We start from the raw sequence: 56856 nt of genomic DNA on the forward strand, positions 1-56856 counted from the left end.
CGGAAGCGCGCAAGGACATCGCCGTCCACGTTTCTCTTTCTTCTTTTCAACCTGTCAAACAGCACGAGGAACCAAAGCCCCTCACCCTACAGCATCACACTATAGGAACAGACACCCCTCCGCCCGGCGCCTGAGCCGGCCGATCACAACATCAAGTCGTGAGAGACATCTAAAGACGACGAACCAGCCGCTGAACTCGCGGCCGCAGCCCGTCGTTGATGGGCGGGTTATAGGGGCAGACCCTTTGCCGTGTCAACACCGGCCCAAAATGGAGCGTTTATGACACCGCGCCGGCTGTGGACGAAACGCTGCATCGCACCATGGAAATCGTTGCGACGCAACGTCTAGCCGACCCCCGATTTGTCCACAGGGGGTGGTTGAATGCCACCGCCCGCCACCTTTGATCCCAGCTGCCGAACAGCTTTTTCCTCGTCGGCTTCGTCCATGGATGGACCCACCGCGGGTGGTGGCTACCCCTCCGGCCGCGCCGCCCCCCCGTGCGCTCGTCGTCCGAACGCCCCTCGCGCGGAACCTCTGCCCCTGAGAATTGCTGTCCTGCCGGTTTCGGCCGATGTGTCAGGCGCTTGGTTTTGGTGGACAGGCTTGCGCAAAGCCCGCGTCACTTTCCCCACCGCCATCGTTTTGCCTTCTCTTGCCCTTCACATCCGCACGCCCGATGCTGGAGCGTCGCGGCACAGGCGTGTCATAGTCCGGCACGGGGCCGGGAATTCACGCCGAACCGGGGTGAGGGTGCGCCGCCTGCGCGGGGCGAGACATAAGGGTTGCCATTTGCAGCACAGACGTTCTGCCGGCTCCTGGCGTGACGCGACAAGCGCGGCCGGGCTCGGCGATGAGCCGCCGCTGGGCGTCGGCGGAGGCGAGCAGCAGATCGACCGGCGACGGGTCTCCGTCCGCTGGCTGACGGCGACACTGCTCACCGGCCTGTGCGGCAGCTTCCTCATGGGCGGGGCGGTCTATGCCGCCCTTGATGGCGATCACCGCTTTGCCCTGATGCCGGAAACCGTGCGCAATGCCCTGCGCAACACCTTGGCTGCCGGTGAGCGCACCTCCAATGCGGCGCGCAAGGGCGATCGCATGTCGCTCCTCTCGGAAGCCTCCAGTGCCCGCCAGACCTTCCGGTTGTCCACGACCACCAAGGTGGGGGACAAGGAGATCATCAAGGTGCGGCCGTTCACCCGCGTGAACGCGAACCTCGCCATGACGGTAACCAGCGTCTCGAACAATATTCCCCGCTTCAACCCCGCCCAGATCGTCGCCCAGTCGGTGGACAAGGAAGAGGCCGCCCCCCAGGCCGAGCCCACCGGCGAAGTCACGGTGGTCACGCGCGATCTCTCCGGCCTGCCGGGCAGCACCCATTTCGGCACCGGCGTCACCATGGATCAGGTGGTCGTCAAGGTGCGCGAGGTGGCGGAACTCGCCCGCCTCCAGCCCCCCATCGGCCTGCCCGCCGCCATCACCGCGGGCACCCAGAGGCCGCCCCTGCCGGGCGCGGCGCTGGCCTATGCGACCCCCGGTCCCTTTCCCCCCCATGCGCTGCCGCCCACGGCGGCGGCCGCCCCGCCGCCGGAACTGCCGGACAATGTCAGCTTCCTCGGCAAGACCAGTCCCGAGACCACCGGCGGCAATGACTGGACCGACCAGACCTTCGTGGTGAAGAAGGGCGACACCATCGTCTCCATCCTCACCGACAACGGGGTCAGCAAGGACGAGGCCCGGGCGGTTGCCGCCGCCTTCCAGCGCGGGCGCGACGGCACCGTCAAGGACGGGCTGCGCATGCGTCTTCTCCTGCAGTCCGAGGACAAGGTCATCCACCCCCTTCGGGTCTCGCTGTTCTCCGACGCCGGCCATGAGGGCACGGTCGCCATGTCTGACACCGGCCGCTTCGTGTCGGTGGCCGAACCCACCGAGACCGATGTGGTGGGTGTCTCCGAGGAGGCGGATGGGGATGACGACGGCCCCGGCATCCGCCTCTATGAGAGCCTCTACGAGACGGCGCTGCGCAACGAAGTGCCCCGCTCGGTGATTTCGGACCTGGTGCGGGTCTATTCCTTCGATGTGGACTTCCAGCGCCGCGTGCGGCCGGGCGATGCCTTCGAGGTGCTCTACACCGAGGAGAATGGCGAGCCGGAAGTGCTTTATGCGACGCTCACCACCGCCGGCGAGACCAAGCGCTATTATCGGTTCCAGACCTCGGACGACGGCCTCATCGACTATTACGACGAGGACGGAAAGAGCGCGAAGAAGTTCCTGGTGCGCAAGCCCATGGCGGGCGGCATCATGCGCTCGCCCTTCGGCTATCGCCGCCACCCGATCCTCGGCTATTCCAAGCTGCACACTGGTGTCGACTGGTCGGACGCTGTGGGCACGCCCATCTTCGCCGCCGGCAATGGCACCGTCATTTATGCGGACTGGAAGTCCGGCTATGGCCGGCATACGGAAATCCAGCACGCCAACGGCTATGTGACCACCTATTCGCACCAGTCCGGCTTCGCCAAGGGCCTGCGGGTGGGCCAGCAAGTCCGCCAGGGCCAGGTCATCGGCTATCTCGGGTCTTCGGGCCTCTCCACCGGGCCGCACCTGCATTATGAGGTGAAGATCAACGGCTCGTTCGTGGACCCCATGCGCATCAAGCTGCCGCGCGGCCGGGCGCTGGACGGGCGCTTCCTGGCGGAGTTCCGCAAGGAGAAGGACCGCATCGAGGCCCTGTTGAGCCACGCTCCGGTGGCGCCCAAGGTGGCGTCGGCCACCTCTAGCTCCTCTTCCAGCCGCTGAACGGGCGGGCCGGCGGGCGCGCCGGTCCCTCCGTTCCCGCTGTCATGGCGCGAGACTGCCGTGGCGCACGGGGGATGGACCGCGCGCTTTCGGCCTCACGAGCCGCGGGTGGTGCCGCGGCTGGCATAGCGCTCCGCCCAATGGGCAAGGCGCACGAAGGGCAGGCCCAGCAGCAGGTAGACCGCCGCCACGAGGATGCCGGTGCCGAAATAGTCGTAATAGGTGGTGGAGATCATCTCGTAGGTCTTGGTCAGCTCCACCAGAGAGATGACCGACACCAGGGAGGAATCCTTGATGAGGGAGATGAAGTCGTTGGTGGTGGGCGGCAGGACGATGCGGGCCGCCTGCGGGATGACCACATGGCGCAGCGACTGGCGCTCCGTCATGTTGAGGGCGACCGCCGCCTCCATCTGGGTGCGGGGAATGGCCAGAAGGCCGGCGCGATAATTTTCCGCCTCATAGGCCGCATAATTGAAGCCGAGCGCCAGCACGCCGGCCACGAACGGCTCCAGCTGCAGGCCGATCTTGGGCAGGCCGTAATAAATGAACAGCACCTGGATCAGCAGCGGCGTGCCGCGCACCACCTCGATATAGACCTGGGCGAGGCGATCCAGCACGGTGCCGCCATAGACCCGACACAGGGCCAGCGTCGCGCCGAAACCCACCGCGATAATCATGGCCAGGATGGAAATCTCCATGGTCATGACCGCCGCCCGGCCGAGCTGGGGCAGGAAGCGGGCGTAGCGCTTGATCTGCGCCATCCAGCCCTGGGGCTGGGTCTCCTCCACATAGCGGTTATAGGCGACCGGCTGGGCCTGCATGGGCCTGTCATCGCCGGTGATCTGGGCCATCATGGGCGTCCAGATGGCCCAGCGGTCCATGATCTGGCGCATGGAGCCGTCCTTCTGCATCTCGGAGAGCGCCTGGTTGATCTCGCCCAGCAGCTGGGGATCAGCCCCCTTCTTCACCGCGATGCCATATTCGATCCGGCCCACCGGGCCGCCGGTAAACTGCAGTTGGCTGTCGGGCTGGGCGTAATAGACCGCGATGGGGAAATCCATCACGGTGGCGTCGATGCGCTTGAGCTTGAGATCGGAATAAGCGTCGATCTCCTCTTCATAGGAGCGCACGTCGATGCCACCGAACTGGCGCAGCACCCGTTCCATCTGGCCGGCCTTGAGCGTACCCACCTTCTTGCCGCGCAGGGCGGCAAGATCGGCCAATTCCGGGTCGCCCCGGCGGATCACGATCTGGCCGTAGGTGACATAATAGGGGATGGAAAAATCCGCCGCCGCCTGATGCTCAGGCGTGATTTCCAGGCCATTGATGACTGCCTGATAGAGGCCGGCGTCAAGGCCTGGAATGAGGTTCGACCAGTCGTTCTGCACGAACTGGGGCGTGCGGCCCATCTTCGGGGCGAGGACATTCATGATGTCCACCTCGAAGCCCTCGATGAGATTGGGGTCCGCCGGATCGGTGAAAGTATAGGGGGCGCCGGAGGTGGCATCCCCGCCATATTTCAAGGGCGGCTTGGCCAACGTCTTGGCCGGGCCTTGGGCCAGGGCGGGGACGGCAGCGGCGAGGAAAACGAGCAAAGCGAGAAGAAGGCGCATGGCGGTCCCCGGAGCGAGGCGGCGGGCGGGATGCTGAAAGGAGACGTCCGTCCCGGCGCGCGCCGGGCCGGCGCCGTCACACGAAGCGGCGCAGGAACTGGCGCGTGCGCGGGTCCTTGGGATTGTCGAAGATCTCGTCTTCGTCGGAGATCTCGACGATCTCCCCCTTCTCCATGAAGATGATGTAGTCGGACGCATCCCGCGCGAAGCGCATTTCATGGGTGACGACGATCTGCGTCATCCCCTCGGCGTCCAGCTCCTTCATCACATCCAGCACCTCGTCCACGAGGCCGGGATCGAGCGCGGAGGTGGGCTCGTCATACAGCATGATCTTGGGCGCCATGGCGAGGGCGCGGGCGATGGCGCCGCGCTGCTGCTGGCCGCCGGACAAGTTGATGGGGTAGCGGTCCATCTGCTCGAAGAGCCCCACCTTCTTCAGGAGGCGCTCGGCATTGGCGGCCGCTTCGTCCCGGCCGATGCCCTTCACCACCATGGGGGCGAGCATGACGTTCTGATGCAAGGTCTTGTGGGGGAAGAGATTGAAGCTCTGGAACACCATGCCCACATTCTTGCGCAGGCGATGGGCGGCTTCCGCAAAGTTCTCGGGGGTGACGGAGGGCTTCTTCTCCATCCGAACGCCGCAGGCTTCCACGGCGCCGGCATCAATCGTCTCGAGCCCGTTCAGGCAGCGCAGCAAGGTGGACTTGCCGCAGCCGGACGGGCCGATCATGGAGACGAGATCGCCTTCCTCAATGTTGAAGCTCACGCCCTTGAGGATCTGAACGGCCCCGAACGACTTGCGAACGTCCTCCACCTTGAGGATCGGCTGCATCGTGAAGTCCCCCCCGCGGCACACCCTGCCGCCAGTGTCCACCGTGCCTAAAGGTCACGTATGACATTGAGGTGACGGGGTTTTCGGGGAGGACTCACGTTCGGTCAGGCCGGCCGCACCTCGAACACGCAATGGTCGTGCCCTTCGGCGGCACACTGCACTTCCTCGGCGAGCAGAATGCGGGGGATACCGTCCTGCTCGCAGACGAATTCCATGGCCCCCTTCAGCCAGGGCGCGAACATGTAGCACAGGCGCCGGCCGGCGGTGCGCGTCTCATCCGTGACGAAGGAGGAATGGTCGAGACGGATGGTGGCGGTGCCTGCCGCGGGATCGGCGGCGAGGATGGTGAAGCGGCCCCAGCCCCGCTGGGACAGGCGCTTCATGTAATGGGCGAACACGTCGAGGCCGGAGAGGCCATAGACCTCGCTCTGCTTCTTGCACCACACATAGGCCGAGGTGCGACCCGCCGGCGCCAGGGCGGCATCGAGCCCTTCCGCGCCCAGCGCGGCTTCCAGGGCGAAATGGTTGTTGTTGTAGAAGTGCTGGGGCACCAGGATCATGGGCATCTTGTCCACGAACCATTGGCCGGTGGCCGGGTCCACGTCGATCTCGATTTCAGGCTTCGCCATTCTCGCGTCTCGCTTCTGAACAGGAAAACGCCCCATGCCGGCCTGCCGCCCACATCCGGTCAGGGCAGAGGCGGGCCGGTCGGCAGGGGCGGCACAGGGCGCATCCCGGACGCGCCCCAGGGGCGGCCGGGAGGTGAAAGGCCGTCAGGCGCGCCAGACGTCCTTGAGCAGTTGCAGCCAGTTGCCGCCCATCACCTTCTCGATGCGCGCCTCGCTCCAGCCGCGCTTTTCCATGGCAGCGGTGAGGTTCGGGAAGTCGGCGATCTCGCGGAAGCCTTCCGGATTGATGACCGTGCCGAAGTCGGTGAGCTTGCGGCCGAAGCCCTTGTCGTGGGTGAGCCAATCGAAGAAGGGCTTGCCATAGCCCTGGGTGAAGTCGGTGCCCACCCCCACCTTGTCCTCGCCGACGAGATTCATGACGTATTCCATGGCCGCCACATAATCGTCGACGGTGGAGTTCGGCCCCTTCTCCAGGAAGGGCGGGAACATGGTGACGCCGACAAACCCGTCCTTGTCCGCGATGAACCGGAGCTGCTCGTCACTCTTGTTGCGTGGATGGGCCTTCAGGCCCGCCGGCAGGCAGTGGGAATAGGCGACGCGCTGCTTGGAGGCGACGATGGTGTCGTGGGAGGTCTTCGGCCCCACATGGGACAGGTCGCACAAAATGCCCAGCCGGTTCATCTCGGCCACCACGTCATGGCCATAGTCGGACAGGCCGCTGTCGGTGCTCTCATAGCAGCCGGAACCGACGAAATTCTGCGTGTTGTAGGTCATCTGGATGATGCGCACGCCGAGCTCGTGGAACAGTTCGAGATAGCCGATCTGGTCCTCGATGCCCGTGGTGTTCTGCCAGCCCAGGATGATGCCGGACTTATTCTCGGCCTTGGCCTTCAAGATGTCCTGTGTCGTGTAGACCTGGGAGATGAGGTCCGCATGTTCGCGGAACCAGGTCTTCCACTTGACCACATTGCGCATGGTCTCGGTGAAGCCCTCCCACACGCAGCAGGTGCAATTGGCGGCGGTGATGCCGCCCTTGCGCATCTCCTTGAAAATATCTGGGCCGAAATCAGAAATGATGAGGCCGTCAATGACGACAAGCCGATCGTGCAGGCTGCTCACGTTTTGCTTCCTTCTGCGCGGGCCGGTCTGAGGCGGCCCTTTCTTTGGGGTGGGCGCCCGCCTTGGCAGCCGCCCGGTCATGTCAAACCGGAACCAGGACGCCCGCCTCCACATGCCAGCGGGCGGTGACGCGCTGGCCCTTCTCCAGCGCCGGCGGACCGCCGACCGCCGGTGCGGGGCGGCGGGCGATGAGGGTGAGGCCGGTGACGGTCTTCAGGCGATAGTCGATGACGAGGCCGCGATAGGTGGCCGCCTCGATCTCCACATCCAGGCGGTTGGCGCTTTCGCCCCCCTCCCCCGCCTCATCCGCCAATTCGATGCGCTCGGGCCGGAGCGCAAAGGCGAGCGCCGTCCCGGCGGCCTTCGGGGCTGGCACCGCGATCACCTCTCCGCCGCCCAGCCGGAACCGGCCATCGGCCGTGGTCTCGCCCTTGAAGAGATTGGTCACGCCCATGAACTGCGCCACGAAATGGGAGCGCGGCGTCTCGAACACCGTGTCCGGGCTGCCGTCCTGCTCGATGCGTCCGGCTTGCATCACGACCACGCGGTCCGCAACGGAAAGCGCCTCATCCTGGTCGTGGGTGACGAAGATGGTGGTGATGCCCAGCGAGCGCTGGATCTCCCGGATCTCGTCCTTCATCTCCGCCCGCAATTGCGCGTCGAGGTTGGACAAGGGCTCGTCGAGAAGGAGGACATCCGGCTCGATCACCAGCGCGCGGGCCAGCGCCACGCGCTGCTGCTGTCCGCCGGACAATTGCTTGGGCAGGCGGGCTGCGAGGTGACCCAGCCGCACGCGGTCGAGCGCCGCCTTTACCCGCGCCTCGCGCTCGGCCTTGACGACCTTTCGCATCTCGAGGCCGAAGGCCACGTTCTCGGCGACGCTCATATGGGGAAAGAGCGCGTAGTTCTGGAAGCCGAAGCCCATGTTGCGCTTGAAGGGCGGCAAAGCGGTGACATCACGCCCGCCCACCAGGATGCGCCCCTCGGTGACCGGGATGAAGCCACCGATCATGCGCAACGTGGTGGTCTTGCCGCAGCCGGACGGCCCCAGAAGTGCCACCAACTCCCCTTCCTTGATGGCGAGGGAGACATGGTCCACCGCGACCATGGCCTCATAGCGCTTCACCACCGATTGCAGCACCACGTCCGACATGGCTCGCCTCCCTCAGAAGGCCCGGCTGAGCCGGGCATAGCGGTCGCTGACAATCAGGAGCACGCCGATGATGAGGATCTGCACGCTCGCGACCGCCGCGACCGTGGAATCCAGGTTCCATTCCAGATAGTTGACCAGAGCGATCTGAAGCGTGGTGCGGCCTGGCCCCACCAGGAAGATGGACTTTTCCAGATCGATGAAGGAAATCACGAAGGAGAACAGCGCCGCGGCCACCACCGCCGGCTTGATGACCGGCAATGTCACCCGCCGGAACACCGTGAAAGGCGCCGCGCCAAGGCTGGCCGCCGCTTCCTCGATGGAGGCGTTGGCTCCAACCAGGGCAGCGGTCACAAGCCGCACCGTCCAGGGCAAGGCGATGAGGGTGTGGGCGATGAGAAGGCCAGGCAAGGTGCCCGCAATCTGCACGTCCAGCAGGACCTCGGCCTCCAGATAGAAGATGAAGAGCGCGGCGCCGCCGACGATGCCCGGCACGATCATGGGCGCGAGCAGGAGGGTCTGGACCGCCTCCCGCCCGAAGAAGCGGTAGCGCACCAGGGCCAGGCTCGCCGGCACGCCCAGCAGCAGCGAGAAGAATGCCGCGCAGGTGGCGGTCTGAACCGAGGTGAGGAAGCCCTCCCGGAACGCCTCCATGGACCAGGCCCGCGCATACCAAGCGAGCGTATAGCCCTCCGGCGGGAAGGCGAGGATGCGGTTCGAGAAGAAGCTCACCCAGACGATGGCGACGAGCGGCAGCAGGATGAAGGCCATCACCAGGGTGGAAAGGACGCCATAGAGGCGGGCGACCTGAGCGGGATTCATGGGCGCGCCCTCCTCACTCGGACCAGCGGCGATAATGCCGCTGCACCAGCACATTGGCCGTGGTGGTCAGCACCAGCGTCACCGCCATGAGCACGAAAGCCAATGCCGCGCCGAAGGGCCAGTTCATCACCTTGGCCACCTGCTGGTAGACGGTGGGCGCCATCATGTGGAATTGCGGCCCGCCAATGAGCACCGGCGTCGCATAGGCGTTCATGGAGAGGATGAAGCACAGCATGGTGCCGGCCAGAATGCCCGGCAATGCGAGCGGCAGCACCACCCGCCACAGCGTCGTGCCATGGCTCGCGCCCAGGGAAGAGGCCGCATCCTCAAGGTTTCGGTCAATGCCCTCCAGCACGCTTTGCAGCGTCACGATCATGAAGGGCAGCAGCACCGAGACAAGGCCGATCACCACCGCGGTGGGCGTGTACATGATCCGCGCCGGTGGCATGCCCAGGAGGGCAGTGATGGCGTTGAAGAGGCCCTTGTCGCCGAGCACCACCATCCAGGCGGCGGTGCGCACCGCATTGCCCATGAGGAGGGGCAGGATGATGAGGATCAGCAGCACGCCCTTCCAGCGGGCCGAGGCTTGGCGCACCAGCACATAGGCCACCGGAAAGCCCAGCACGAGGCACAGGAGCGTGGAGAGGGCCGACACCCACACCGTGGTGAACAGCACCTCCTGATAGAAGGCGTCGGCGAAGAACTTCTGGTAGTTGGCGAGCGTCAGCGCCTCCACCATCAGCTGGCCCGGCACGAAGCGGTTCAGCGAATAGCGGAACATCAGCACCAGCGGCCCCAGCAGCGCCAGGGCCACGAACAGGCTGGCGGGGCCCGCCAGCCCGAAGACCGGCGAGACCCGCCACCTTTTCCCACCGCCCCCGGACGGGGGACCGGCCACAACCGCCATCTCGCTCATCCCATCTTCCCAGACTTGGCCGCCCTCGCTCGCGGACGCCGGCGCAGGCCTCGTCAGACGGGCATGCGCCGGCAGCATCGTCAGCGCGTGATGCTCTTGTTCCAGAATTCCAGCCACTCGGAGGTGTTCTGGGCCACATGGGCATAGTCGGGGAATTTCAGCGCAGCGGCCTGCTCGGGCGTGAAATCGATCTTGGCCTTGAGCTCGGGGGAAAGCTCCGCCTTGCCGTTGGCGGGGGCGTAGAAGCTGGCTGCGGCAAGTTGGGCCATCGCCTTGGGGTCGAGCATGGCGTTGAAGTAGATGGTGGAGAGGTCCGGGCTCGGCGCGCGCTTGGGCAAGGCGGCGCCGAACATGACGGCGATGGCACCTTCGGCGGGATATTGGATGGCCAGCGGCGAGCCGTCATTGGCCCATTGCAGGCCGCGCGCCTTGTAGTTCACCGCAATGTCCACCTCGCCATTGGCAAGGCCGGCGGCGAGCTGCTGGTGGGCGGCATAGATGCGCGGCTGGGTGAGTTCCTTCAGCGCCACCAGGCGCTTCTTGCCCTCTTCCGTGTTGGTGACCGAGCCGCCCTTGATGAGGCCAGCCATCATCACATAATTGAAGTAGAGCTGGTTGGTGAGACCGAGCTTGCCGGCCCACTTCTTGTCCCACAGCTCTTCGTAGGACTTCGGCGGATTGGGCACCTTGTCCTTGTTGTAGATGATGACCACGCCGCTATAGAGCCAGGGCACGAAATAGGGCTTGGTCTTCAGCGAGGGGACCACATCGGCATAATTGGGCACCTTGGCAAAGTCGATGTCGGCCAGCACATCCTGGCTGAACATCTCATAGGCGTCGCCCTCATTGAGATGGACCACGTCCACCGTGCCACGCCGCAGCCGCTTCTCGGCCAGCAGCTTGGCCTTGCGCTCGGGCTCCATGCCGAGGTCGTTGACCACCTTGATTCCCTTGCTCTCCACCAGGGGGATTTCCACGAACTTGCGGGTGCGCTCGTTCCAGTCGCCGCCCCAGTTGGAGACGACGAGGGTCTTTTCCTGCGCGAGGGCGCCACGCGAACCGGCCATGGCAAGGCCCGCGGCCCCCAGGCCCACGAGCACGGAGCGGCGCGAGGGTGCGCCGAGAAGGCTGTCGATGGTCTTGGTCATGATCGCCTCTGGAGGTGTGTTTTTGTTTGGAAGGTCTGTTTTGTTTTTGTGCAAAGGCCGACACGGATGCCGGCACCTCGAAGCGCCCGCGGGGCTGGCCCGCGGGCGGTGAGTTCAGGTCAGGCGGCGGCGCGGGTGCCGACCTCGTCCAGATATTGGATGCAGCGGGACAGGGGCTCCACGTCGGCGAACTTGGCGTCGATGTCGAACAGGTTCCACGCCACGGCGCCGGGCACGCGGTCGCCGATGCACTCCTTCACCGCGATGGTGCGGAAGCCTTCCGCAAGGCCGTCGCACAAGGTGGTGCGCACGCAGGCCGAAGCCGTGACACCGGTCACCAGGATGGTGTCCACGCCATTGGCCTTCAGGAAGCCGGACAGATAGGTGCCGGCAAAGGCGGAGGCGCGCTTCTTGATGAGCACCTGCTCACCGGCAATGGGCTCGATGCGGCTGTCGATGGCCCACAGGTCCGGCTTGTCGGCGGCCACCACCTCAACGGGGATCTTGCAATGCCACAGGCCCATGTCGGTGGCGGCGACGGTGGGGTCGGTCACCTGGTAGCAAGTGGTCACATGGACCACCGGATGGCCGTTGCGGCGGCAGGCGGCCAGCAGGGCCTGCACGCCGGGGATGATCTGCTCGTCGATATTCTCGCAGGTGAAAGGATTGCCGGGACGAGTCCAGGCATTGGCAAGATCCACATTCACCAGAGCGGGACGCCGGCCGAAGCCGACGCGGCGCTGGAAGCCGCGGGTCTGATAGAGGGCGGTCGCCTTCTCGAACGCCGCATTGAGTGCCGCGTCCAATTCCTTGTCGAACGACATGGGTCCAATCCTTCCTTGGGGGACGCTTCCCTCCGCGGCGGGGAGCATGAGAGGCAGGATGGAGCCGGCAATCGAGAACGGGAAATTCTAATTTGACGTTCTTTCATTCCCACGTTGTTATGAATGCACCATGCGCTACGACCTCCGCCACATCCGCAGCTTCCTCGTCCTGGCGGAGGAACTGCACTTCAGCCGCGCTGCCACTCGCCTCAACATGACCCAGCCGGGCATGAGCCGCCTCATCGGCGAGCTGGAGCGGGAAGTGGGCGTGCCGCTGCTCCGGCGCACCACCCGCTCGGTGGAACTGACGGACGCGGGCAAGGCCTTCCAGATCCATTGCCGCTCGGGCCTCGACCATCTGGAGCGGGCGGTCACCATGGCCCGGCGCACCGCCACGGGCCTCACCGGCACCTTGCGCATCGGCTACATGGACTTCGCCATCAATGGCCGGCTCCCCGAACTGCTGCGCGCCTTCAGCCGCTACCGGCCGGAAATCCGGCTTGAATTGTCCTTCGTGCCCACGCTGAAGCAGCAGGAGGCGCTGCTGGCGGATCGCATCGACGTGGGCTTCATGATCGGCGCGTTCGAGAGCGAGACCATGGTCTCCTATCCCTTCGACAGCGACAGGCACGTGGCGCTCCTCCCCGTCACCCATCCCTTATCCAACGTGCGGACACTGCGCCTCGCCGATCTTGCAGGCGAACCCTTCGTGCTGGGCACCGGCGAGAATTGGGGGGCCTATCGCCGGGACCTGTTCCAATTGTGCCACCGCCATGGCTTCCATCCCGACATCGTGCAGGAGGCCTCCTCATCGGAAGGCATTTTCGGCCTGGTGGCGGCGGGGGTGGGGGTCACCGTCTACGCCAGCTGCGTCCGCAATCTGCAGCGACGCGGCATCGTCATCCGGTCCCTGGACGACGTGCCCGACCCCATTCCCACCCACGCGGTGTGGTCGACCCCTATCCAGTCGCCCAGTGTGCAGGTCTTCACCGAGTTTCTGGAGCGGGTGTGGGGCGGCAAGGCTTGACGTTAAGGAAGGCACGCCGCAAGCCCCGGGCCAGCAAGCGGCCTTAGGGTGAGGCCTTAAAGCCCCGAATGCGAGCCCGGCCATGCAGCTTTCCATCAAGACCACGCTGGTTTCCCTGTTCTGCGTGTTAAGCGCCATCATGGCGGCGCTTTGCTCCGTGGCGCTCTACAAATCCTACCAGACCTATGTCGCCGCCCAGCAGGTGGCAGAGGATGCGCGGATCGATCGGGATCTCTTCCGCGCCCTCTCCATATTCCGCTTCGAGCGGGGCGGTGCCACAACCTCCCTTTTGGCGGCCGGAGACATCGAGGGCCTGCGGTCCCAGATGCTGAAGGATCGGGCCATCGTGGAAACCTCCATGACCGCCGCCCTCTCCGCGCTGGTTCAACAGGCCAATCCGTCGCGTCGCGAGGTCATCGATCGGCTCAAGGCGCGGTACGCCGCGGTTGTCGCGGTGCGCAAGCGCATCGACGAAAACCTGGCGCGCCCGCTCGACAAGCGCGACCCGGCTGTGTACCGCAGCGCCACCGACGACGGGCAGGCCCTCATCGACGCACTCGAGGTCACCGCCAACACGGTGGAGGCCGACATCCGCGACCTCGACCCAGCCATGTCGCAACTGCTGCTCGCCCGCTCCATGGGCTGGGCGACGCGAACTTTTGCTGGACGCTCTGCTCTATCCCTGAACACCGCCTTCGCCGAACAGCGCCCCTTCACTCCGCAGGAAGTCCGCGGCCTGACCATCAATGATGCGCAGGCCGAATTCGCCTGGAAGACGGTGCGCGAGATCGTGGATGCCGACAGCACGCCTGCTGCGCTCAAGGCCGCCGTTGCTACAGCGCAGGCCGAATATTTCGCTGGCTCGTTCCTGGCTACGCGTGAAGCCGAGATCAAGCGGATGAGCAACGGCCAGGCCCCGTCCTTCTCCATTGACACCTGGCGCAATATCGTCACGCCCAAGCTGACCTCCATCGCCGACGTGGCGAGCGTCGCCCTGGACAGCCTGCTGTCTCTGGCCGAGAACGCCCAGTCTGCTGCCAAGGTCTCCTTCTTCACCTATGGCGCGGTCCTGGTCCTCAGCATCGCCATGGCCGTGTTCGGGCTTGCCGTGGTGATCGGCCGCGTGGTGCGCCCCGTCTCCGCCCTCACCCGCACCATGACGGAGCTGGCCGCCGGGAACTATGCCGTGGCCGTGCCCGGCACCGGCCGGCGCGACGAGATCGGCTCCATGGCCAACACGCTCCTGGTGTTCAAGGACCAGCTCCTGCGCAATGCCGAGCTGGAGCGTGAAAACGAGCATGCCCGCCGGTCGGCGGAAGAGGAGCGCCGTCGTGGCATGCTGGCGCTGGCCGATCGCTTCCAGGGCGAAGTGGGCAGCATCATCGGCCATGTGTCTCAGGCCTCCGGCGAACTGCACAAGACCGCCGAGCGCATGACCGGCGTCGCCCAACTGACCTCCAGCCGCTCCATCGCCGTGGCGGCCGCGGCCACCCAGGCCTCCAGCAATGTGGTGGTGGTGGCGAGCGCCGCCGAGGAGATGGGCGCGTCCGTGGACGAGATCGCCCGCCAGGTGCGCAAATCCACCGAATTGTCCGCCAGCGCGGTGGCAGAGGCCGCCAAGACGGGCGAAGTGATCCGCCATCTGTCCAGTGCGGCGGCCCGGATCGGCGACTTCATCGGCCTCATCTCCACCATCGCCTCCCAGACCAATCTGCTCGCGCTGAACGCCACCATCGAGGCGGCGCGCGCCGGCGAGGCAGGCAAGGGCTTTGCGGTGGTGGCCGCGGAGGTGAAGGAACTCGCCTCCCAGACCGCCAAGGCGACGGAAGAGATCGAGACCCAGATCGGGGAAATCCAGGCCGCCACCCAGCAGGCCGTGACCGTGATCGAGGGTGTCAGCACCCAGATCGGCATGATGCGCGACTTCGCCCAGGAGATTTCCACCGCCGTGGAGCAGCAGGGCGTCGCCACCCGCGAGATCGTGCACAATGTGGACCAGGCCGCCACCGGCACCAATTCCGTGAGCGGGCTCATCACCGACGTGGCCAAGAATGCCGACGAGGCAGGTGCGGCGGCGGGCATGGTGCTGGGCGCCGCCGGGGCCCTTTCCGAACAGACCCGCCGCCTGGAACAGCAAATGGCGGCCTTCCTCGCCACCGTCCGCGCCGCCTGACGGGCGGCCCACTCGCGACGCAGTCGCGGCTCAGTCGAAGACGCGCCGGTCCGCATTCTCCCGTGCGGTGCTGGCCGTGGCAGCACCGGCGGCCAACTGTCCTTTGCGGAAGGTCGCCGGTGTCTGGCCATGGCTGGCCTTGAACGCCCGGCCGAAATGGGAGGCATCGGCAAAGCCCAGCTCCGCCGCCACCTGGGCGACGGAGAGGGCGGTATTCTGGAGCATCCAGCGCCCGTGGCGCAGGCGCAGCGCCAGATAGGCCGCCTGGGGGCTCTCGCCCATGGCCTCGCCGAACAGGCGCTCCAATTGCCGCGCACCAAGGCCGAGGCGCCCGGCAATGTCCGCGATGGACAGCGGCTCGGCCAGGTTCTGCTCCATCAGCAGCAAGGCGCGCGAGACCCGGCTGTCATCGCTCGGCGCGCTGCCGAGCGGCACAGGCTGGGCGCTCTCCTCCGAGCGGGGACGGTCGATGAGAAGGATGTTCAACGCCTTCTGCGCCGCCGCCGCGCCCAGATGATCCTGCACCAGCCGCGCGGCCAGATCGGCCACGCCTGTGCCGCCGGGGCAGGTGATGCGGTCGCCATCGCGAACGAACAGCCGGTCCGCCACCGGCACGAGGGCGGGGAACTCCTCCAGGAAATCCCGGTAGTGATACCAGCTGACGCAGCATTTGCGTCCCGCCATGAGGCCGAGGCGGCACAGCACGAAGCTGCCCGTGCACACCCCCACCAGCTTCACCCCCGCCTGCGCGGCGCGGGAGAGATAGGCACCGATCTCCGGCGGCAGAGGCGGCATGCCATGCAGAAGGCCACCCACCACCACCACATAGTCAAAGCCCGCCGGATCGGTCAGCTCGGAGGTGGGCTGGATCTCGATGCCGCAGGACGAGCGGGCGGGCAGCCGGCGCGGGCTCATGACCTGCCAGGCGCATTCGATGGGGCGCGACCGGTCGCCCTCGTCGGCGGCAAGGCGCAGCACGTCCACAAAGGTGGAAAACGCGGTGAGGGTGAAGTTGTGCATCAGCACAAAGCCGACCCTGAGCTTGGCGCGGGGCGGAGGTCGGGAGGATGCCCCTGCCCTTGCCGGCTGAGAATGTCGCATTTGTTCCAGACCATAGTCGCGCCGATGCAAGATGGAAAGGCGCCACAGGCCCATTGTGCCGTCACACTCGATCCGGCCGAGGTGGCTGATGCGTTCCTTTTCCCTGTTCTCGCTCCTGAAGGAGACGGCCAACGCCCATAAGGGCTGGACGCCCCAATGGCGCGATCCCGAGCCCAAGGCGCAATACGACGCCATCATCGTAGGCGGCGGCGGCCATGGCCTTGGCGCGGCCTATTACCTAGCCAAGGAACACGGCCTCACCAATGTGGCGGTGCTGGAAAAGGGGTGGATCGGCGGCGGCAATTCGGGCCGCAACACCACCATCATCCGCTCCAACTATCTCTATGACGAAAGCGCCGCGCTCTACGAGCATGCGTTGAAGCTGTGGGAGGGCCTCTCCGAGGACCTCAACTACAACGTCATGTATTCGGCGCGCGGCGTGCTCATGCTGGCCCATACCCAGCACGACGTGCAGAGCTTCAAGCGCCACGTCTATTCCAACCGCCTCAACGGCATCGACAATGAGTGGCTGACCCGCGAGCAGGTGAAGGAGTTCTGTCCGCAGCTGAACATCTCCCCGGACATCCGCTACCCCATCGTCGGCGGCGCGCTCCAGCGCCGGGGCGGCTCGGCGCGGCATGACGCGGTGGTGTGGGGCTATGCGCGCGGCGCCGATGCGCGCGGCGTGGACATCATCCAGAATTGCGAGGTCACCGGCATCCTGCGCGGCCCCGACGGGGCGGTGACGGGGGTGGAGACGACGCGCGGCACCATTCGCTCCAAGCGCGTCGGCGTCTCGGCGGCGGGCCATACCAGCGTGCTCATGGCCATGGCCGGCGTGCGCATGCCGCTGGAGAGCTTCCCCCTGCAGGCGCTGGTGTCCGAGCCGGTGAAGCCGTGCTTCCCGTGCGTCGTGATGTCGAACGCGGTGCATGCCTATATTTCCCAGTCCGACAAGGGCGAACTGGTGATCGGCGCCGGCACGGACCAATACACCTCTTATTCCCAGCAGGGCGGCCTGCACATCACCACCCACACGCTCGACGCCATTGTGGAGCTGCTGCCGCAATTCACGCGCATGAAGATGCTGCGCTCCTGGGGCGGCATCGTGGATGTGACGCCGGACCGCTCGCCCATCATCGGCCTCGCGCCGGTGCCCGGCCTCTATGTGAATTGCGGCTGGGGCACGGGCGGGTTCAAGGCGACGCCGGGCTCGGCCCATGTGTTCGCGCACACCATCGCCACCGGCGCGCCCCACCCCATCAATGCCCCCTTCACCCTGGACCGGTTCCGCACCGGCCGCCTCATCGACGAGGCGGCGGCGGCGGCTGTGGCCCATTGAGGCTTTGCCATGCTGCTCGTGACCTGCCCCTATTGCGGCCCGCGGCCGGAAATCGAATTCCGCTGCGGCGGCGAGGCCCATATCGCCCGCCCCGCCGACCCGTCCGCGCTCGATGACGCGGCCTGGGCCGAATTCCTCTATGTGCGCTCCAACCCCAAGGGCCGCCATGCGGAGCGCTGGCTCCACGCCCATGGCTGCGGGCGCTGGTTCAACGCCCTGCGCGACACCTATTCGGACGCCTTCATCGCCACCTATCCCATGGGCACGCCGCGCCCGGACCTGACCGAGGGGACGAAGTGATGGCCGAGACCAATCGCCTGCCCGCCGGCGGCCGCATCGACCGCACCCGCACGATCCGCCTCGCCTTCAACGGCACCGCACTGGATGCGCGCCCCGGCGACACGGTGGCGTCCGCGCTCATCGCAAATGGCGTGAAGCTGGTGGGCCGCTCGTTCAAGTATCACCGCCCGCGCGGCATCCTCTCCCACGGTTCCGACGAGCCGAACGCGCTCCTGAACGTGAGCCGAGGACCTGGCCGCTCCGATCCCAACAACCGCGCCACGGTGGTGGAAGCCACCGATGGCCTCGCCCTCTCCACGCAGAACCACTGGCCTTCGCTGGAAACCGACATCGGTGCGGTGAACGATGTGCTGGCGCCCATCTTCGTGGCGGGCTTCTACTACAAGACCTTCATGTGGCCGGCCAAGGCCTGGCACAAGCTCTACGAGCCGGTGATCCGCGCTGCCGCCGGCCTTGGCGTCGCGCCCACCGAGCCCGATCCGGATCGCTATGTCCATCGCAACGCCCATTGCGACGTGCTGGTGGTGGGCGCCGGCCCCGCTGGCCTTGCGGCCGCTTTGGCCGCCTCAGAAGGTGGCAAGCGCGTCATCCTCGCCGACGAGCAGGCGGAGATGGGCGGCACGCTGCTGCACGATCTGACCTCCACCATCGACGGCGCGCCCGCCTCGGCCTTCGTCGCGCAGGCTCTGGCCGCCCTGGCTTCGCGCGAAAACGTGGTGCTGCTGCCGCGCACCACGGCGTTCGGCTATTACAACCACAATCATGTGGTGCTCACCGAGCGCGTCACCGATGCCCTCGCCAAGCCGGCCGCCAACCTGCCGCGTGAGCGGCTCTGGCAGGTACGCGCGAAGGAGGTGGTGATCGCCACCGGTTCCCACGAGCGCCCGCTCGCCTTCGCCGACAATGACCGCCCAGGCATCATGCTGGCGGAAAGCACCCGGGTGTTCGTGAACCGCTATGCCGCATTCCCCGGCCGGCGCATCGTCATCGCCACCACCGGGGCGTCCGCCTATCAGGCGGCGCTGGACTGCAAGGCGGCCGGCTTGGACGTCACCGTCGTCGATCTGCGGGCTGAAGAGGCCTGCGGGCCGGAACTGGCCGCCGCCCGCGCCGCCGGCGTGGAGGTGTTGACCTCCCACACGGTGGTTGGCTCCACCGGGCGCAAGGCCGTGACGGGCCTCATCGTGGCGCCCGTCTCCGGTGGCAATGTGGGCGCGCGCCGCACGCTCGCCTGCGATGCCGTGGGCATGTCCGGCGGCTGGACGCCCGCCGTGCACCTGTTTTCGCAATCGCGCGGCAAGCTCGCCTTCGATCCCGCGCTTGACGCCTTCCTGCCCGGCACGCCGGTCCAGGCCAATCGTTCGGCCGGCGCCTGCCGGGGGCTCTATGACCTTTCCGCCTGCCTCGCCGATGGCTGGGCGGCGGGCGCACAGGCCGCGGGCCTTTCGGGCACGCGCGATTTTGCCGCCCCCGCCTCCCTCACCGGCTTCCAGCCGGTGCGGGTGATGCCCACCGACGCCGAGCCCCGCAAGGTCCGGGCCTTCATCGACTTCCAGAACGACGTCACCGCCAAGGACGTGAAGCTCGCCGTGCAGGAGGGCTTCAAGAGCGTCGAGCATGTGAAACGCTACACCACCACGGGCATGGCCACCGACCAGGGCAAGAGCTCGAACATGAATGCCCTGGGCATCATTTCGCAGACGCTCGGGAAGGACGTGCCGCAGGTGGGCACCACCACCTTCCGCCCGCCTTACACGCCGGTCACCTTCGGCGCCATTGTTGGCCAGTCACGCGGCGCGCTGTTCGATCCCATCCGCACCGCACCGCTCCATGACTGGGCGGTGGCCCACGGCGCGCGGTTCGAGAATGTGGCCCTGTGGCGCCGCGCCTGGTACTTCGCCAAGCCCGGCGAGGACATGCACGCGGCCGTGCGGCGGGAATGCCGGGCGGTGCGCGAGGGGGTCGGCATCTTCGATGCGTCCACGCTGGGCAAGATCGAGGTGGTGGGGCCGGATGCGGCCGAGTTCATGAACCGCATCTATCCCAACGCCTGGCTGAAGCTGGAGCCCGGCAAGTGCCGCTACGGCCTGATGCTGAAGGAAGATGGCTTCGTCTTCGATGACGGCGTGGTCGCCCGCATGGCGCCGGACCGCTTCCATGTGACGACCACCACCGGCGGCGCCCCCCGCGTGCTCTCGCACATGGAGGACTATCTCCAGACCGAGTGGCCAGACCTGAAGGTGTATCTCACCTCCACCACCGAGCAGTGGGCGGTGATCGCCCTCCAGGGGCCCAAGGCTCGTGAGGTGCTGGCGCCGCTGGTTGACGACATCGACCTCTCGCCCGAGGCCTTCCCGCACATGAGCGTGCGCACGGGCCACATCCTGGGCGTGCCGACCCGGCTCTTCCGCGTCTCATTCACGGGCGAGCTGGGCTTTGAGATCAATGTGCCCTCAGACCATGCCCAGGCGGTGTGGGAAGCCCTGTGTGAGAACGGGCAGGCTTATGGCATCACGCCCTACGGCACCGAGACCATGCACGTTCTGCGCGCGGAGCGCGGCTTCATCATTGTCGGCCAGGATACGGACGGCACGGTGACGCCGGACGATCTCGGCCTCGGCGGCATGGTGTCGAAGGTGAAGCCCGATTTCGTCGGCAAGCGCTCCTTGGTGCGCCCCGACATGCTGCGGGCGGATCGCAAGCAATTGGTGGGGCTGCTCACCGATGATCCCAAGATCGTCTTGGACGAAGGCGCGCAGATCGTGACCGACACCAACCAACCCTTTCCCATGACCATGATCGGCCATGTCACCTCGTCCTATTGGAGCGATGCCTGCGGGCGATCCATCGCGCTGGCGCTGGTCTCCGGCGGGCGGGCGCGCCTGGGCACGCGCCTCCATGTCACCACGCCAGAGGGCTTTGCCGCCGTGAAGGTGGTGGAGCCGGTCTTTTTCGATGCCAAGGGCACGCGCGTGAACGGCACGCCGCAGCCCGCAGCCGCCGCGTGAGGAGCTGAACCCATGGCCACCATCACCTCTCCCGCTGCCCGCACACCCGCCCTCGCGCCCGGACGGCTCGCCTTGCTCGCCGCGGCGAGCATCGCCCCCCTGCCCCCGGTGGCGCGCTATGTGCTGCGGCTCGGTCCGGCGCGGGCCGCATCCATCGGCAGCGCCGGCGGTTTCGACCTCTCCGGCCCGCTCAATTCCTGCCGGTCCACCGATGCGGGACTTGCCGCCCGCCTCGGGCCCGACGAATGGCTGTTGATCTCCCGCGATGTGGACGAGGCCGCCGGCCGCGCGGTCGCCGATGCCCTTTCCGGCACCCATCATTCGCTGGTGGAAGTGGGCCATCGCAATGTGGGCATCGCGGTCGCCGGGGCGCAGGCCACCGCCGTCCTCAATGCCGGCTGCGCGCTGGATCTGTCAGACGCCGCCTTCCCGGCGGGCTCGGCCACCCGCACCTTGCTGGGCAAGGCGGAAGTCGTGCTGATCCGTCCGGGCACCGAGCACATCTATCGCGTGGAGTGCTGGCGTTCCTTCGCCAACTATGTGCACGGTTTCCTCACTGAGGCCGCATTGGAATTCCAGGCGACCTGACCGCCTTCTTCTCTCCCCGCCCGGAAACGCCATGATCTCCGTGTTCGACCTGTTCAAGATCGGCATCGGCCCCTCCTCCTCCCACACGGTGGGGCCCATGGTGGCCGGACGGCGCTTCCGCGAGGCGATGCCGGAGGGCACGGCGCGGGTGACGGCGGAGCTGTTCGGCTCGCTGGCCTGGACCGGCAAGGGCCATGCCTCCGACCAGGCCATCTGCCTCGGCCTCTTGGGCTGCGTGCCCGCGACACTCGATCCGGACGCGGTGCCCGCGCTGGTGGCGCGGCTCGACATCGAGAAGTCGTTCGCCCTGCCGGGCGGCCGACGTATCGTGTTCAACCCCGAGAAGGATCTCGTCTTCGACTTCGAGACGCTGATGCCCTTCCACACCAACGCCATGCGCTTTCGCGCCCTCGATGGTGCGGGCGCGGTGCTGGAGGAGCAGGTCTATTATTCCATCGGCGGCGGCTTCGTGGTGCGCGAGGGCGAAACCCTGGCCGCTCAGGAGATGCCCGTCCCCTATCCCTTCGCCAATTCCCGCACGCTTCTGACCCGCTGCGCCCAGGCAGGCCTTTCGCCGGCCGAATTGCAGATGGCCAATGAATGCGCCCTGCGCCCCCGCGCCGAAGTGGAAGAGCGCCTGGACGCCCTCGCCGCCACCATGTTCGCCTGCATCGACCGGGGCCTTGCCCGCGACGGCGTTCTGCCCGGCCGCCTGAAGGTGCGCCGGCGCGCCAAGTCCATCCGCGAGCGGCTGGAGGCCAGCGCCGGCGACAATGCCCGCGCGCCCCACGAGGTGATGGACTGGGTGTCCGTCTTCGCCATCGCGGTGAATGAGGAAAATGCCTCCGGCGGGCGCGTGGTGACCGCGCCCACCAACGGAGCGGCGGGCATCGTGCCGGCGGTGCTGCGCTATGCCCGGGATTTCTGTCCCGGCGTCGGGCCGGGCCAGATCCGTGCCTTCCTGCTCACCGCCGCCGCCATCGGCGCGCTCATCAAGACCAATGCCTCCATTTCCGGCGCCGAAGTGGGTTGCCAGGGCGAGGTGGGCTCCGCCGCTTCCATGGCCGCCGCCGGACTTGCGGCAGCGTTGGGGGCGAGCCCGGCTCAGATCGAGAATGCCGCAGAGATCGCCATGGAGCATCATCTGGGCATGACGTGTGATCCCATTGGCGGGCTGGTGCAGATCCCCTGCATCGAACGCAACGCCTTCGGCGCCAACAAGGCGATCGCCGCCGCCTCCCTCGCCCTGCGGGGCGACGGCACTCATTTCGTGTCGCTGGACCAGGTCATCGAGACCATGCGCCAGACCGGCCTCGACATGCAGTCCAAGTACAAGGAGACGTCCCAGGGCGGCCTCGCCGTGAACGTCCCCGAATGCTGACCGGCTAGCGGCACAGCCGCAGCCTTCTTCCCCATCCTGACCGATCCAGCCGCCGGCCTCCCGGCGGAACGCCCCCGCTCATCCAGAAGAGAGGAACGCACCCCATGCCCGCCCTTGCCACCTCCCTGACACCCGCCCCCGTGTTGGGGCAGCCCGGTGCCGATGCTGCCGTGTTCGGCGCCATCGCCGCCGAGCTTCACCGCCAGCGCGACCAGATCGAACTCATCGCCTCCGAGAACATCGTGTCGGAAGCCGTGCTCGCGGCGCAGGGGAGCGTCTTGACCAACAAGTACGCCGAGGGTTATCCGGGCCGGCGCTATTATGGCGGCTGCGAGCATGCGGACGTGGTGGAACAGATCGCCATCGACCGCGCCAAGGCCCTGTTCGGTTGCGCCTATGCCAATGTGCAGCCCCATTCGGGGGCGCAGGCCAATGGCGCCGTGTTGATGTCCCTGCTCCAGCCGGGCGATTGCATTCTCGGCATGTCGCTGGCGGCCGGCGGCCACCTCACCCATGGCGCCCCGCCCACCCTCTCGGGCAAGTGGTTCAAGGCGGTGGGCTACGGCGTCAGCCGCGAGACCGCGCTCATCGATTATGACGAGGTGGAGCGCCTCGCCCTGGAGCATCAGCCGAAGCTCATCATCGCGGGTGGATCGTCCTATCCGCGAATCATCGATTTCGCCCGCTTCCGCGCCATCGCCGACCAGGTGGGCGCGACGCTGATGGTGGACGCAGCCCATTATGCCGGGCTGATCGTGGCGGGCGCCTATCCCTCACCCTTCCCCCATGCCCACATCGTCACCTCCACCACCCACAAGACCCTGCGGGGGCCGCGCGGGGGCCTCATCCTCACCGATGACGAAGCCCTGGCGAAGAAGATCAATTCGGCCGTGTTCCCCGGCCTCCAGGGCGGGCCGCTCATGCACGTGATCGCGGCGAAGGCGGTGGCATTCGGCGAGGCGCTGGACGAGGGCTTCCGAACCTATGCCTTGCAGGTGGTGTCTAATGCCCGTGCGCTCGCCGCCCGGCTGGTGGAGCGGGGGGCGGCCATCGTCTCCGGCGGCACGGACAGCCATATCGTGCTGGTCGACCTGCGGCCCTTCGGCGTCACCGGCAAGGCGGCCGAGGCCGCGCTGGAGCGGGCGGGCCTGACCTGCAACAAGAACGGCATTCCCTTCGATCCCGAAAAGCCGGCGGTCACCTCCGGCATCCGCCTGGGCACGCCCGCCGGCACCACGCGCGGCTTCGGCATTGCCGAGTTCGAGACCGTGGGCGACCTCATCGCCGACGTGCTCCGGGGGCTTGCCGCCAATGGCGCTGAGGGTAATGGCGCGGTGGAATGCGCGGTGCGCGGAAAGGTGGAGGCGCTCTGCCACCGCTTCCCGCTCTATCAGAGCCTGTAACGAAAAAGGGGAGCGCAACGCCTGCGCTCCCCACAATCGATTCGTTGCGCGCCGCGCTCAGGCGATGCGCTTCAGCCCGTCGAGGCCCGCCACCAGTTCGGCGACGGTGGGCAGTTCCACCCGGGCGCCGGTGGGGCTGATGAGGCCACGGGCGCCGGACAGGGCGCCGGGCTTCAGCTCCAGGGCCAGGAGCCGGTCGCGCTCATAGGCACCCGGCATCCAGAGCTGACCGGTCAGCGCGCTGGAAAAGCCGAAGCGCGCATAATAAGGCGCATCGCCCACCAGCAGGATGGCGCCATGGCCAAGCCGCGCGGCCTCCGCGATGGCGACGCGCATCATCTCGGCGCCAAGCCCCACGGAACGGAACCAGGGATGGACCGCCAGGGGGCCCAGCAGCAGCGCTGGGCAGCCGGGGCCAGCGGTGACGTTCCACAGGCGCACGGTGGCCGCCAGGCGGCCGTCGGGACCATGGGCAACAAAGGACAGGCCTTCGGCCGGCAGCCGGCCCTCGCGGATGCGCTCGGACGACTTCTCGAACCGGGCCGGCATGATGAGGTCCAGCAGGGCCTCGCGCGCGGCGACCTCTTCCAGTTTCTCAGCAACAATCTCAGTCATCGGCACCTCCTGTGCCACAACCGAAGGCCGAAAGACGCCGACCCGGCCGGGCAGAAGCCCGGCTTGCATGGCGCCATCAAGGCGCCGGGATCGGTGCGGAAGGCGTGATCGTCAGATCACGTAGGACTTCAGCGGCGGGAAGCCGTTGAAGGCCACGGCCGAATAGGTCGTGGTGTAGGCGCCGCAAGCCTCGATGAGGATCTTGTCGCCGATGGCGAGCGACACCGGCAGGTGCACCGGGGTCTTCTCATACATCACGTCCGCCGAATCGCAGGTCGGGCCGGCAAGCACGCAGGGCGCGGTATCGTCGCCGTCACGCGGGGTGCGCAGCGGGTAGCGGATGGCCTCGTCCATGGTCTCAGCCAAGCCGCCGAACTTGCCGATGTCCAGATAGACCCAGCGCAGGGCCTCGGCTTCGGACTTCTTCGAGATCAGGACCACTTCGGTCTCGATCAGGCCGGCATTGCCCACCATGCCGCGACCGGGCTCCATGATGGTCTCGGGGATGGAATTGCCGAAGTGACGTCGCAGCGAATCAAAGATCGCCTCGCCATAGGCGGCTGCGGCCGGCACGTCCTGCAGGTAGCGGGTGGGGAAGCCGCCGCCCAGGTTCACCATGGACAGGGTGATGCCGCGCAGGGCGCAGTCCTGGAAGATGCCGGCGGCAGAGGCCAGCGCCTGGTCCCAGGCATGCACATTCTTCTGCTGCGAGCCCACATGGAAGGACACGCCATAGGCCTGGAGGCCCAGGCGGTGGGCATGCTCCAGCACGTCCGCGGCCATTTCGGGCTCGCAGCCGAACTTGCGGGACAGCGGCCATTCGGCGCCGGCACCGTCGCACAGGATGCGGCAGAACACCTTGGCGCCGGGGGCGACGCGGGCGATCTTCTCCACTTCCTCGTACGAATCGACCGCGAACAGGCGCACGCCGATCTTGTAGGCGCGCTCGATGTCGCGCTCCTTCTTGATGGTGTTGCCGAAGGAGATGCGGTCGGGGCTGGCGCCGGCGGCGAGCACCATCTCGATTTCGCCCACGGAGGCGGTGTCGAAGCACGAGCCGAGCTCGGCCAGCGCCTGCAGGATGGCGGCGTCGGGATTGGCCTTCACCGCATAGAAGACGCGGGTGTCCGGCAGGGCGCGGGAGAAGGCGGCGTAATTGGCGCGCACCACATCCAGATCCACCACCACGCAGGGACCGTCTTCGCGACGGGTCTTGAGAAATTCGCGGATGCGATTGGTCATGGAAACCTCCCCGTGACCTGAAGCCTCGTGAAGCGCGTTTGACCGCGCGACGACAGGACGGACAGGCACCTGCCTGTCCGGGGCACGCACCCGTGGGGGAAGCGCGGTGTGGACGCGCACTCCTCCCGACGGGCCATACCCGCTTCGCCGGTCGCAAACCGGCCGCATCATCGCGCCGAACGGCATCCCTTCGCTCGGCTCGTCGTCAGACGAACGCGAGGCGTTAGAGAGATGCGCGCGCTTGGAGAGGGGAAGTCCCGCTCCGCACGGCCGGCAAGATGTAGTGCCTCTTCAGTAACGCCGACCTTTGGAGGGCCGACTGAGACCAAAAAAGCCCGCTACGTCGTTGCTTCAAGTCACGTCCCCCGCGTGAGGAGCGGGGTGGGCCGGTTCCCTCCGGCTATCGGTCGTCCTGGTAGCTTTCCGGCCTCTTGTCCGGACTTCCACCGACCGACACGCGACCACAGGCACGTGCGAAATTGGGCAAGCGGGGATTTAGGAGAATTCGGCCGCCTTCGCAAGCGGCAATTTGATGAATTTTGATCCACAATGGTGCCACTTTTCCAGCAGCGCCGGCAAAGGAAAAGGCGCCTCACCCCCTGCGGCCCTTTCGCACCCGCCAAGCTTGCGCCAGCCGCGCCGGATCGCCGCGTCGCGGACATGTGCTCTTGATTGGTATCAATACAAGGAGCAAGGTGGCGCCCTAGAGTGATAATGAAGAGGATCCCTCCGCGACCTCGTCCCGCCGCAGGATTCGGAATGACCTACGACCACTTCTTCGCTGACGCCGTCGACGCCCTGCGCCGGGAGCGCCGCTACCGCACTTTCGCGGAAATCGAACGCGATGCGAGCCGCTTTCCGCGCGCGCTTTGGCACTCGGCCGGAGGCCCCCGCGAGATCGTGGTGTGGTGCTCGAACGATTATCTGGGCATGGGCCGCCATCCCGCGGTGATCGAAGCCATGCGCGAAGCCGCCTCGCTGCGCGGCGCCGGTGCCGGCGGCACCCGCAACATCTCCGGCAACAGCCACGAGATCGTGATGCTGGAGCGCGAGCTGGCGGATCTGCATGGCAAGGAGCAGGGGCTGGTCTTCACCTCCGGCTATGTCTCCAATGCCACTGGCATTTCCACCATCGTCAAGCTGATCCCCGACTGCGTGGTGATCTCCGACGAACTCAACCACAATTCCATGATCGAGGGCGTGCGCCAGGGCGGCCGGCAGAAGGCCATCTTCCGCCACAACGACCTCGCCCATCTGGAAGAGCTGCTCCAGGCCGCCGGCAACCGCCCCAAGGTGGTGGTGTTCGAGAGCGTCTATTCCATGGACGGCGACATCGCCCCCATCGCCGCCATCTGCGACCTGGCCGAGCGCTACGGCGCCATGACCTATCTGGACGAGGTTCACGCGGTGGGCATGTACGGCCCGCGCGGCGCCGGCGTTGCCGAGCGTGATGGCGTGATGGACCGCGTCGACGTGATCGAGGGCACGCTGGGCAAGGCCTTTGGCGTGGTCGGCGGCTATCTTACTGGCAAGCGCGTGGTGATGGATGCCGTGCGCTCCTATGCTCCCGGCTTCATCTTCACCACCGCCCTCCCCCCGGCGGTCGCCGCGGCCGCCACCGCTTCCATCCGCCACCTCAAGGTCTCCCAGGCCGAGCGCGACGGGCAGCGGGCGCAGGTCTCCAAGGTCAAGGCGGCGCTGGCCGCCGCCGGCCTGCCGCAGATGGACACCCCCACCCATATCGTTCCGGTGATGGTGGGCGATGCCAAGGCCTGCAAGGCGGCGAGCGACGTTCTGCTCGCCGAGCACGGCATCTATATCCAGCCCATCAATTATCCCACCGTGCCGCGCGGCACCGAGCGCCTGCGCATCACGCCGACCCCCTTCCATACCGATCGGATGATCAACCATCTGGCCGAATCGCTGTGCGATGTGTGGTCCCGCCTCGACCTGCCCCGCGTTGTGCGCACGCCCCAGCCGCTGCGCGCCGCCGTCGGCGCCTCCGCGCCCGCCCCGATCCCCGTGCCCATGGCCGGGGGCTGAAGGCCCGTCTGTCTTCAAGGAAAAGGCCGGGATGCCCTCGCATCCCGGCCTTTTTTGTTTCCGCTCGACGCTGCCCCCCAGACGAGGATGGCACCCAGGTCCTGTCGCTCGCGACTTGCCGGTCAGGATTTGCCCGACCACGGCTGGGACTGCCACAGGGCCCGGAACTTGGCGTCGGCGACCGCGAGGCGCTCGCGCCATTGGGGGCCGGGCAGGTAGTCTTCCTGGGTGTACTGGCTTTCGATCTTGGCGAGGAACTCCGGATTCTTCATGATCTTGGCCGTGGCCTCGGAGAGTTTCGCCATCACCTCGGCGGGCAGCCCCTTCGGCCCGATGATGCCCCGCTCGGAGCCCATCTCCACATTGATGCCCTGCTCCTTGAAGGTGGGCACGTCGGGGGCGAAGCGCGAGCGGGTGGCGCCACCCTGGGCGATCATGCGCAGCTGGGTCTGGAACGGGGCGACCTCCCCCACATTGAGGCCGGCCACCGTCACCTGTCCGCCCAGCACCGCCGTGCGCATGGGGCCGGCGCCTTGGAAGGGCACGTGGTTCAGCCGCACGCCGGTGGCCTGCTCGAACAGGACCAGGCACAGATGGTCATCGGTTCCGATGCCGGTTGAGCCGAAGGTGACGCCGCCGGGATCCTTCTTGGCCGCCGCGATGAGGTCCTTCAGCGTCTTGATGGCGCTGTCCGGCTGCACCGAGAAGGCGGAGGGGTCGGAGACGAGGTTGGCCACATAGTCGAAGTCGGACAGCTGGAACTTGGTCTGCCGCTCGATGGGCAAGGTGACGAGGCCCGGCATGTTGGTGACGCCCAGCGTATAGCCGTCGGGCTTGGCGCGGGCGACGCCCGCCAGCGCGATCTCGCCGGAGGCGCCGGGCTTGTTCAGCACGATCACCTGGCTGCCCAGCTCCGTGGAGAGATAGCCGGCGAAGGTGCGGGCGGTCACATCCGTGCCGCCGCCGGGGGCAAAGCCCACCACCAGTTCCACCGGACGACTCGGGAAGGTGTCCGCACGCAGCACGGCGGGCGCCGCCACGAGCCCGGCGGCAAGGCCGGCGGCGGCGCTCATGAAGTGGCGGCGAGTGAGGTTATGGTCCATGGTGTCCTCCAGATTATGGTTGTGCTGTCGAGGGGAGAGCGGCGCGCGGCCGCTCACTCTGCCGCCTCAGCGGTGATGCCGTCGCGCCAGGCGATGAGGCGGCGGATGCCCTCGCGCATGGTGACTTCCGGCTTCCAGCCGATGACGCGCTCGGCCTGCTCATGAGCGATGCGGAAGGCCCCTCCGGTGGTGAGGCGCACCTTGCCGGGCTCGGGCTCCACATGCTCCGGCGCGATGGGAATGCCGGCGACCTCCGCCACCAGGTTCACCAGTTCCAGCGTGGTCACCGGCGCGGGGCCGGAGAGGTTCACGGCCACGTCGGTGGCGGGGGAGGCGAGCGCGGCCGCATTGGCGCGGGCCACATCGCCCACATAGACGAAATGCTTGGTCTCGGACCCGTCGCCCAGCACGCGGGGGGCCAGGCCCTTCTTCAGCCGGTCATGGGTCTCGATGATGTAGAGCGCATTGGCGGCGCGATAATGCTGGCGCTCCCCATAGACCGTGGAATAGCGCAGGATCACATAGTCGAGCCCATAGCGACGGAAGGCGTCGCGGCAGAGCTGCTCGCCGATGATCTTGGAGGCGCCATAGAGCACCGCCGCCGGCGGGGCGCCGGCGGAATGGAAGGGCGTCTTCTCCACCAGTTCGCCCGCAACGCCGGGGCCATAGCCATAGACGGCGTTGGAAGAGGCGAAGACCAGCTTGCGCACCCCATTGGCGCAGCAGGCGGCGATGACGTTGCGCACGCCATCGATGTTCACCTCCAGGCCCACCTCGGGGTCGCGGTCCATGGAGATGGTCATCATGGCGGCGAGGTGGATGACGCCGTCCACGTTGCGGATGGCGCGCAGCAGCTGCGGCAGGCGGGTGATGTCCGCCGTCTCGATGCGTACGCGCGGATTGCCTTCCAGGTGCGCGATGGTCTGGCGGGCGCCGAAGGAGAAATTGTCCAGGATCACCACCTCGGCCGCGCCCTGGGCGAGCAGCAGATCGGCAGTGGTGGAGCCCACGAGGCTGGCGCCACCCACGATGAGGAAGCGGCCGCCGGCAATGGCGAGGGCGGGGGTGCGTTCGGTCGAAGTCATGGCGGTTCCCTCAGCGGGCAATGGACAGGGGATTTTCGTGGAGGCCGAGGAAGATGCTCTTCACCTGGCCGTAGAGGCGCAGCCCCTCGATGCCCTTCTCGCGGCCGATGCCGCTGGCCTTGAAGCCGCCGAAGGGGGAGGAAATGTGGGACTGCTTGTAGGTGTTGATCCAGACCGAGCCGGCTTCCAGCGCCCGGCCGACCCGCCATGCGCGCTTGAAACTCTCGCTCCAGATGCCGCAGGCGAGGCCAAAGGCGGTGCCGTTGGCCTTCTCGATCAGGTCCGCCTCATCCTTGAAGGGCAGCGCCACGAGGACCGGGCCGAAAATCTCTTCCTGGCAAAGCATGGCGTCGGGGGCGAGGCCCTCAATGACGGTGGGCAGGTAATAGGCGCCCCCGTCATAGGCGGGCCCCTGCGGAACGCCGCCACCCGCCAGCACCGTGCCGCCTTGCGCAAGCCCCCGGGCCACATGGGCCGCCACCTTGTCGCGGTGGTGGAAGGAGGCGAGCGGCCCCACCTCCACCTCGGGATCATCAGGCGCGCGCACCCGCACGGCGCGGGCACGCGCCGCCACCCGGTCCACCACCTCGCGATAGACGCTCTCTTCCACGAACAGGCGCGAGCCCGCCACGCAGCTCTGGCCGGCGGAGCCGAAAATGCCGGCGGCCACCGCTGCCACCGCGTGGTCGAGATCGGCATCCGCGAACACCACATGAGGCGACTTGCCGCCCAGCTCCAGCGCCACCGGCGCGAGGCGCTCGCCCGCCACCTTGCCGATGGCGCGGCCCGTGACCGTGCCGCCGGTAAACGAGATCATCCGCACGCCGGGATGGGCGACCAGCGCTGCGCCGACCGTCTCTCCCCGGCCCTGCACCACCTGGAGCTGGCCCTCCGGCAGGCCGGCTTCCAGGCAGATGCGCACCAGCTCCGGCGCAAGCAGAGGCGTGTCCTCGGACGGCTTCAGGAGCACGGCATTGCCCGCCGCCAGAGCGGGGGCGACCTTGCCGGCCTCGTTCATGATGGGGGAGTTCCAGGGGGTGATGCAGAGCACCACGCCATAGGGCTCCACCACGGTCATGGCCACATACTCGCCGCGCGAGGGCTGGACCCCAGTCTCCATGGTCTCGACCACGCCGGCATAATAGCGGAAGGCGCCGGCGGCCGACTCCACCATGCCCCGGCACTCGGCCAACGGCTTGCCGCTGTCGCGCATCTGGAGCTGGGCCAGGCTCTCCTTCTCCGCCCCGATGCGGCGCGCGATCTCCTGCATCACCAGCGCCTTGCGCTGGGGCGCCATGGCCCGCCAGGGCGAGGTGCGATAGGCCTGCCAGGCCCGCTCCACGATCCCATCGATAGCGGCGAGTGGGGTGGCGGCCACGGCCCCGACGATGCGGCCGTTGGCGGGATCGATGGAGACGATCTCCTCCTCAAGCGGCGTGATGGCCCGTGCGCTGGATGGCATCGGTGCTTCCTCCTGAATTGCGCCGGCACGCTAGACGCGCGCCGCCCTGCGCTGCCAGGGGGTAGATGCCGATGATCCGCTCGATGATATTATTGATAAAAGGGCGTGGAATGCCGCCCCGCCGCTTGCGAAAGTCTCCCCATGCCCCGTTCCCGCCCTGCCCCCGATGATGAAGCCGATGCGGCGGCAGAAGCGCGCTTCACCCTGCCGGGCGATGAGCGCCCGCTGGCGGCGCCGGTGGCGGCGGTGATCGCGGCGCTGGAGGCGGACATCATTGCCGGCCGCATCCTGCCCCGGAACCGGCTGATCGAAGACCATCTGATGGAGGATTACGGCGCCAAGCGCCATGTGGTGCGCGCCGCGCTGGAAGAGCTGGAGCGGCTCGGCGTGGTGGTGAAGCCGCGCTATCGGGGCGCAGAACTGCGCCGCTTCGACAAGGGCGAGATCGCGCGGCTCTATGACATGCGCGAGGTGCTCCACCGGGCGGCGGTGGCGCGCATCCGCCCGCCCTCGGACGAAGCGCTGAAGCCGGTGCGGCACTGGCTGGACGCCCATGCGGCGGCGGCGCGCGAGGGCGACCTCGTCGCCATCCATCGCACCAACATGATGTTCCACGATGCCGTCTTCGCCTTGTGCGACAACCCCTTCCTGGTGGCCACCATCCGCCAGCACGACTGGCTGAGCTTTCCAATCCGCGCCTATGGGGTGGCGGATGCCGCCGCCCTCGCCCAGGCCTGCGACGAGCATCGCACGCTGGTGGACCTCTTGGTGGCCGGCGAGATGAAGGAGTTGGAGGCGCTCACCATCTCCCATATGAGCCGCGCCCGGCGGCTCTATGAGGAGAAGTTCCTGACCCGCGCGCGGACCCCGGCGGCCTGAGCGCGAGCTTGGCCACACGGGCTCCACGGATGGAAGGCCATCGCCTTTTGTGTCGGCAAATCAGGGCGAAGCGGGTATGAGGGATGACCTTCCAGCCCGGCACGGGCGACACCTGCAAGAGCCTGACATGACTGTGACGGACACTCTCGACGCCTTCGTCCCCCACGGCCATTTCGACCGCGCGCCCACCGGCGACGGCCCGCTTTCGGGCCGCATCTTCGCGGTGAAGGACTTCTTCGACGTGGCCGGCGTACCCACCGCCGCCGGCAGCCCGGACTGGCTCGCCACCCACGACATTCCCAGCCGCAGCGCCTCGGTGGTGGACAAGCTCTTGGCCGCCGGCGGCCATCTGGTGGGCAAGACCCACACCGACGAGTTGGCCTGGAGCCTGAATGGAGAGAACCACCATTACGGCACGCCCATCAACCCGGCCGCGCCCGGCCGCATTCCCGGCGGGTCGTCCTCCGGCTCGGCGGCGGCGGTGGCCGGGGGCCTTGTCGACTTCGCCGTCGGCTCCGATACCGGCGGCTCCGTGCGCCTGCCAGCGAGCTATTGCGGCATCATCGGGCTTCGCCCCACCCATGGCCGCATCGCCATCGACGGCGCGGTGCCGTTGGCCCCGTCCTATGACAGCGTGGGCTGGTTTGCCCGCGATCCGGTCCTGTTCGCGCAGGTGGGCGCGGTGCTGTTCGGCGGTCTGGCGGATGTGGGCGCCCCCGGCCGCCTGCTGCTGGCGCGCGACCTGTTCGCGGCCGCCGGCCCTGAGGTGACGGCCGCCCTTGCGCCCGCTTTGGCTCGGGTGGCCGAACGCCTCGGTGCCGTGGAAGAGGTGGATGTGGCCAAGGGTGCCCTGCCCGCCTGGCGCAATGCCTTCCGCCTCATCCAGTCGGACGAGGCCTGGGCCGCCCATGGCGCCTGGGTGCAGAAGGTGAAGCCCAATTTCGGCCCCGGCGTGCGCGAGCGCTTCGCGGCTGCCTCGGCCCTGGATGCGGGGGAAGTGGCCGCCGCGCGGGTGGTGCGCGACGAGGTGCGGGCGCGCATGGATGCCCTGCTCGGCACCGACACGCTCATCGTGCTGCCCACCGCGCCTGGCATCGCCCCCTTGCGCAACACCCCCGGCGATGCCCTGGAGAGCTTCCGCGCGCGGGCGCTGGAATTGCTCTGCCCCGCCGGCCATGCGGGCGTGCCGCAGATTTCCCTGCCGCTCGGCACGCTGGACGGCTGCCCCGTCGGCCTCTCCCTCATGGCCCCGCGCGGCAAGGATGAATACCTCCTCGCCGCCGCGAAAACCCTGCTCGGCTGAGGCCCTTAATCGGCGGCCAGAAGGCCGCCGCCTTCGGTGACGCGGCGCAGGTGATGGGCCGTGTCGCCGAGCATCAGCTCGATCATGGCGAGGCGCCGAAAATGGTGGGCGCCGAGATATTCCATGGTCATGCCGATGCCGCCATGGAGCTGCACCGCGCTCTGGCCCACGAAGCGCGCGGCGCGGTTCACCTGCACCTTGGCGGCGGACAAAGCCAGGCGCCGCGCTTCGGCATCCTCCGCCTCCGCCATCATGGCCGCATAGAGCGCCATGGAGCGCGCCTGTTCCAGCGCCACCAGCATGTCCACCGCCTTGTGCTGGAGCGCCTGGAAGGTGCCGATGGCAACGCCGAACTGCTTGCGGGTCTTCAGATAGTCCACCGTGAGGGCGGTGAGCGCCTCCATAAGGCCCACCGCCTCCGCACACAGCGCCGAGATGGCGCCATCCACCACCTTCTCCACGACGGCAAGGCCGCCATCGCGCGGGCCCAGAAGGGCGTCGGCGGGGACGAAGACATCATTCAGAATCAGGTCGGCGGCCCGCCCGCCATCCTGGGTGGGATAGGCCGCGAGGGTCAGGCCCGGCGCATCCGCCGGCACCAGGAAGAGCGAGATGCCCTCCTCCGCGCGGCGGTCGCCGGAGGTGCGCGCGCTCACCACCAGGAGGCCAGCGGCATCGGCGTTGAGCACCACACTCTTGCGCCCATCGAGGCGGAAGCCGCCCTCACCCGCGCGGGCCGAGGTGGCGACATCATTCAAATCGTAGCGCGCCTGCGCCTCCCCATGGGCGAAGGCGAGACGGAGCGAGCCGTCCATGACCTTGGGCAGGATGTCCGCCCGCTGCGCGGCGCTCCCGGCCCAGCGCACGGCGGCGCCGCCCAGCACGATGCTGGCGAGATAAGGCTCGGGCGCCATCACCCGCCCCAGCGCGGCCATGACAATCTGCACATCCACCGGCCCGCCGCCAAAGCCGCCATCGGCCTCGGCAAAGGGCAAGGCGAGCAGCCCGAGCTCGGCCAGTGCCGCCCACCCCTCATCCGGGAAACCCAGCGGCGCCGCGCGGGCGGCATTGAGCTGCTCCAGCGTGCCATAGGTGTCGGTGGCCCAGCGCTCGACGCTGTCTTTGAGGAGAAGCTGCTCGGGGGAGAGATCAAAATCCATAGCGCATCCCCCTCACAGGCCCAGGATCGCCTTGGCGATCACATTGTGCTGGATCTCGTTGGACCCGCCATAGATGGAGACCTTGCGGTGGTTGAGATAGACCGGCGCCGCCGTCTCCGCGAAGGCGAACAGGCCGTCCATGTCGTCGCCCAGCCCACCCCGCGCCGCGATCCCCTGAGGACCGGCCAGTTCCAGCAGCAGCTCGGTGGTCGCCTGCTGAAGCTCCGACCCCTTGATCTTGAGGATGGAGGAGGCGGGGTCGGGCTTGGTGGCATCGCGCGTCGCCTGGCCCGCCACCACCCGCATCTGGGTCATCTCCAGCGCCTTGAGCTCGATCTCCACCGAGGCGAGCCGGCTGCGAAAATCCATATCGTCCCACATTGTCCCGGCGCCGGCCGGCGTCACCCGGGCGAGGCGCTTGACGCGGGCGAGGCGCTCCTTGGACATGCCGATGCGGGCGATGCCGGTGCGCTCGTTGGAGAGCAGGAACTTGGCATAGTCCCAGCCCTTGTTCTCCTCGCCCACCAGGAGCTCCGCCGGCACCCGCACGTGGTCCAGGAAGATCTCATTGACCTCGTGCCGGCCATCGATGGTGATAATGGGCCGCACGGTGACGCCCGGGCTGTCCATGGGAATGAGCAGGAAGGAGATGCCCGCCTGCTTCTTCGCCGCCGGATCGGTGCGGGCGAGGCAGAACATCCAGTCGGCATATTGGCCGAGCGTGGTCCAGGTCTTCTGGCCATCGACGATGTAATGATCGCCCTCGCGCACCGCCCGCGTCTTGAGCGAAGCGAGATCCGAGCCGGCGCCGGGCTCCGAGAAGCCCTGGCACCACCAGTCCTCAAGGCTCTTGATGCGCGGCAGGAAGCGGGCCTTCTGCGCTTCACTGCCGAACGTGGCGATCACCGGCCCCACCATGAAGCAGTTGAACTGCAAGGGCAGCGGAACCGCCGCCTGCATCAGCTCTTCCATGAAGATGTAGCGCTCAACCGCGCTCCAGGGCTGGCCGCCATGCTCCACCGGCCAATGGGGCACCGCCCACCCCTTGTCGTTCAGGATACGCTGGGAGGTGACGTAGTCCTCCCGCGCAAGGAGGCGCCCATCCGAGACCTTGGCGCGGATGGCGGCGGGGATCTCGCTGCGGAAGAAGGCCCGCACGTCCGCGCGGAAGGCGGTCTCCTCGGGCGTGAAGCGCAGGTCCATGGCGGGTGCCCTCCGTCCTGGCCTATGCCTTGTCGGCGAAGGAGCCGCCCTGCTCCGCCAGCGTCCGCAGCAAGGCCGCGGGGCGCAGGCTCTCGTCGCCTGTCTCCTCGGCGAAGGTGTCCAGCGCAGCGACGATCTTGGCGAGGCCGACGCTCTCCGCCCAATGCATGGGGCCGCCGGTGAAGGGCGGCCAGCCATAGCCATTGATCCAGACGAGGTCGATGTCGCCAGCCCGCGCCGCGATGCCTTCCTCCAGGATGCGCGCGCCCTCATTCACCATGGGATAGAGCAAGCGCGCCATGATCTCGTCCGGCGTGAAGGCGCGGCGCGTGATGCCCCGCTCGGCGGAGAGAGCGAGGATGAGCGCCTCGGTCTCCGGGTCGCGCTCGCCCTTGCGGGCGCCGGCCGGATAAAGATAAACGCCGCGCCCGGTTTTCTGGCCGAAATGGCCCCGCTCGCAGAGCGCATCCACCACCGGGGCCTTCACCCCCGTCACCTTGCGCGCGCGCCAGCCGATGTCGAGGCCGGCCAGGTCCAGCACCGCGAACGGCCCCATGCGGAAGCCGAAGGCGGTGAAGGCGTCGTCCACCTCGTGAGGCAGCGCGCCGGCCAGCAGCACGCGCTCGGCCGCCTGGCTGCGCTTGGCCATCATGCGGTTGCCCACGAAGCCGTAGCACACACCCACCACCACCGGCACTTTGCCGAGCCGGCGGCCGAGATCGAGGCCGGTCATCAGCACGTCCGGCGCGGTGGCCTTGGCGCGCACCACTTCCAGGAGGCGCATGACATTGGCCGGGCTGAAGAAATGAAGCCCCACCACATCCTGCGGCCGGCTGGTGGCGGCGGCGATGGCATCCACGTCCAGATAGGAGGTGTTGGTGGCGAGGATGGCGCCGGGTTTGGCGACGCGGTCGAGGGTGCCGAAGATGTCCGCCTTCACCGCCATGTCCTCGAAGGCGGCTTCCACCACCACATCGGCCTCGGCCGCCGCCTCCAGGCCCACGCCGCCCGAGATCAAGGCGAGTTGCGCCGCCATGGCCTCCGGCGCGAGAGAGCCGCGCTTCACCGAGGTCTCGTAATTGGACTTGATGCGGGCGAGCCCCGCCTCCAGGGCCTCCGCCTTCACCTCGATGACGGTGACGGGAATGCCCGCCTGGGCAAAGCACATGGCGATGCCCCCGCCCATGGTGCCGGCACCGATGACGGCGGCGCGGGCGATGGGGCGCGGGCGCACCTCCTTGCCGATGCCGGGCACGCGGGCGGCGGCGCGCTCGGCGAAGAAGAGATGGCGCAGCGCCTTGGCGCTGGGGTCCTTCACCAGATCCATGAAGGCGGCGCGCTCCACGGCAAGCCCGTCCTCGAACGGCAGGTCCAGCGCGGCCCGCACGGCCTTCGCCAGCGCGGACACGTTGGGCATGCGCGGGGCGCGCTTGATGGCTTCCGCCGCGGCGGCCTCGAAGGCCGCGCGGTCGGCGTCGGAGAAGCGATCGGTGCGGTCGCGCACCCGCGGCAAAGCGGGCTGATCGGCAAGATCAAGCGCAAGGCGGCGTGCATCGGCCAGGAGATCGCCGGGCACCAGACGATCCGCGATTCCGCGGGCAAGCGCCTCCGACGCATCCATGGGCTCGCCGCTCGCCATCCGTTCAAAGGCGGGTGCCGCCCCAAGAATGCGCGGTAAGCGCTGGGTGCCGCCGGCGCCGGGAATGATGCCGAGCTTGATTTCCGGCAATCCAACTCGCGCTCCGGGGGCCACCACGCGAGCGTGGCAGGCGAGCGCCAGCTCCAGCCCGCCGCCCAGCGCAACGCCATTGATGGCGGCCACCACGGGCTTGGCGCTGCCCTCCACCGCTTCCAGCACATCGGGCAAGGTGGGAGAGGCCATCGGCTTGCCGAACTCTGAAATGTCCGCTCCGGCCACGAAGGCCTTGCCGGCGCCGGTCACCACCACCGCACGCACCGCCGGCGCCTCATTCGCCGCCGCGATACCGGCGACGAGCCCGGCCCGCACGGCGGCAGAAAGGGCGTTCACCGGGGCATTGTCGATGGTCAGGACCAGCACGCCGTCCGCTCCAGTCTCGCTGTGCACCGGCCCCATGATTGCCTCCCTTTCATTCTGCATTGCAGAATGTAATTTCAAAAACTACCTTTTCGTGAGAGATCCGGGCGCGCCTGTCAAGGCGGTTGGCGGTCGCGCTTGACAGTGGGCCCAAGACTATTCTGCATTGCAGAATGCACCCGAGGGAGGCCCCTCTCTCGTGACGCTCCCCTCGCCACCGGGACCTCGCCCATGCGCCGCGCCGCTTCTCCCGCCCCACCTCCCGCTGGAGAAAAGGAAGACCGCCATTTCGTGACCGCCCTCGCCCGAGGTCTGGAGGTGCTCTCCGCCTTCAAGCCCGGCGAAACGCTGCTGGCCAATCACGAGATCGCGGCACGCTGCAAGCTCCCGCGCTCGACGGTGTCGCGGCTCACCTACACGCTCACCAAGCTCGGCTATCTGCATTTCGTCGCCGAGGCGGGAAAATACCGCCAGGGAACGCAATTGATGGCGCTGGGCTCGTTGGCGTTGGGCGGGCTCTCGGTGCGCCAGATCGCCCGGCCCGCCATGCGCGAGCTCGCCACCTTCTCGGACGGCACCGTGGGCCTCGGCGTGCGGGACAAGCTCAGCATGCGCTATGTGGAATGCCTGCGCGGGGCGGCGGCCATCTCGCTCAACATCGATGTGGGCTCACGCATGTCCATGGCGCGCAGCTCCATGGGCCGGGCCTATGTGGCCGCGCTCACAGGGGAGGAGCGGGAGGCGCTCTTCGAGGAGCTGAGCGGGGTCGACCCGCTGGCCTGGCCCAAGCTGCGGCAAGGCCTCGAGCGCGCGCTGGAGGAACATCGCACGCTCGGGTGCTGCTGCTCGTTCGGCGACTGGCAGGAAAGCGTCAGCGCCATTGCCGTGGGCTTCCGCCCGGGCGGGGGGTTAGACCCCATGGTGGTCAATTGTGGCGCGCCCACCGTCATCACCTCGCCGGACTTCCTGCTGAAGGATGTCCGGCCCCGTCTCATCGCCCTCGCCCGTCGGCTGGAGGGCGTCATGGGCGCCTGACGGCGCCCTCAATGGCCTCCGCCACCGCCCTTGTTCACCGGCCGGCGCATGAGCGGGGCGAAGAAGAAGAGGGTCACGAACAGAGCGGTCAGCACCAGGAAGACGTCCGAGAAGGCCATCACCTCCGCCTGGATGCGGACCTGTCCGGCCAGCTTCTTCAGGGCCGCGAGGTCGGCATCGGACCCGAGCGCGGAGAGCGCCGCCGTCATGGTGTCCAACCGCTCCACGGCCGCGCCCCGCGCCCATTGCACGCTCTCGTGCAGGCGGGCGAGGTGCAGGTCCCAGCGATTGTTCAGCACCGTGTTGATTAGCGCGAGCCCCACCGCTCCGCCGAGGTTCCGGGTGAGGTTGAACAGGCCCGAGGCATTCTTCAATTGCGCCGGCGGCAAGGTGCCGAGCGAGACGTTGTTGATGGGGATCATGGCAACCATCAGGGAGACGCCGCGCAAAATCTGCGGCACCAGCAGTTCCCAGAAGTCCCAGTCCTTGGTGATGGATGTCACCTGCCAGGTGCCAATGGCAAAGCCGAGGAACCCCGCCGCGATCATGATCCGCGGGTCCAGCTTGGCCGAAAGGCGGCCGGCAATGGGCGCGGTCAGGAACATGGCAAGGCCCGAGACGAACATGGTCTCGCCGATCATCAGCGCCGAATAGCCACGAACCCGCGCCAGATAGAGCGGATAGAGATAGGTCAGGCCGTAAAGGCCAATGCCCATGACGAAGCTGAAGGCCGAGCCCACCGCGAAATTGCGGTTGGCAAAGGCGCGCAATTCCACCACCGGATGGCGCGCCATCAGCGCGCGGGCGAAGAAGGCCACCGAGGAGAGCGCGCAGACCACCGCGAAGATGAGGATGGTGTTGTCCTCGAACCAGTCATTGGTGGGCCCTTCTTCGAGCACATATTCCAGGCTGCCGAGGAAGCCGGCCATGAAGATGAGGCCCCACCAGTCGAACCGATCCAGCAGGGACAAGTCCGGCTCGTCGAAATCCACCAGGATGGCGCAGGCGATGGCGACGAAGATGCCGGGCACCACATTCACCAGGAACAGCCAGTGCCAGGAGAACAGGTCGGTGAGATAGCCGCCGACGGTCGGCCCGATGGTGGGCGCCAATGTCGCCACAAGACCGATCATGGGCGAGACCACCGACTGCTTCTCCCGCGGGAACACGGAATAGGCCGCGGCGAACACGGTGGGGATCATGCCGCCGCCGAGGAAGCCCTGCAGCGCCCGGTAGACGATCATCTGGCTGATGGTGGTGGCGGTGGCGCACAACAGGCTCATGGTGGTGAAGCCCACGGCCGAGGCCACGAACAGCCAGCGCGTGGAGAAGGCCCGCGACAGGAAGCCCGACAGCGGGATCATCACCACTTCGGCGATGAGATAGGAGGTCTGGACCCAGGAAATCTCGTCCGAGCTTGCGGCCAGGCCCGCCTGGATCTCCGCCAGCGAGGCCGAGACGATCTGGATGTCCAGGATCGCCATGAACATGCCGAAGACCATGCACAGGAAGGCGAACATGCGCCGCCCCTCGGACGAGGGGCGGGCCGTCGCTGCGGGCAAGGCGAGGGAGCCGGACATGGCGGGCCTCAGCCGCGGGTGTTGACGGTGGCGGTCACCGACATGCCCGGCCGCAACACCGCCGCCTGCCGCGCCTCGTCATCCAATTCGATGCGCACGGGCACACGCTGGACGATCTTGGTGAAATTGCCGGTGGCGTTTTCCGGCGGCAGCAGGCTGAACACCGACCCGGACGCGGGGGCGATGCTCACCACGCGGCCGTGGAACGTGCGGCCGGGAAAGGCGTCCACTTCCACATCCACGCTCTGGCCGGCATGCAGGCGACCGAGCTGGGTCTCCTTGAAATTGGCGTCCACATAGACCTTGGAGATGGGAACGAGCGCGATGAGGCGCGTGCCCGCCTGCACCAATTGGCCCACCTGAACGGCGCGGTTGCCGACAATGCCGTCGAATGGCGCGCGCACGAAGGTGAAGTCCAGGTTGCGCTTGGCCTGGTCGCGCGAGACGGTCAGCTCGGCGAGGGTGCGGGTGGCCTCGGTCTGCTGGGCCTTGAGCACCGCGACATTGGCCTCGGCCGAAGCAATGGCGGCCTGCGCCGCATCCACCGCCGCCTGCGCCTTGTCGCGCGCGGCCACCGCGTTTTCCAGCGTGGAGCGGCTGGCGAACTCGGACTTGGCGAGCTTGGACTGGCGGTCGTAATCCAGCTGGGTGCGGTTCAGCTCGGCCTGGTCGGAGCTCAACTGCGCCTTGGCCTGGTCGACACTGGCCTGGGCGGCGACGATCTGCTCGCCAAAGCGGGCGATGGTGGCCTGCTGGGTGGCGATCTTGTTCTCCGCCGCCTGGAGGGAGAGCGCATAGTCGCCGTCATCGATATGGGCGATCACCTCCCCCGCATGAACGGGCTGGTTGGTGTCCACATCAATGCTGACGATATGGCCGCTCACCTTCGCCGCGAGCACGGAGGTGTCGGCCGACACATAGGCATCGTCCGTGGAGACGAGGAAGCGGCCCACGGTCCACCAGTTGAAGCCGAAATAGCCGCCGGCGGCCACCGCCAGGACGAGCACCCCGGTGAGGATCTTGCGCTTGCGGGAGGGCTTGCCGGGGCTCGCCTGCTCCGCTTGCGGCTGGACCGGCGCGGGAGCGTCCGGGCGGCGGGCGGTCAGGGGGGCGGGCTCAGGACGGTCGGCGGCGGGCGCCGGGGCCCCATGCGTCGGGGATGCCCCGGGCCGGTCGGCATCCTGCGGATCTTGTGTGTGCGGGGCCAATTGGGCGGCCAAGGTGCGGGCCATGCGGCGTCTCGCTGCGGGCTAGATCGAACTAAAACGTTCAGTTCATTCTTTACATATCAAACCAAACGGTTTAGTCAATGGCTTTGACAGCAGCTGCACGGACCGCTTATTTCGGTAGATGGAGCACGCCCCTCTCCTCGCAGCCAAGGCTTGGCTCAGGCGAGCGGGATGCCTCCCGAACGCGGTCATGCAGATGGCTTGCCGCACAGCCTGCCGCGGCCATGATGGGCGCGCCGGCTCCCGGTCCGAGGGAGACATCCGAGGGAGACATGAGCACCACCACCAAAGATGCGCCCGCACGCACGGCCGGCCGCCACGAACCCGAATCCGCCAAGCGCCGCGACATTCTCGACGGCGCCCAACGGGTGTTCTTCGACAAGGGATTCGACGGCGCCAGCATGGACGAGGTGGCCAAGACGGCCGGCGTGTCCAAGGCGACCATCTATGTCTATTTCGGCAGCAAGGAGGAGCTGTTCGAGGCCCTCGTGCTGAGCGTGCGGGCCAAGTCCGCCGAGCATCTGTTCGAGGTGGATGCCTCTCTCGACGATCTGGAGAGCCTTCTGCGCCGGATCGGCGTGTCCTTCCTGACCATGATGGTCCAGCCCGACCATATCCGCCTGGTGCGCATGGTGATGGGCGTGGCGGAGAAGTTCCCCCGCATCGGCCAGGCCTTTTTCGAGGCCGGCCCCTGCCGTGGCGGGCGCCGGCTGGCGGACCTCCTGCGCAAGCAGGCCAACATGGGCCGCCTGGAGATCCAGGACGACCTGCAGGCCGCCCACATCTTCTTCAACCTGTGCCATGACAAGACCGTCAAGGGCCTGCTGTTCGGCTGCAACGCCCCCCCGACGCCGGAACAGATCGCCTACACGGTGGACGAGGCGGTCCGCGTCTTCATCGCCGGATATGGGACAAAGCCGCAGGCGGAGATGCCTTCAGCGGTTCCCAAATAAGGGATGCCCCCGCGTGTTGGGATGCGGCGGCTTATTGCGCCGCATCCGCCACCTCTGCCGATAGGGACGCTTCCCTCTTCGGCACCCGCCCCTGCGCCAGGTCGTGGATGAAGGCGAGCTTGTCCACCACCGCCGGCGGGATCACGAACGGATAAAGGTCGGGCTGGCCCATGGAGCGGTTCAGGCAATTGACCGCATAGGTCAAAGGCAGCCAAGCATCGACGATCCGCCGGATGTCGCGCACACGATGCGGGTCGAATGAGATGTCCGCCTGAAGGGCGGCATCATCGGTGATGTCCGGGTCGATGCGGATACCGAACGCGCCGGCCATCTCCAGCGTGTCGAGAATATGGAGATAATGGGCGAAGCTTTCCGCCCAGTCCTCCCAGGGATGCATGGTGGCGTAGGAGCTCACGAAGCGATCGCGCCAGTCGGCGGGCGGACCTTGCTCGTAATGGCGGTTCAGCGCCTCGCCGTAATCCTCCCGTTCGTCGCCGAACAGGGCACGGAAGGCCTCCAGGTGGCCGCCGTCCCGGACCAGCTTGTCCCAGTAGAAATGGCCGACCTCGTGCCGGAAATGGCCGAGCAGGGTGCGGTAAAGTTCGCCCATGGAGGCGCGCACCTCTTCCCGCGCGGCGTCGTCCGCCTCGCGCAGAGAGAGGGTGATGACCCCATTGTCATGGCCGGTGAGCACCTTGGGCCCCTGGGGCGGATCGGCGAGGAAGTCGAACACCAGGGGCTCGGGGTCCCCGCTGCCGGGCTCCGGCAAAGGCAGCCTGAGGCGGATGAGCGAATAGAACAGGCGGCGCTTGGCCTGCTCGATCTTCTGCCAGTCGCGATGGTTCTCGGGGCTGGAGAGATCGGGGATGGTGCGGTTGTGGCGGCACGCCCGGCAGAAGGTCTCCCCCTCCCCGGCATCCACCATCCAGTTGCAGGCATAGCTTTCCCAATTGGCGCAGAAGCGATAGCGCGGCTTGGGATCGGCCAGCGCCACCCAGGTGGGGCCGTCGGCCTCCACCGCGCTCAAGACCGAACGCTCCGGCAGATAGCCGAGCCGCAGGCCGCACTTTTCGCAGGTGGTATTCTCAAAATAGAGCACCTGCTGGCAGTTCTGGCATTTGAAGAGCTGCATGGAAATCTCTCACCCCCGCCGGCGGCCGGTCCGCCGACCGCCCACAACGCAGTCGGCCCACGCCGGTTCCGCTTATCGGGGCGGGCGGTTCCTCCCCGATCCTTTCCACGCCCTTGCCAGCTTGGCCGAAGGAACCGACCCGCCTCACATCAGTTGGGAAGGCAGGCCGGCGCAGCCCCGCCCCGACCGGGGGCCCGCGGCACGCGCCAGGAGAGGCAAAGCGGCATCCCAGCTGGGAACGCCTTGACCTCACAGCATCCAAGGGAGAGCGAAATGGGCCTTTTCTCGAAAGACATCAAGACCATGGACGATCTGTTCGTCCACACCCTGCAGGACATTTATTATGCCGAGAAGCGCATCGTGAAGGCGCTTCCCAAGATGATCGACAAGGCGAGCGACCCGACCCTCAAGCAGGCGTTCCAGATGCACCTGACCGAGACGCAGGGCCACGTCACCCGCCTGGAGGAGGTCTTCCGCATGCACGGGGCCGAGGCGAAGACCACCACCTGCCCCGCCATCGACGGGATCATCGACGAGGCCGAGGACATCGCCAGCGAGGTGGATGATGCCGAGGTGCTGGACGCCGCGCTCGCCGCGGCGGCGCAGGCCGTGGAGCATTATGAAATGACCCGCTACGGGACGCTGGTGGCCTGGGCGAAGCGCCTGGGCCGTGCCGACTGCGCCCGCGTCCTGGAACGCACCCTCGCCGAGGAAAAGGCGGCGGATCAGAAGCTGACCTCCATCGCGGAAGCCAAGCTCAACATTCGCGCCGCCGAGTAAGACCTACTGGCAGAGGCAGAGGGCCGAAGCGCCGATAGGGTGGGCTCCGTGCGGGACGTTTCCGTTCCCGCACGGGGTCCGCTTCTCCAGCTCTAATTGCCCGCGCCGGTGCGCACGATGGTGCCCACATGCTCGCCCCGGAGGGCCGCCGTGAGGCGGCCGGGAACGAGGCCATTGACCACCTGCACATGGGTGAGATGGCGGGCATTGGCCATCAGCTCCGGCAACACGCGATCAAACGGCAAGGGTCCTTGCGCCCCGGCCAGTGTCGTGGCGTGCACCTCCGGCAGGAAGGTCGCGGCGGCGCCGTCGGGGCCCTTGGGATCGGTGGAATAGACGCCATCCACATCCTCCACGAGCGTCAGCCCCGCCGCGCCCAGCGCATCGGCCAGCAGGAAGGCGCCGGCATCGGCCCGATGCATGGGAATGCGGGAGTTCGGGAACTCGTGGTGGTGATAGGGCGGGAAGGCACTCCCCACCACCGCCCGGGCGGCCGCCAGGTGAATGGCCAGCTGGCTGGCAATGGTGGGATGCTCCACATAGGACACCCCTTCGCTGGCCAGGAGCGCGGCCAGAATATGGCCGTTCTGCCCGGCTTCGCTGGCCGCGAGCGGCGCCAGCGAGCCCACCGGAAGCCCGAGGTCGAGGCCGACGCTCATCACATGGCGCGCCCGCACGCCGGCCCCGGTGAGGATGAGCATCCGGTGCTCGGGCAGCAACGCGCGCAGCTCCGCCACGATCGGCAGGATGGCAGCGGCGCCCCGATCCATGATGGACCGACCGCCGATCTTCACCACCTGCAGCCAGGGCAGGAGGCGAATGGGCTTTCGCCCCGCCACCGGCGAGGTCAGGTCGCGGTCGAGCAGGGTCTGGCGGGCGAGGGCGGAGGCCAGGTGCTTGATGGAATTGGTGCTGTCAGCCATGGCGCGCCCCTCAATCGGCGGTGATGATGGTGCCCACATGCTCGCCCGCCAGCGCGCGGGTGAGATTGCCGGGCACGAGGCCGTTGACCACCTGAACCTGGCGCACGTGGCGCGCCGCCTTCAGGAGGTCCAGCACCGGAAATTCGAGGATGGAATCGTGCAGGCCCCGGGCCTTCATCTCATCCACCGAGATCTGCGGGATGAACGAGGCATCCTTGGCGGTCTTGGGATTGGCCGAATAAAGCCCGTCCTCGTCCTTCACATAGATCATGGCCTTGCAGCCGAACTGTTCGGCCACCAGGAAACAGCCGGCATCGGTGCGGTAGGGCGGGATGACGCCCTGGGCGGCCGGGCGCATCCACAGCGCATAAGGCGGCATGCCGCCGAACACCACCGCATTCACCTCTTCCAGATAAAGCGGAACGGCGGACAGGCCCGCCGCCTCCACCGCCGGAATGCCGTGCTGGGCCAGAAGCTGCCCGAGCATGGCGGCATTCTGCCCCGCCACCGAGGCGCCGAGTTGGGAGAGCAGCCCCGCCGGCAGGCTGAGATCGGCGGCGATGGAATAAAGATGCCGCGCCCGGGTGCCCGCGCCGGTGCCGATGAGCAGCTTGTGGGCCTTGCGGACTGCCACGATCTCCTCCACCAGCGGATAGACAGCCGCCCGTCCGCGATCGATCACGCTCTGGCCGCCGATCTTGATGACGGTGGCATCGGGTAGGATGCGCACGTCGCCTGCCGTTTCGGCAGCTGCGAGCAATTGGGGATCGGTGAGCGATCGCTGCATCAGGAGCGCTTCGAGCTCCGCTGTGGTACCGGCCATGCGCACGCCTTTCGATGGCTGTCCTATGCCTGGAAGGGAATAGCTCGATACCGATTACCACGTCCCGCAACAATCTGGGAAACTACGTACAGGAGGCGCCAGTGACGTCTTTGCGGGCGTCACGGGCCTGAAAGTCAGCCCCAGGCAACCGAGCCCGGCTAGCCCTGAGGGTGGAAGGGCGCGGGGGCGCGGGGAGTGCGTCCGGCTCTTCCGTTGGGAGAGGACGGGAGCATGGACAACGCGTATTCGCCTGGGCTTGTCGCGGCGCATCCGCCCGAGGCGGAGGCTCCTCGTCCTTCCGTGCCCCAAGCGGCCGCGCCCTGCACGCCCACCTCCCCGGTGCCCACAGGTCCCGGCTTCGTCTTTCGTCCCACCGGGGTGGACGGCGCCTTTGAGATTGAGCTGATCCCGTTCCGCGATGCCCGCGGCACCTTCAGCCGTGCCTTCTGCGCCGACACCTTCCGCGCGCATGGCCTGATGGACCGCTTCGTCCATGCCAACCTGTCCGGCAACCCCGCGAAGGGAACCTTGCGCGGCCTGCACATGCAGGAGGCTCCCCGCGCCGAGGTGAAGCTCGTGCGCGCAACGCGCGGCCGGGTGCAGGATGTGGTGGTGGACCTGCGGCCGGACTCGCCCACCTATCTGCGCTGGGCCAGCGTGGAACTGAGCGCCGAAAGACAGAACGCCCTCTACGTGCCGGAGGGCTGCGCCCACGGCTTCCTCACGCTCGAAGACCAGTGCGAGGTCTTCTACCTCGTGTCCGACGTCTATGCGCCGGACCTCGCCCGCACCTATCGCTGGGACGACCCCGCCTTCGGCATCGAATGGCAGATCCCCCCCACCCTCATTTCCGACCGCGACGCGGCGGCGCAGGATTTTCGTCCATGACCACGCCCACCCCCTCACCGGCCGGCAGCCCCGTCACGCTGAGCATCTGCATTCCGACCTATAATCGCGCCCGGTTCCTCGAGCATCTGTTCCCGCAGATCAAGGCGTGGGGCGAGAGCTGGGACTTCAGCTATGAGGTGGTGGTCTCCGACAACCATTCCACCGACGACACGCCCGACGTGGTGGAACGCCACCGCGCCGAGGGCCTGCCCATCCGCTATTTCCGGCAGGAGGAGAACAAGGTTCTCTTCAATCTCATCAGCGTCTTTCATCGCGCCGAGGGACAGTATCTGCTTTACCTCGCCGACGATGATCTCCTGATCCCCGAGGCGGTGGCCGACAATATTCACTTCATGATGGACAACCCGGACATCCGGGCCTGCTATACGCCGTGGGAGGTCTATGACGACCTCAACAAGACCACGACCTGCCTCTTCTACGACCAGCCCGACGAGGTGAAAGTCTTCCGGCCGGGCGAGGAGGCGGCGCTGCTGGGCTATGTGGTGGAGCACCACATCTTCCCGGAGATCGTCATCTACCGCGCCGACGCCGCCCGCCAGATCGCAGCCGCGCCCCGCTTCTGCTATTGGGCCTTCAGCTATATTGCCGGCGTCATCGCCGAGGGTCCGGTGGCGTTCCGCCGGATGCCTTACTTTCGCTCGGTGACGCTGACCCCGGTCATGCCCGATCGCGCCCAGACGGGCCTCGACGATGCCATGACCATCTGGGACAATTATCGCGGCGGCATCGAATACATGATCTTTAGCCTGCTGCGACGGCGCAATATCGTCCTCAACGAGGAGATGCGGCGCGCCTTCCGCGATATGGTGGATGTGTTCGTGGAGACCCGCATGCGGGTGGCCCTGCGCCTCTGGTTGCAGCGCAAGGATTTCATCCGCGCCTATGAGATCATCTGCCGCCTGACCTATCTGGACCCGCGCCAGCTCGCCGGCTTCGAGCATATGGACCAGCTGCCCGTGCTGGTGATGGCGCAGACGCTCGCCCGCTTTGCCAATGGCGTCGCCGGCATTGATCGGCTCCTGGTGAGCGGCGTGGATGACGGCCAGGCGCTCAGCCAGTTGCTGCGCGATGTGGGCCTGGAGCGGCGGATCATGGTCCTGCCCCCGCCCACCGAACCGACGCCCAAGACGCTCGCCGGCAGCATCGTCTTCGTTCCCGACGAGACGCAGCGGCAGGACTTCCTCGCGCAGGGCTATGCGCCGGGCCTGGTGGTCAGCGAGCGCGACATTCGCCAGTCGGTCCTGCTCTGAGGAGACGCCGCCGCACCGAACCGCCGGGGCAAGGCTCCGGCGGCGCCCTCCCCCGCAGCGGGAGAAGGATGGGTGACCCGAGATGTCCTGCTTTCCGCCTTGAGATGGGTTCCCGGGGGCGTGATCCGTGCCGGAGCTTCAGCATGGGCTGCCGCCGGGTGCTCGCTCAGGGGTGCCGATCCATCCCAAGCGCGGAGAGGCTCGCATCTTCCGGGAAGCAGGCATGGAAATGGCCGAGGCTGCCCTTGGCGCATGTGCGTCCCATCAGGCGCTGTGCCGCGCCCTCGCCGTCGGGTCGCTCGCCCAAAGTGGACAGGAACCAGCCGCGCGGGTCCACGCCAAGCGCCGCGGCAAAGTCCCGAGGGCGGCGCGGCATCTCCATCATCCGGGCATAGACCCGCGAGAGGATGCGCAAGGTGGCGCGGGGGGTGCGGGTGCGCCTCATGTCCGCCACCGCGCGCGCGGACAAGGGGTCCAGCGCGGCCGGGGCCCGGTGCAGAGCCTCCAGCAGCGCGACGCATCCCTCGGCATTGGCCACCACATGGCCGTTGCGGCCCTCACGCACTATGCTGGTCTCGGCCGCATTGTCGAAGACCACCGGCACCACGCCCAGCGACATGGCCTCCACCAGCGCATTTTCGGCGGTGCCGTAATGGCCGGGGGTCAGCAGATAGAGGAAAAGATCCAGGTCCCCCAGCACGGCGGCGGGATTGGAGGCATAGCCCATGAAGCGCACGCGCTCGGGATGCCGCATGCGGGCCGCCCGCACGGCCACCTCCCCGAGAGGATCGAGATGGCCGAAGAAGGAGACGCGCATCGGCGCATCCACCGCATCGATGATGTCGAACACCTGAGGATGGAGCTTGATGAAATCCACCGTGCCCAGATAACCGCAGCGCAGCGGCGCGCCGCTGGGCGCGCGGGGCTGGGGCGAAAAGCCAAAGCCGGAATTGGCCACCGCAAACCGCTCCGGGCGCGCCGCGATGACCGGCGCGAGATTGGCGGCGGCATAGGAGCAGGCGGACGTGAAGAGAGTCTGGTCCGCCAGGGCCGGCAGGCCGGCTGGGATCAGCGGCGCGTCGAGGCCGGAAATGTGCGTCCAGAGCGCGAGGCGCATGGGGGGGAAGCAGGCCGTGGCGAGCAGCGCGTAAAGACGGGGGTGGTTCCACCACTCCACCTGCACGATGTCGCTTGCGGCCACGAGGTCGGCGATCTCCTCCGCCGACGGCGCCACCACAAGGCGCCCCCCCGCGGCGGCGATGCGCGTGACATAATCGAGGTCCTTGGGCGGCTCCAGCAGCACGAAGGTGTGCCGTAGCCGCGCGGCCTTGCCGCGACCGGCCGCGAGCGCCTCCATCAAGGCGGCATGGGCCTTGCCCACGCCGCCGCCCAGATGGGCGCTGATGTGGAGGATCTTCATTCGGCCGCCGCGGGCAGAGGCACCGTGCCACCGGGCGCGGGCATCGCCGGATCAAGCCGGGCCACAGCCTTGAAGCGCGCCAGAAGCTCACCGCGATAGGGGTCGATATTGTCGGGCAGGCAATGGGAGAGCTGGCCGCAGCCGCCGCACACCGCATTCTCCCGCCGCCGCCCTTCCAGATGCTGGAGGCGCAGCGCATTGAGCGCGGGCGCGTTCCAGATGTCCTTCAGGGGTGTGGTGCGCACATCGCCCACCACCAGCTTGCGCCCCCAGTCCAGGAAGCAGGAGCTCACCAGCCCGTCGGCATTCACCGAGATGCCGTAGAAAATATAGGGGCACGTCTCGGTCTCGCCGACGGGCTGCTGGTAGATGCCCTGCGAGATGGTCACGCCGGTGTGGGCCTCGATGTCGAACTGCGGCCAGCAGGGCGCGAAATTCTCGATGAAGATGCGGTCGCAATGATCGCCGAAGGTGTCGAAGAACTCCTGCCGCTGCGCCTCGCTAATCAGCTCGCCGGGGATCTTCACCACAACTTCGCAGTTGCCCTTATTGTCATAGAGCCAGCGCACATTGCGCACGAAGCCGTCGAAATCGAAGTCGACGCCGGTGAAGCGTCTGTATTGCTCGGGCGTCATGCCGTCGACGGAGATGTTGATCTTGTCGAGGCCGGCCTCCAGCACCGGGCCGAGGCGCTCGGGCGAGAGGAAGGTGCCGTTGGTGGTGGTGTCGATATAGTCCACCTGACCGCTGGCCTTGGCATAGGCGATCATGTCGGCGAGGCGGCGGTTGAGGAACGGCTCGCCATCCTTGTAGAGGCGCAGCACCTTGATGGGGCGAGAGAAGTCCGACAGGTCGTCGATGATCTTGGTGAACACCTCGAACTTCATGGCGCCCTGGTAGCGGCCGGTCTCGCGGATGAGGTCGCGATGGCCGGTGGGGCAGAAGCTGCATTGGAAATTGCACGCGCTCGCCGGGTCCACGAACACGATATAGGGCGCGTCGAGGGGAATGACCGTCTCCAGCCGCGTGCGGCCCTCAAGATTGATGCGCGGCTTGATCTCGGCCTTCATGATTGGGCTTCCCCTCCTTGTCAGCACACGTCCGGCGCCAGGTTGCAGACACCGACGACGGCGGTCGGATCGCCGGGGCGGGGGGGCGCGCTGCCGAATTCCAGCAGGTCGCGGCGCCCCACGGCGTCCGCCGTCCGCTCCGCCAGCTGCCGGACCGTGACGGGTTCACCTGAGCAGATGTTGATTGCGCCAGGCTGTCGGCTCGCCACCACGCGGGCGACCATGGCGCCGGCGGCTTCCACATCCAGGAAGTCGCGCACCTGCGTGCCCGCGGACAGCCGCGCCACCTCGCCCGCAGCGAGCTTCGCCTTGATGTGGGCGACGAGGCGGCTCGGATGCTCGCCCTCGCCGTACAGATAGAACAGCCGCGCCCAGGAAAAGGTCGTCGGGCCACCGGCGAAGAAGGCCTCCAGCATCTGGAAGGTGGCGAGCTTGGCGGTGGCATAGAGCGTGTCGGGTCTGACGGGCGCATCCACCGTGAGCTGCTCTCCCGGCAGGGCATATTCAAAGCAAGTGCCGATGCCGACGAAATGGGGCACGCCGGCGGCCGCGATGCCCTGCGCGAGGGCGAGCGTTCCGCGCACGCAATCAAGGTTCTGCGGCGAGGTCAGGTAGAGGCCGGGGGTGGCGATCCAGGCCGCATGGACCACCGCGTCCACGCCCTGCGCCGCCTGCGCCCAGAAGGGGGCGCCCTGCGCGAACAGATCGGGGGTGGCGACCACCTGCGCCTCCCATCCCAGCCGCTCCGCCGTACCCGCGCGCACCACCGCGCGCACCCGATCGCCCTGGCGGATCAGCGCCTTGTGGATCTGTCGTCCGACGAAGCCGGTGGCCCCGGTGAGGAGCACCGTGCGGGGCGGGCGCGGCGAAGCGCCGACGGTGGAAGAAGGGAGCACCATGGGTCCTCGCGGGCAAGGCTTGCCGTGCCTTAGGCCATGGGCATGGTGCCAGGCTGACCATTCCCGTGGTCGCGTTGTCCCCTTGTCCCTTGGGGCACAAGGCCCGCGACAGGTCCGCCCGTCACCTTGCCCGCGCCGGCACGCACCGGTTGAGCGAACGCGCGTTGAGAGGGTGAAGGCGATCCATGGGGAAGGAAGGGCAAGGGCGTCCCGCCTGGCTGTCTCGGTTCGCCCCCGGCCCGAGCCTGCGGCCGGGAGAGGCGCGCCACATGGCCCGTGCCTTCGACGCTCTGCCGGACATCGCCGCCGCCCGCGCCCTGCTCCGCATGGCCAATGCCTGCGCCCCCGCCGGCGCGCCCGCGCATCCGGGAGGCGATGACCTATGGATCTATGGCGGCGGGGCGCTGGGCAAGCTGGTCCGGGCCCATCTCGCCGCCGTCGGCCAGCCGGTCGCGGGGGTGATCGACCGCAATGCGGTCCTATGCGCCCGCGATCCCGCCTGGGCCGGCCTTCCCGTGCTTTCGCCCGACGCCGTGCCAGAGGCGGTGAAGAAGACGGCCCTGTTCGCGGTGGCCGTGGTCACGGCGCCTTATGTTCCGTTGGCTCGGGAGCTGCAGCGCCAGGGCTTTGCCCGCTGCCTGCCCGCCTATGACGTGACCGAGGCCTTCCGCGACCGTCATCCCCTGGGCAATGGCTGGTTCGCCCCACCTTTGCGCGCACCAGGCCTTGAGGCGGCGGACGCCATGCTGGCGGGCCTCGCCGATGATGCCTCCCGCGCCCATTATCTGCGCTTTGCCGCCTGGCGGCTGGCGCGCGAGGAGTGGGATTTTGCCGACGCCCCAGTGGAGACCGGCACGCGTTTCCTGCTGCCCGAGATCACGCCGCTGCTTTCCGCCACCGAGCGGGTGCTGGATGGCGGCGCCCACCATGGCACGATGCTCGCGCAGATCATTGCCGGCACTGGCGGCCGCATTGGCGCGGCCTGGGCCGTGGAGCCGGACCCGGCGAGCCGCGCCGTGCTGGAACGGACCATCGCCGCATGGCCCGCGAAGACAACGCGCCGCGTCCGTGTGCTGGATGCTGTCCTGGGCGATCGCGCCCGGCCCGCCCTGTTCCACGCGGGCCTGGGCTTTGCCTCGCAAATTGCGGCCACGGGCACGGTGCGGGCGCGCCTCACCCCCATCGATGCCCTCAAGCTCAACCCCAGCTTCGTGAAGCTACACCTGGAAGGGGCGGAGCTGGCGGCGCTGGAAGGGGCGCGAAAAACCCTGCTGCGCCACCGCCCCATCATCGCAGCCACCATTTACCACAATGCCGACGGCCTGGCGGCGACGCCGCTCTGGCTGATGGAAACCTTGCCCGACTATCGCGTCCTCATCCGCACCCACGGCTGGTGCGGCACGGGGGCCGTGGTCTACGCCATTCCCAAGGAGCGCCTCCGTCCATGACCGTCTTCGCCCCCGCCGACCGCATGGTCATGGACCTCGGCATGAACAATGGCGACGACACCGCCTATTATCTCGCCAAGGGCTTCGAGGTGGTTGCGCTGGAGGCCAATCCCGCGCTCGCCGCCGTCGGTCGCACGCGCTTTGCCGAGGAGATCGCGGCAGGCCGCCTGAGGCTGGAGGAAGCGGCCATCTGGTCGAGCGCGGGGACTGTGACGTTCCACGTCAACGAAGCAAACGATCACTGGAGCAGCATCGAGCCCGGCTGGGCGGGACGCGAGGACACGCCGACCCGCGCGGTGGAGATGCCCGCCGTTACGCTTGAGATGCTGTTCGCCCGCCACGGCGTGCCCCATTATCTGAAGATCGACGTGGAGGGGGTGGACGCCATCGTCCTCGACCAGTTGCGGGACCTGCCGTCAAAGCCCGCCTTCGTCAGCGTGGAGGATTGCCGCTTCGGCTTCCACTATATCGCCGCCCTGGCGGAGGCCGGCTATGTCAGCTTCGCCCTGGTGGACCAGTCGCAGGTGCCGGCCATGCGCGACCCCGCCTTGCCCTATGCCTTTCCCAAGGGCTCCTCGGGCCCTTGGGGCGATGCCTTGCCCGGCCCCTGGCAGGAGCGCGTCGCCTTTGAGCGCCACTATGAGACCACGGTGCGGGATCGCAAGGGCAATCGGATCGCGCCGCGCAGCCATTGGTTCGACATCCACGCCCGCCGGGCGTGACGCCAGCCTCAAGCAAGGCGAAGCGGAGAGGGTGCGCGAAAGCCACCGGGCGGCCGCGGGCCGCGCCAGCAGAAGGATGCGGCATGTCGAAGGCGCGTCGGAATGCCCTGCGGAACCCCGTGCCACGCGCGCCGGCATGGTCGCCGCGCGCGATCCAGCCCGCTCCCCGGTCCAGTTCGCACGACACAGGCGCGGGGCAGCAGGATCTGGCACGCGGATGCGCCCTCTTCGCCCAGGAGGCGGACGGCGCGATCGGCATCTGGCGCGCCGCCGTGGCGGCGGGCCGGCTGACCGCCGAGGATCTCGGCCAGGCCGGCCTTGCCGCCTATGAGGCGGGGCGCGACGGGGAAGCCCTGGCGCTGTTCCAGGTCGCCGCCGCCGAAAAGCCCAGCGTGCCCGCCTTCCATGCCAATGCGGGACTGATCCTCTTATCGGACCCCAAGCGCCGGCAGGCGGCGGCGGAGAGCCTCAACCGGGCGCTGGCGCTGGAGCCCAACCATGTGGGCGCCCTCCTCAACCTCGGCGCGCTGTGCCTCGACGGGAAGCGCTTTCCCGAAGCGCTCAACCTCTTTCGCCGGGTGCTGCAGAGGGAGCCCGAAAACGTCACCGCCCGCCTCGGCGCCGCCAATGCCAGCCGGCAGATCTGCCAGTGGGGCAGCGTGGAAGAGGACGAGGCAGCCCTCGCGCGCCTGCTGGAGCGGACCGGCACGCCGGTGAGCCCCTTCATCCTCCTGTCATCCCATGTGACGCCCGCCGATCACCTGAGGGCGGCGCGGCTCTATGCGCGGTCGCTGCGCTTTTCGGCGGCCGACCGCCTGCCGCCCGCGCCCCCGGCCCCGCCTGACCGGCCGATCCGCGTCGGCTATCTCTCCAGCGACCTCTACCATCACGCCACGGCCTTCCTGGCGGTGGAGCTGTTCGAGCGCCACGACCGCTCCGCCTTCGAGCTTTTCGCCTATTCCCATGGCCCGGACGATGGCTCGGCCATGCGGCGGCGGGTGGTGGCGGCCTTCGATCGTTTCGTGGAGGTGGGCCACCTCTCGGCCATTGAGGCGGCCCGGCGCATCCGGGCAGATGGCATCGACATATTGGTGGACCTGAAGGGCTATACGCTGGGCTGCCGCACCGAAATCCTGGCCCTGCGGCCGGCTCCGGTGCAGGTGAATTTCCTCGGCTATCCCGGCACCATGGGCGCCGACTTCATGGACTATGTCATCGGCGATCGGGTGGTGACGCCCCTCGCCCAGGCCGGCGACTATGACGAGACGATCGTCCAGCTCCCCGGCGCCTACCAGCCCAATGACAGCCGGCGGGCCATCGCCGAGACGACGCCCAGCCGCGCCGCCTGCGGGCTGCCGGAGGATGGTTTCGTCTTCTGCTGCTTCAACAACACCTACAAGATCACGCCGGCTCTGTTCCGGCTCTGGATGCGGCTGCTGGCGCAGGTGCCGGGATCGGTGCTTTGGCTGTTCGAGGCCAATCCCACCGCCCGGGATAATCTCGCCTATGAGGCGGCAAGCGCGGGCGTCGACCCCGACCGCCTCGTCTTCGCGCCGCGCATGGACCTGGCTGACCATCTCGCCCGCCACGCGCATGCGGATCTCTTCCTCGACACCTTGCCCTATAATGCCCACACCACGGCGAGCGATGCCCTGTGGGCCGGCGTGCCGGTTCTCACCTGCCTGGGCGAGAGCTTCGCCGCGCGCGTGGCGGCGAGCTTGCTCACTGCGGTGGGGCTGCCGGACCTCATCACCACATGCTTGGCGGATTATGAGGCTCTCGCCTTGGCACTGGCGCGCGATCCGGCCCGGCTCGCGGCGATGAAGGCGCATCTCAAGGAAGCGCGCGCCAGCGCGCCCCTGTTCGATGCCGGCGCCTTCACCCGGGGCCTGGAGGAAGCCTTCCGCCGCATGCACGCCTTGCGGCAGGCGGGGAAGACGCCCGAAGCCATTGTCGTCCCTGCGGCGGAGGCTCAGCCGATGTCGAAGGACACGCCCTGAGCCAACGGCAAGGCGGTGGAATAATTCACCGTATTGGTCGCCCGCCGCATATAGGCCTTCCAGGCATCCGAGCCGGACTCGCGGCCGCCGCCCGTCTCCTTCTCGCCGCCGAACGCGCCGCCGATCTCGGCGCCGGAGGTGCCGATATTGACGTTGGCGATGCCGCAGTCGGAGCCATCTGCCGCCAGGAAGCGTTCCGCCTCGCGCACATTGAGCGTGAAGATGGAGGAGGACAGGCCCGCCGCCACGGCGTTGTGCGCGTCGAGCACGGCGTCGAAGTCTGTGTATTTCATCACATAGAGGATGGGGGCGAAGGTCTCTTCCAGCACCGGCCCGCACTGGCGGGGCATTTCCACCAAGGCC

At 67.7% G+C, this 56856-nt stretch carries 47 protein-coding genes (1 of these 47 only partly in view); 20 read left to right on the forward strand and 27 right to left on the reverse strand.

The window, feature by feature from the left end:
* Positions 1-789: 789 nt before the first annotated feature.
* Positions 790-2793 carry a peptidoglycan DD-metalloendopeptidase family protein gene (locus ACT54L_RS00005; protein WP_476083483.1) on the forward strand — a complete coding sequence of 668 codons (2004 nt, stop codon included), beginning with the start codon at positions 790-792 and terminating at the stop codon, positions 2791-2793.
* 95 nt (positions 2794-2888) lie between these two features.
* Here the strand turns inward: ACT54L_RS00005 and ACT54L_RS00010 are convergent, their stop codons facing one another.
* The 9 genes from ACT54L_RS00010 to ACT54L_RS00050 form a co-directional block, all read right to left on the reverse strand.
* Positions 2889-4406, reverse strand: coding sequence for an ABC transporter substrate-binding protein/permease (locus ACT54L_RS00010; protein WP_476083484.1), 1518 nt, complete (start codon positions 4404-4406; stop codon positions 2889-2891).
* Positions 4407-4482: 76 nt separating this feature from the next.
* Positions 4483-5238, reverse strand: coding sequence for an amino acid ABC transporter ATP-binding protein (locus ACT54L_RS00015; RefSeq protein ID WP_476083485.1), 756 nt, complete (start codon positions 5236-5238; stop codon positions 4483-4485).
* A gap of 104 nt (positions 5239-5342) precedes the next feature.
* A complete protein-coding gene (locus tag ACT54L_RS00020; RefSeq protein WP_476083486.1) occupies positions 5343-5867 on the reverse strand; it encodes a DUF5943 domain-containing protein in 525 nt (174 codons plus the stop codon).
* 144 nt (positions 5868-6011) lie between these two features.
* Positions 6012-6986, reverse strand: a complete 975-nt coding sequence (locus ACT54L_RS00025) for a dipeptidase (protein ID WP_476083487.1) — start codon at positions 6984-6986, stop codon at positions 6012-6014.
* A gap of 82 nt (positions 6987-7068) precedes the next feature.
* Positions 7069-8139 carry an ABC transporter ATP-binding protein gene (locus tag ACT54L_RS00030; RefSeq protein WP_476083488.1) on the reverse strand — a complete coding sequence of 357 codons (1071 nt, stop codon included), beginning with the start codon at positions 8137-8139 and terminating at the stop codon, positions 7069-7071.
* A gap of 12 nt (positions 8140-8151) precedes the next feature.
* Entirely contained in the window at positions 8152-8958 is an 807-nt protein-coding gene (locus ACT54L_RS00035; RefSeq protein ID WP_476083489.1) for an ABC transporter permease, read from the reverse strand.
* 13 nt (positions 8959-8971) lie between these two features.
* Positions 8972-9874: an ABC transporter permease gene (locus tag ACT54L_RS00040; protein WP_476083490.1), complete on the reverse strand. Its 903-nt coding sequence runs from the start codon at positions 9872-9874 to the stop codon at positions 8972-8974.
* Positions 9875-9954: 80 nt separating this feature from the next.
* Entirely contained in the window at positions 9955-11022 is a 1068-nt protein-coding gene (locus ACT54L_RS00045) for an ABC transporter substrate-binding protein (protein WP_476083491.1), read from the reverse strand.
* 119 nt (positions 11023-11141) lie between these two features.
* On the reverse strand, positions 11142-11846 hold the full coding sequence (locus tag ACT54L_RS00050) for an isochorismatase family protein (RefSeq protein ID WP_476083492.1): 705 nt from the start codon (positions 11844-11846) through the stop codon (positions 11142-11144).
* 130 nt (positions 11847-11976) lie between these two features.
* Between ACT54L_RS00050 and ACT54L_RS00055 the strand changes: the two genes are divergently transcribed.
* Both ACT54L_RS00055 and ACT54L_RS00060 read left to right on the forward strand, forming a co-directional pair.
* Positions 11977-12873, forward strand: a complete 897-nt coding sequence (locus ACT54L_RS00055; protein ID WP_476083493.1) for a LysR family transcriptional regulator — start codon at positions 11977-11979, stop codon at positions 12871-12873.
* A gap of 82 nt (positions 12874-12955) precedes the next feature.
* Positions 12956-15046, forward strand: a complete 2091-nt coding sequence (locus tag ACT54L_RS00060) for a methyl-accepting chemotaxis protein (protein WP_476083494.1) — start codon at positions 12956-12958, stop codon at positions 15044-15046.
* 30 nt (positions 15047-15076) lie between these two features.
* On the opposite strand, the gene ACT54L_RS00065 is transcribed toward ACT54L_RS00060, so the two are convergent.
* The gene (locus ACT54L_RS00065; protein ID WP_476083495.1) at positions 15077-16201 is read right to left on the reverse strand and encodes a GlxA family transcriptional regulator; all 1125 of its coding nucleotides are present in this window, start codon (positions 16199-16201) and stop codon (positions 15077-15079) included.
* Positions 16202-16235: 34 nt separating this feature from the next.
* Here ACT54L_RS00065 and ACT54L_RS00070 point away from each other — a divergent pair, with 34 nt between their 5' ends.
* From ACT54L_RS00070 to glyA, 6 genes are all read left to right on the forward strand, one after another.
* Positions 16236-17489, forward strand: coding sequence for a sarcosine oxidase subunit beta family protein (locus ACT54L_RS00070; protein ID WP_476083496.1), 1254 nt, complete (start codon positions 16236-16238; stop codon positions 17487-17489).
* A 9-nt stretch (positions 17490-17498) separates the two neighbouring features.
* Positions 17499-17789, forward strand: coding sequence for a sarcosine oxidase subunit delta (locus ACT54L_RS00075; protein WP_476083497.1), 291 nt, complete (start codon positions 17499-17501; stop codon positions 17787-17789).
* Entirely contained in the window at positions 17789-20797 is a 3009-nt protein-coding gene (locus ACT54L_RS00080) for a sarcosine oxidase subunit alpha family protein (protein ID WP_476083498.1), read from the forward strand. The genes ACT54L_RS00075 and ACT54L_RS00080 overlap by 1 nt, the downstream gene beginning before the upstream one ends.
* A gap of 12 nt (positions 20798-20809) precedes the next feature.
* Positions 20810-21385, forward strand: a complete 576-nt coding sequence (locus ACT54L_RS00085) for a sarcosine oxidase subunit gamma (RefSeq protein WP_476083499.1) — start codon at positions 20810-20812, stop codon at positions 21383-21385.
* A gap of 31 nt (positions 21386-21416) precedes the next feature.
* Complete coding sequence (locus ACT54L_RS00090; protein ID WP_476083500.1) at positions 21417-22766, forward strand: L-serine ammonia-lyase; 1350 nt, start codon at positions 21417-21419, stop codon at positions 22764-22766.
* Positions 22767-22870: 104 nt separating this feature from the next.
* Positions 22871-24169, forward strand: a complete 1299-nt coding sequence (gene glyA / locus ACT54L_RS00095; protein ID WP_476083501.1) for a serine hydroxymethyltransferase — start codon at positions 22871-22873, stop codon at positions 24167-24169.
* 57 nt (positions 24170-24226) lie between these two features.
* On the opposite strand, the gene ACT54L_RS00100 is transcribed toward glyA, so the two are convergent.
* Both ACT54L_RS00100 and ACT54L_RS00105 read right to left on the reverse strand, forming a co-directional pair.
* The gene (locus ACT54L_RS00100) at positions 24227-24784 is read right to left on the reverse strand and encodes a GNAT family N-acetyltransferase (RefSeq protein ID WP_476083502.1); all 558 of its coding nucleotides are present in this window, start codon (positions 24782-24784) and stop codon (positions 24227-24229) included.
* A gap of 111 nt (positions 24785-24895) precedes the next feature.
* Positions 24896-26026, reverse strand: a complete 1131-nt coding sequence (locus ACT54L_RS00105) for a type III PLP-dependent enzyme (RefSeq protein WP_476083503.1) — start codon at positions 26024-26026, stop codon at positions 24896-24898.
* Positions 26027-26785: 759 nt separating this feature from the next.
* Between ACT54L_RS00105 and hemA the strand changes: the two genes are divergently transcribed.
* Positions 26786-28069 carry a 5-aminolevulinate synthase gene (gene hemA / locus ACT54L_RS00110; RefSeq protein ID WP_476083504.1) on the forward strand — a complete coding sequence of 428 codons (1284 nt, stop codon included), beginning with the start codon at positions 26786-26788 and terminating at the stop codon, positions 28067-28069.
* A 122-nt stretch (positions 28070-28191) separates the two neighbouring features.
* On the opposite strand, the gene ACT54L_RS00115 is transcribed toward hemA, so the two are convergent.
* Genes ACT54L_RS00115 through ACT54L_RS00125 form a run of 3 tightly spaced genes read right to left on the reverse strand, consistent with a single transcriptional unit; the run spans position 28192 to position 31719 of the window.
* On the reverse strand, positions 28192-29172 hold the full coding sequence (locus tag ACT54L_RS00115) for a tripartite tricarboxylate transporter substrate binding protein (RefSeq protein WP_476083505.1): 981 nt from the start codon (positions 29170-29172) through the stop codon (positions 28192-28194).
* Positions 29173-29225: 53 nt separating this feature from the next.
* Positions 29226-30257 (reverse strand): NAD-dependent epimerase/dehydratase family protein, encoded by a 1032-nt coding sequence (locus ACT54L_RS00120; RefSeq protein WP_476083506.1) that lies wholly within the window; start codon positions 30255-30257, stop codon positions 29226-29228.
* Positions 30258-30267: 10 nt separating this feature from the next.
* Positions 30268-31719 (reverse strand): aldehyde dehydrogenase, encoded by a 1452-nt coding sequence (locus tag ACT54L_RS00125; RefSeq protein WP_476083507.1) that lies wholly within the window; start codon positions 31717-31719, stop codon positions 30268-30270.
* A gap of 141 nt (positions 31720-31860) precedes the next feature.
* Here ACT54L_RS00125 and ACT54L_RS00130 point away from each other — a divergent pair, with 141 nt between their 5' ends.
* The gene (locus tag ACT54L_RS00130) at positions 31861-32598 is read left to right on the forward strand and encodes a GntR family transcriptional regulator (RefSeq protein ID WP_476083508.1); all 738 of its coding nucleotides are present in this window, start codon (positions 31861-31863) and stop codon (positions 32596-32598) included.
* A gap of 127 nt (positions 32599-32725) precedes the next feature.
* Positions 32726-33901 carry an amidase gene (locus ACT54L_RS00135; protein ID WP_476083509.1) on the forward strand — a complete coding sequence of 392 codons (1176 nt, stop codon included), beginning with the start codon at positions 32726-32728 and terminating at the stop codon, positions 33899-33901.
* A 5-nt stretch (positions 33902-33906) separates the two neighbouring features.
* On the opposite strand, the gene ACT54L_RS00140 is transcribed toward ACT54L_RS00135, so the two are convergent.
* Genes ACT54L_RS00140 through ACT54L_RS00150 form a run of 3 tightly spaced genes read right to left on the reverse strand, consistent with a single transcriptional unit; the run spans position 33907 to position 38359 of the window.
* Complete coding sequence (locus ACT54L_RS00140) at positions 33907-35061, reverse strand: acyl-CoA dehydrogenase family protein (RefSeq protein WP_476083510.1); 1155 nt, start codon at positions 35059-35061, stop codon at positions 33907-33909.
* Between the two features lie 12 nt (positions 35062-35073).
* On the reverse strand, positions 35074-36264 hold the full coding sequence (locus tag ACT54L_RS00145; protein ID WP_476083511.1) for an acyl-CoA dehydrogenase family protein: 1191 nt from the start codon (positions 36262-36264) through the stop codon (positions 35074-35076).
* A gap of 22 nt (positions 36265-36286) precedes the next feature.
* Positions 36287-38359, reverse strand: a complete 2073-nt coding sequence (locus tag ACT54L_RS00150; RefSeq protein WP_476083512.1) for a 3-hydroxyacyl-CoA dehydrogenase NAD-binding domain-containing protein — start codon at positions 38357-38359, stop codon at positions 36287-36289.
* Positions 38360-38611: 252 nt separating this feature from the next.
* Here ACT54L_RS00150 and ACT54L_RS00155 point away from each other — a divergent pair, with 252 nt between their 5' ends.
* Positions 38612-39355, forward strand: coding sequence for an IclR family transcriptional regulator (locus ACT54L_RS00155; protein ID WP_476083513.1), 744 nt, complete (start codon positions 38612-38614; stop codon positions 39353-39355).
* Between the two features lie 8 nt (positions 39356-39363).
* On the opposite strand, the gene ACT54L_RS00160 is transcribed toward ACT54L_RS00155, so the two are convergent.
* Both ACT54L_RS00160 and ACT54L_RS00165 read right to left on the reverse strand, forming a co-directional pair.
* A complete protein-coding gene (locus ACT54L_RS00160; RefSeq protein WP_476083514.1) occupies positions 39364-40935 on the reverse strand; it encodes a DHA2 family efflux MFS transporter permease subunit in 1572 nt (523 codons plus the stop codon).
* Positions 40936-40943: 8 nt separating this feature from the next.
* The gene (locus ACT54L_RS00165) at positions 40944-42167 is read right to left on the reverse strand and encodes an HlyD family secretion protein (RefSeq protein WP_476083515.1); all 1224 of its coding nucleotides are present in this window, start codon (positions 42165-42167) and stop codon (positions 40944-40946) included.
* Between the two features lie 269 nt (positions 42168-42436).
* Here ACT54L_RS00165 and ACT54L_RS00170 point away from each other — a divergent pair, with 269 nt between their 5' ends.
* The gene (locus ACT54L_RS00170; RefSeq protein WP_476083516.1) at positions 42437-43117 is read left to right on the forward strand and encodes a TetR/AcrR family transcriptional regulator; all 681 of its coding nucleotides are present in this window, start codon (positions 42437-42439) and stop codon (positions 43115-43117) included.
* 31 nt (positions 43118-43148) lie between these two features.
* On the opposite strand, the gene ACT54L_RS00175 is transcribed toward ACT54L_RS00170, so the two are convergent.
* Positions 43149-44249 (reverse strand): zinc-binding metallopeptidase family protein, encoded by a 1101-nt coding sequence (locus ACT54L_RS00175; RefSeq protein WP_476083517.1) that lies wholly within the window; start codon positions 44247-44249, stop codon positions 43149-43151.
* Between the two features lie 273 nt (positions 44250-44522).
* Here ACT54L_RS00175 and ACT54L_RS00180 point away from each other — a divergent pair, with 273 nt between their 5' ends.
* The gene (locus tag ACT54L_RS00180) at positions 44523-45029 is read left to right on the forward strand and encodes a YciE/YciF ferroxidase family protein (RefSeq protein WP_476083518.1); all 507 of its coding nucleotides are present in this window, start codon (positions 44523-44525) and stop codon (positions 45027-45029) included.
* Positions 45030-45121: 92 nt separating this feature from the next.
* Here the strand turns inward: ACT54L_RS00180 and ACT54L_RS00185 are convergent, their stop codons facing one another.
* Together ACT54L_RS00185 and ACT54L_RS00190 are read right to left on the reverse strand one after the other, a co-directional pair.
* The gene (locus tag ACT54L_RS00185) at positions 45122-45952 is read right to left on the reverse strand and encodes an amino acid kinase family protein (protein WP_476083519.1); all 831 of its coding nucleotides are present in this window, start codon (positions 45950-45952) and stop codon (positions 45122-45124) included.
* A 10-nt stretch (positions 45953-45962) separates the two neighbouring features.
* A complete protein-coding gene (locus tag ACT54L_RS00190; RefSeq protein ID WP_476083520.1) occupies positions 45963-46775 on the reverse strand; it encodes an amino acid kinase family protein in 813 nt (270 codons plus the stop codon).
* A 231-nt stretch (positions 46776-47006) separates the two neighbouring features.
* Here ACT54L_RS00190 and rfbC point away from each other — a divergent pair, with 231 nt between their 5' ends.
* On the forward strand, positions 47007-47663 hold the full coding sequence (gene rfbC / locus ACT54L_RS00195; protein ID WP_476083521.1) for a dTDP-4-dehydrorhamnose 3,5-epimerase: 657 nt from the start codon (positions 47007-47009) through the stop codon (positions 47661-47663).
* Positions 47660-48934, forward strand: coding sequence for a glycosyltransferase family 2 protein (locus ACT54L_RS00200; RefSeq protein WP_476083522.1), 1275 nt, complete (start codon positions 47660-47662; stop codon positions 48932-48934). Before rfbC ends, ACT54L_RS00200 begins: the two co-directional genes overlap by 4 nt.
* A 166-nt stretch (positions 48935-49100) precedes the next feature.
* Here ACT54L_RS00200 and ACT54L_RS00205 read toward each other — a convergent pair whose 3' ends face one another.
* Genes ACT54L_RS00205 through ACT54L_RS00215 form a run of 3 tightly spaced genes read right to left on the reverse strand, consistent with a single transcriptional unit; the run spans position 49101 to position 52323 of the window.
* On the reverse strand, positions 49101-50354 hold the full coding sequence (locus tag ACT54L_RS00205) for a glycosyltransferase (RefSeq protein WP_476083523.1): 1254 nt from the start codon (positions 50352-50354) through the stop codon (positions 49101-49103).
* Positions 50351-51424 (reverse strand): radical SAM/SPASM domain-containing protein, encoded by a 1074-nt coding sequence (locus tag ACT54L_RS00210; protein ID WP_476083524.1) that lies wholly within the window; start codon positions 51422-51424, stop codon positions 50351-50353. Before ACT54L_RS00210 ends, ACT54L_RS00205 begins: the two co-directional genes overlap by 4 nt.
* Positions 51425-51444: 20 nt before the next feature.
* A complete protein-coding gene (locus tag ACT54L_RS00215) occupies positions 51445-52323 on the reverse strand; it encodes an NAD-dependent epimerase/dehydratase family protein (protein ID WP_476083525.1) in 879 nt (292 codons plus the stop codon).
* A gap of 269 nt (positions 52324-52592) precedes the next feature.
* Here ACT54L_RS00215 and ACT54L_RS00220 point away from each other — a divergent pair, with 269 nt between their 5' ends.
* The 3 genes from ACT54L_RS00220 to ACT54L_RS00230 all read left to right on the forward strand — a co-directional run bounded on the left by ACT54L_RS00220 (position 52593) and on the right by ACT54L_RS00230 (position 56493).
* Complete coding sequence (locus ACT54L_RS00220) at positions 52593-53771, forward strand: FkbM family methyltransferase (RefSeq protein WP_476083526.1); 1179 nt, start codon at positions 52593-52595, stop codon at positions 53769-53771.
* Positions 53768-54493, forward strand: coding sequence for an FkbM family methyltransferase (locus ACT54L_RS00225; protein ID WP_476083527.1), 726 nt, complete (start codon positions 53768-53770; stop codon positions 54491-54493). Before ACT54L_RS00220 ends, ACT54L_RS00225 begins: the two co-directional genes overlap by 4 nt.
* 83 nt (positions 54494-54576) lie before the next feature.
* Entirely contained in the window at positions 54577-56493 is a 1917-nt protein-coding gene (locus tag ACT54L_RS00230; RefSeq protein WP_476083528.1) for an O-linked N-acetylglucosamine transferase, SPINDLY family protein, read from the forward strand.
* Here ACT54L_RS00230 and amaB read toward each other — a convergent pair.
* Positions 56466-56856: the final stretch of an L-piperidine-6-carboxylate dehydrogenase gene (gene amaB, locus ACT54L_RS00235; protein ID WP_476083529.1), read on the reverse strand. It continues 1136 nt past the right edge of the window; only the last 391 of its 1527 coding nucleotides appear in the window; its start codon lies beyond the right edge, outside the window; the stop codon is at positions 56466-56468. The genes ACT54L_RS00230 and amaB overlap by 28 nt on opposite strands.

It is taken from the genome of Aquabacter sp. DMC10 (assembly GCF_056314145.1).

What these genes read in the sequence shown, in the direction of transcription:
- ACT54L_RS00135 (WP_476083509.1), top strand. Translation starts at nt 32,726, where the DNA reads ATGACTGTGACGGACACTCTCGACGCCTTCGTCCCCCACGGCCATTTC.
- ACT54L_RS00080 (WP_476083498.1), top strand. Translation starts at nt 17,789, where the DNA reads ATGGCCGAGACCAATCGCCTGCCCGCCGGCGGCCGCATCGACCGCACC.
- ACT54L_RS00035 (WP_476083489.1), bottom strand. Translation starts at nt 8,958, where the DNA reads ATGAATCCCGCTCAGGTCGCCCGCCTCTATGGCGTCCTTTCCACCCTG.
- ACT54L_RS00065 (WP_476083495.1), bottom strand. Translation starts at nt 16,201, where the DNA reads ATGGGCCTGTGGCGCCTTTCCATCTTGCATCGGCGCGACTATGGTCTG.
- ACT54L_RS00115 (WP_476083505.1), bottom strand. Translation starts at nt 29,172, where the DNA reads ATGGACCATAACCTCACTCGCCGCCACTTCATGAGCGCCGCCGCCGGC.
- ACT54L_RS00120 (WP_476083506.1), bottom strand. Translation starts at nt 30,257, where the DNA reads ATGACTTCGACCGAACGCACCCCCGCCCTCGCCATTGCCGGCGGCCGC.
- ACT54L_RS00185 (WP_476083519.1), bottom strand. Translation starts at nt 45,952, where the DNA reads ATGGCTGACAGCACCAATTCCATCAAGCACCTGGCCTCCGCCCTCGCC.
- ACT54L_RS00010 (WP_476083484.1), bottom strand. Translation starts at nt 4,406, where the DNA reads ATGCGCCTTCTTCTCGCTTTGCTCGTTTTCCTCGCCGCTGCCGTCCCC.
- ACT54L_RS00205 (WP_476083523.1), bottom strand. Translation starts at nt 50,354, where the DNA reads ATGAAGATCCTCCACATCAGCGCCCATCTGGGCGGCGGCGTGGGCAAG.
- ACT54L_RS00190 (WP_476083520.1), bottom strand. Translation starts at nt 46,775, where the DNA reads ATGGCCGGTACCACAGCGGAGCTCGAAGCGCTCCTGATGCAGCGATCG.
- rfbC (WP_476083521.1), top strand. Translation starts at nt 47,007, where the DNA reads ATGGACAACGCGTATTCGCCTGGGCTTGTCGCGGCGCATCCGCCCGAG.
- ACT54L_RS00210 (WP_476083524.1), bottom strand. Translation starts at nt 51,424, where the DNA reads ATGAAGGCCGAGATCAAGCCGCGCATCAATCTTGAGGGCCGCACGCGG.
- ACT54L_RS00170 (WP_476083516.1), top strand. Translation starts at nt 42,437, where the DNA reads ATGAGCACCACCACCAAAGATGCGCCCGCACGCACGGCCGGCCGCCAC.
- hemA (WP_476083504.1), top strand. Translation starts at nt 26,786, where the DNA reads ATGACCTACGACCACTTCTTCGCTGACGCCGTCGACGCCCTGCGCCGG.
- ACT54L_RS00160 (WP_476083514.1), bottom strand. Translation starts at nt 40,935, where the DNA reads ATGTCCGGCTCCCTCGCCTTGCCCGCAGCGACGGCCCGCCCCTCGTCC.
- ACT54L_RS00125 (WP_476083507.1), bottom strand. Translation starts at nt 31,719, where the DNA reads ATGCCATCCAGCGCACGGGCCATCACGCCGCTTGAGGAGGAGATCGTC.
- ACT54L_RS00175 (WP_476083517.1), bottom strand. Translation starts at nt 44,249, where the DNA reads ATGCAGCTCTTCAAATGCCAGAACTGCCAGCAGGTGCTCTATTTTGAG.
- ACT54L_RS00090 (WP_476083500.1), top strand. Translation starts at nt 21,417, where the DNA reads ATGATCTCCGTGTTCGACCTGTTCAAGATCGGCATCGGCCCCTCCTCC.
- ACT54L_RS00220 (WP_476083526.1), top strand. Translation starts at nt 52,593, where the DNA reads ATGGCCCGTGCCTTCGACGCTCTGCCGGACATCGCCGCCGCCCGCGCC.
- ACT54L_RS00200 (WP_476083522.1), top strand. Translation starts at nt 47,660, where the DNA reads ATGACCACGCCCACCCCCTCACCGGCCGGCAGCCCCGTCACGCTGAGC.
- ACT54L_RS00180 (WP_476083518.1), top strand. Translation starts at nt 44,523, where the DNA reads ATGGGCCTTTTCTCGAAAGACATCAAGACCATGGACGATCTGTTCGTC.
- ACT54L_RS00145 (WP_476083511.1), bottom strand. Translation starts at nt 36,264, where the DNA reads ATGGACCTGCGCTTCACGCCCGAGGAGACCGCCTTCCGCGCGGACGTG.
- ACT54L_RS00230 (WP_476083528.1), top strand. Translation starts at nt 54,577, where the DNA reads ATGTCGAAGGCGCGTCGGAATGCCCTGCGGAACCCCGTGCCACGCGCG.
- ACT54L_RS00100 (WP_476083502.1), bottom strand. Translation starts at nt 24,784, where the DNA reads ATGACTGAGATTGTTGCTGAGAAACTGGAAGAGGTCGCCGCGCGCGAG.
- ACT54L_RS00060 (WP_476083494.1), top strand. Translation starts at nt 12,956, where the DNA reads ATGCAGCTTTCCATCAAGACCACGCTGGTTTCCCTGTTCTGCGTGTTA.
- ACT54L_RS00070 (WP_476083496.1), top strand. Translation starts at nt 16,236, where the DNA reads ATGCGTTCCTTTTCCCTGTTCTCGCTCCTGAAGGAGACGGCCAACGCC.
- ACT54L_RS00030 (WP_476083488.1), bottom strand. Translation starts at nt 8,139, where the DNA reads ATGTCGGACGTGGTGCTGCAATCGGTGGTGAAGCGCTATGAGGCCATG.
- ACT54L_RS00045 (WP_476083491.1), bottom strand. Translation starts at nt 11,022, where the DNA reads ATGACCAAGACCATCGACAGCCTTCTCGGCGCACCCTCGCGCCGCTCC.
- ACT54L_RS00215 (WP_476083525.1), bottom strand. Translation starts at nt 52,323, where the DNA reads ATGGTGCTCCCTTCTTCCACCGTCGGCGCTTCGCCGCGCCCGCCCCGC.
- ACT54L_RS00130 (WP_476083508.1), top strand. Translation starts at nt 31,861, where the DNA reads ATGCCCCGTTCCCGCCCTGCCCCCGATGATGAAGCCGATGCGGCGGCA.
- ACT54L_RS00105 (WP_476083503.1), bottom strand. Translation starts at nt 26,026, where the DNA reads ATGACCAATCGCATCCGCGAATTTCTCAAGACCCGTCGCGAAGACGGT.
- ACT54L_RS00225 (WP_476083527.1), top strand. Translation starts at nt 53,768, where the DNA reads ATGACCGTCTTCGCCCCCGCCGACCGCATGGTCATGGACCTCGGCATG.
- ACT54L_RS00165 (WP_476083515.1), bottom strand. Translation starts at nt 42,167, where the DNA reads ATGGCCCGCACCTTGGCCGCCCAATTGGCCCCGCACACACAAGATCCG.
- ACT54L_RS00075 (WP_476083497.1), top strand. Translation starts at nt 17,499, where the DNA reads ATGCTGCTCGTGACCTGCCCCTATTGCGGCCCGCGGCCGGAAATCGAA.
- ACT54L_RS00015 (WP_476083485.1), bottom strand. Translation starts at nt 5,238, where the DNA reads ATGCAGCCGATCCTCAAGGTGGAGGACGTTCGCAAGTCGTTCGGGGCC.
- ACT54L_RS00150 (WP_476083512.1), bottom strand. Translation starts at nt 38,359, where the DNA reads ATGGGGCCGGTGCACAGCGAGACTGGAGCGGACGGCGTGCTGGTCCTG.
- ACT54L_RS00055 (WP_476083493.1), top strand. Translation starts at nt 11,977, where the DNA reads ATGCGCTACGACCTCCGCCACATCCGCAGCTTCCTCGTCCTGGCGGAG.
- ACT54L_RS00085 (WP_476083499.1), top strand. Translation starts at nt 20,810, where the DNA reads ATGGCCACCATCACCTCTCCCGCTGCCCGCACACCCGCCCTCGCGCCC.
- ACT54L_RS00140 (WP_476083510.1), bottom strand. Translation starts at nt 35,061, where the DNA reads ATGGATTTTGATCTCTCCCCCGAGCAGCTTCTCCTCAAAGACAGCGTC.
- glyA (WP_476083501.1), top strand. Translation starts at nt 22,871, where the DNA reads ATGCCCGCCCTTGCCACCTCCCTGACACCCGCCCCCGTGTTGGGGCAG.
- ACT54L_RS00040 (WP_476083490.1), bottom strand. Translation starts at nt 9,874, where the DNA reads ATGAGCGAGATGGCGGTTGTGGCCGGTCCCCCGTCCGGGGGCGGTGGG.
- ACT54L_RS00050 (WP_476083492.1), bottom strand. Translation starts at nt 11,846, where the DNA reads ATGTCGTTCGACAAGGAATTGGACGCGGCACTCAATGCGGCGTTCGAG.
- ACT54L_RS00020 (WP_476083486.1), bottom strand. Translation starts at nt 5,867, where the DNA reads ATGGCGAAGCCTGAAATCGAGATCGACGTGGACCCGGCCACCGGCCAA.